Source organism: Streptomyces sp. NPDC006925 (assembly GCF_042869575.1).
Lineage (GTDB): Bacteria > Actinomycetota > Actinomycetes > Streptomycetales > Streptomycetaceae > Streptomyces.
In genome coordinates, this window is sequence record NZ_JBIAGB010000010.1 from 57672 (window position 1) to 112917 (window position 55246).

General features: G+C 72.0%; 51 protein-coding genes and 1 riboswitch (2 of these 52 only partly in view). Of the genes, 25 read left to right on the forward strand and 26 right to left on the reverse strand.

What is annotated here, in order from left to right; genetic code table 11:
- The 3 genes from ACFYNS_RS15945 to ACFYNS_RS15955 all read left to right on the forward strand — a co-directional run.
- Positions 1-452, forward strand: partial view of a hypothetical protein gene (locus ACFYNS_RS15945; protein ID WP_360291264.1) — the 3' portion only. 340 nt of this gene lie to the left of the window's left edge; 452 of the gene's 792 nt are visible here — the last part of the coding sequence; the start codon falls outside the window, past its left edge; its stop codon occupies positions 450-452.
- Positions 453-609: 157 nt separating this feature from the next.
- Entirely contained in the window at positions 610-1377 is a 768-nt protein-coding gene (locus ACFYNS_RS15950) for a FadR/GntR family transcriptional regulator (protein ID WP_388603335.1), read from the forward strand.
- A gap of 51 nt (positions 1378-1428) precedes the next feature.
- Positions 1429-2793, forward strand: a complete 1365-nt coding sequence (locus tag ACFYNS_RS15955; RefSeq protein ID WP_388603338.1) for a CynX/NimT family MFS transporter — start codon at positions 1429-1431, stop codon at positions 2791-2793.
- 129 nt (positions 2794-2922) lie between these two features.
- Here ACFYNS_RS15955 and ACFYNS_RS15960 read toward each other — a convergent pair whose 3' ends face one another.
- Genes ACFYNS_RS15960 through ACFYNS_RS15975 form a run of 4 tightly spaced genes read right to left on the reverse strand, consistent with a single transcriptional unit; the run spans position 2923 to position 6517 of the window.
- On the reverse strand, positions 2923-3645 hold the full coding sequence (locus ACFYNS_RS15960; RefSeq protein ID WP_360291256.1) for an ABC transporter permease subunit: 723 nt from the start codon (positions 3643-3645) through the stop codon (positions 2923-2925).
- 22 nt (positions 3646-3667) lie between these two features.
- Positions 3668-4618: an ABC transporter ATP-binding protein gene (locus tag ACFYNS_RS15965; protein ID WP_388603341.1), complete on the reverse strand. Its 951-nt coding sequence runs from the start codon at positions 4616-4618 to the stop codon at positions 3668-3670.
- Positions 4615-5553: an ABC transporter permease subunit gene (locus tag ACFYNS_RS15970; protein WP_360291252.1), complete on the reverse strand. Its 939-nt coding sequence runs from the start codon at positions 5551-5553 to the stop codon at positions 4615-4617. Before ACFYNS_RS15970 ends, ACFYNS_RS15965 begins: the two co-directional genes overlap by 4 nt.
- On the reverse strand, positions 5543-6517 hold the full coding sequence (locus ACFYNS_RS15975) for an ABC transporter ATP-binding protein (protein WP_360291311.1): 975 nt from the start codon (positions 6515-6517) through the stop codon (positions 5543-5545). Before ACFYNS_RS15975 ends, ACFYNS_RS15970 begins: the two co-directional genes overlap by 11 nt.
- A gap of 406 nt (positions 6518-6923) precedes the next feature.
- Here ACFYNS_RS15975 and ACFYNS_RS15980 point away from each other — a divergent pair, with 406 nt between their 5' ends.
- The 3 genes from ACFYNS_RS15980 to ACFYNS_RS15990 all read left to right on the forward strand — a co-directional run bounded on the left by ACFYNS_RS15980 (position 6924) and on the right by ACFYNS_RS15990 (position 10599).
- Positions 6924-7775 (forward strand): M24 family metallopeptidase, encoded by an 852-nt coding sequence (locus ACFYNS_RS15980; RefSeq protein WP_388603343.1) that lies wholly within the window; start codon positions 6924-6926, stop codon positions 7773-7775.
- Positions 7772-9568: an SDR family oxidoreductase gene (locus ACFYNS_RS15985; protein ID WP_360291246.1), complete on the forward strand. Its 1797-nt coding sequence runs from the start codon at positions 7772-7774 to the stop codon at positions 9566-9568. Before ACFYNS_RS15980 ends, ACFYNS_RS15985 begins: the two co-directional genes overlap by 4 nt.
- Positions 9569-9636: 68 nt before the next feature.
- Entirely contained in the window at positions 9637-10599 is a 963-nt protein-coding gene (locus ACFYNS_RS15990) for a MerR family transcriptional regulator (protein ID WP_360291244.1), read from the forward strand.
- 36 nt (positions 10600-10635) lie between these two features.
- Here the strand turns inward: ACFYNS_RS15990 and ACFYNS_RS15995 are convergent, their stop codons facing one another.
- Entirely contained in the window at positions 10636-11538 is a 903-nt protein-coding gene (locus ACFYNS_RS15995; protein WP_388603345.1) for an LLM class flavin-dependent oxidoreductase, read from the reverse strand.
- 73 nt (positions 11539-11611) lie between these two features.
- Here ACFYNS_RS15995 and ACFYNS_RS16000 point away from each other — a divergent pair, with 73 nt between their 5' ends.
- Positions 11612-12127, forward strand: coding sequence for a hypothetical protein (locus tag ACFYNS_RS16000; protein WP_360291239.1), 516 nt, complete (start codon positions 11612-11614; stop codon positions 12125-12127).
- Positions 12128-12290: 163 nt separating this feature from the next.
- Here ACFYNS_RS16000 and ACFYNS_RS16005 read toward each other — a convergent pair whose 3' ends face one another.
- The 4 genes from ACFYNS_RS16005 to ACFYNS_RS16020 all read right to left on the reverse strand — a co-directional run bounded on the left by ACFYNS_RS16005 (position 12291) and on the right by ACFYNS_RS16020 (position 15557).
- Positions 12291-13184, reverse strand: coding sequence for an amidohydrolase family protein (locus ACFYNS_RS16005; RefSeq protein ID WP_360291308.1), 894 nt, complete (start codon positions 13182-13184; stop codon positions 12291-12293).
- A gap of 271 nt (positions 13185-13455) precedes the next feature.
- Entirely contained in the window at positions 13456-13809 is a 354-nt protein-coding gene (gene arsC, locus ACFYNS_RS16010; protein WP_360291237.1) for an arsenate reductase (glutaredoxin), read from the reverse strand.
- Between the two features lie 164 nt (positions 13810-13973).
- On the reverse strand, positions 13974-14975 hold the full coding sequence (locus tag ACFYNS_RS16015; RefSeq protein WP_360291234.1) for an oxidoreductase: 1002 nt from the start codon (positions 14973-14975) through the stop codon (positions 13974-13976).
- A gap of 234 nt (positions 14976-15209) precedes the next feature.
- Positions 15210-15557, reverse strand: a complete 348-nt coding sequence (locus tag ACFYNS_RS16020) for a hypothetical protein (RefSeq protein ID WP_388603346.1) — start codon at positions 15555-15557, stop codon at positions 15210-15212.
- Here ACFYNS_RS16020 and ACFYNS_RS16025 point away from each other — a divergent pair.
- Positions 15556-15849: a hypothetical protein gene (locus tag ACFYNS_RS16025; protein WP_360291229.1), complete on the forward strand. Its 294-nt coding sequence runs from the start codon at positions 15556-15558 to the stop codon at positions 15847-15849. The genes ACFYNS_RS16020 and ACFYNS_RS16025 overlap by 2 nt on opposite strands.
- Before the next feature lie 167 nt (positions 15850-16016).
- On the opposite strand, the gene ACFYNS_RS16030 is transcribed toward ACFYNS_RS16025, so the two are convergent.
- Positions 16017-16604, reverse strand: coding sequence for a hypothetical protein (locus tag ACFYNS_RS16030; RefSeq protein WP_360291227.1), 588 nt, complete (start codon positions 16602-16604; stop codon positions 16017-16019).
- Positions 16605-16757: 153 nt separating this feature from the next.
- On the reverse strand, positions 16758-17663 hold the full coding sequence (gene htpX, locus ACFYNS_RS16035; protein WP_019360016.1) for a zinc metalloprotease HtpX: 906 nt from the start codon (positions 17661-17663) through the stop codon (positions 16758-16760).
- A gap of 346 nt (positions 17664-18009) precedes the next feature.
- On the opposite strand from htpX, the gene ACFYNS_RS16040 reads away from it, so the two are divergent.
- Positions 18010-18894 carry an HAD family hydrolase gene (locus tag ACFYNS_RS16040; protein WP_388603349.1) on the forward strand — a complete coding sequence of 295 codons (885 nt, stop codon included), beginning with the start codon at positions 18010-18012 and terminating at the stop codon, positions 18892-18894.
- Positions 18895-18969: 75 nt separating this feature from the next.
- Here the strand turns inward: ACFYNS_RS16040 and ACFYNS_RS16045 are convergent, their stop codons facing one another.
- The gene (locus ACFYNS_RS16045) at positions 18970-19845 is read right to left on the reverse strand and encodes a LysR family transcriptional regulator (RefSeq protein ID WP_360291222.1); all 876 of its coding nucleotides are present in this window, start codon (positions 19843-19845) and stop codon (positions 18970-18972) included.
- Between the two features lie 239 nt (positions 19846-20084).
- Here ACFYNS_RS16045 and ACFYNS_RS16050 point away from each other — a divergent pair, with 239 nt between their 5' ends.
- The 6 genes from ACFYNS_RS16050 to ACFYNS_RS16075 all read left to right on the forward strand — a co-directional run bounded on the left by ACFYNS_RS16050 (position 20085) and on the right by ACFYNS_RS16075 (position 26210).
- Entirely contained in the window at positions 20085-20951 is an 867-nt protein-coding gene (locus ACFYNS_RS16050; RefSeq protein ID WP_388603489.1) for a DMT family transporter, read from the forward strand.
- A gap of 8 nt (positions 20952-20959) precedes the next feature.
- The gene (locus ACFYNS_RS16055) at positions 20960-21343 is read left to right on the forward strand and encodes a VOC family protein (protein WP_360291219.1); all 384 of its coding nucleotides are present in this window, start codon (positions 20960-20962) and stop codon (positions 21341-21343) included.
- 508 nt (positions 21344-21851) lie between these two features.
- Complete coding sequence (locus ACFYNS_RS16060; protein WP_388603352.1) at positions 21852-22283, forward strand: type VII secretion target; 432 nt, start codon at positions 21852-21854, stop codon at positions 22281-22283.
- Between the two features lie 25 nt (positions 22284-22308).
- Positions 22309-24684, forward strand: coding sequence for a hypothetical protein (locus ACFYNS_RS16065; RefSeq protein WP_388603354.1), 2376 nt, complete (start codon positions 22309-22311; stop codon positions 24682-24684).
- A gap of 142 nt (positions 24685-24826) precedes the next feature.
- Positions 24827-25285, forward strand: coding sequence for a hypothetical protein (locus tag ACFYNS_RS16070; RefSeq protein WP_360291211.1), 459 nt, complete (start codon positions 24827-24829; stop codon positions 25283-25285).
- Positions 25286-25412: 127 nt separating this feature from the next.
- Positions 25413-26210 (forward strand): hypothetical protein, encoded by a 798-nt coding sequence (locus ACFYNS_RS16075; protein WP_360291208.1) that lies wholly within the window; start codon positions 25413-25415, stop codon positions 26208-26210.
- Here the strand turns inward: ACFYNS_RS16075 and cydD are convergent.
- From cydD to hisC, 4 genes are all read right to left on the reverse strand, one after another.
- Complete coding sequence (gene cydD / locus ACFYNS_RS16080; protein ID WP_388603357.1) at positions 26117-29674, reverse strand: thiol reductant ABC exporter subunit CydD; 3558 nt, start codon at positions 29672-29674, stop codon at positions 26117-26119. The two genes, ACFYNS_RS16075 and cydD, sit on opposite strands and share 94 nt — an antisense overlap.
- A gap of 27 nt (positions 29675-29701) precedes the next feature.
- Positions 29702-30709, reverse strand: coding sequence for a cytochrome d ubiquinol oxidase subunit II (gene cydB, locus ACFYNS_RS16085; protein ID WP_360300982.1), 1008 nt, complete (start codon positions 30707-30709; stop codon positions 29702-29704).
- 19 nt (positions 30710-30728) lie between these two features.
- Complete coding sequence (locus tag ACFYNS_RS16090) at positions 30729-32264, reverse strand: cytochrome ubiquinol oxidase subunit I (RefSeq protein ID WP_360300979.1); 1536 nt, start codon at positions 32262-32264, stop codon at positions 30729-30731.
- Between the two features lie 222 nt (positions 32265-32486).
- Positions 32487-33584, reverse strand: a complete 1098-nt coding sequence (gene hisC, locus ACFYNS_RS16095) for a histidinol-phosphate transaminase (RefSeq protein WP_360300991.1) — start codon at positions 33582-33584, stop codon at positions 32487-32489.
- Between the two features lie 460 nt (positions 33585-34044).
- Here hisC and ACFYNS_RS16100 point away from each other — a divergent pair, with 460 nt between their 5' ends.
- From ACFYNS_RS16100 to ACFYNS_RS16110, 3 genes are all read left to right on the forward strand, one after another.
- On the forward strand, positions 34045-35220 hold the full coding sequence (locus tag ACFYNS_RS16100; protein WP_360300977.1) for a LacI family DNA-binding transcriptional regulator: 1176 nt from the start codon (positions 34045-34047) through the stop codon (positions 35218-35220).
- A gap of 409 nt (positions 35221-35629) precedes the next feature.
- Complete coding sequence (locus ACFYNS_RS16105; protein ID WP_388603493.1) at positions 35630-37006, forward strand: metallophosphoesterase family protein; 1377 nt, start codon at positions 35630-35632, stop codon at positions 37004-37006.
- Positions 37007-37291: 285 nt separating this feature from the next.
- Positions 37292-38242: a hypothetical protein gene (locus ACFYNS_RS16110; RefSeq protein ID WP_360300974.1), complete on the forward strand. Its 951-nt coding sequence runs from the start codon at positions 37292-37294 to the stop codon at positions 38240-38242.
- Between the two features lie 173 nt (positions 38243-38415).
- Here the strand turns inward: ACFYNS_RS16110 and ACFYNS_RS16115 are convergent, their stop codons facing one another.
- From ACFYNS_RS16115 to ACFYNS_RS16130, 4 genes are all read right to left on the reverse strand, one after another.
- Positions 38416-39594: a cystathionine gamma-lyase gene (locus ACFYNS_RS16115; RefSeq protein WP_360300971.1), complete on the reverse strand. Its 1179-nt coding sequence runs from the start codon at positions 39592-39594 to the stop codon at positions 38416-38418.
- Between the two features lie 91 nt (positions 39595-39685).
- Positions 39686-40768, reverse strand: coding sequence for a fructosamine kinase family protein (locus tag ACFYNS_RS16120; RefSeq protein ID WP_388603361.1), 1083 nt, complete (start codon positions 40766-40768; stop codon positions 39686-39688).
- A complete protein-coding gene (locus tag ACFYNS_RS16125) occupies positions 40765-41259 on the reverse strand; it encodes a low molecular weight protein-tyrosine-phosphatase (RefSeq protein WP_360303767.1) in 495 nt (164 codons plus the stop codon). Before ACFYNS_RS16125 ends, ACFYNS_RS16120 begins: the two co-directional genes overlap by 4 nt.
- 4 nt (positions 41260-41263) lie before the next feature.
- Positions 41264-41635 carry a phage holin family protein gene (locus tag ACFYNS_RS16130; RefSeq protein WP_019356699.1) on the reverse strand — a complete coding sequence of 124 codons (372 nt, stop codon included), beginning with the start codon at positions 41633-41635 and terminating at the stop codon, positions 41264-41266.
- A 48-nt stretch (positions 41636-41683) separates the two neighbouring features.
- Here ACFYNS_RS16130 and ACFYNS_RS16135 point away from each other — a divergent pair, with 48 nt between their 5' ends.
- Both ACFYNS_RS16135 and ACFYNS_RS16140 read left to right on the forward strand, forming a co-directional pair.
- Positions 41684-42001, forward strand: a complete 318-nt coding sequence (locus ACFYNS_RS16135) for a cupin domain-containing protein (protein WP_360303769.1) — start codon at positions 41684-41686, stop codon at positions 41999-42001.
- A gap of 241 nt (positions 42002-42242) precedes the next feature.
- Positions 42243-42461, forward strand: a complete 219-nt coding sequence (locus tag ACFYNS_RS16140; protein ID WP_019356701.1) for a DUF5326 family protein — start codon at positions 42243-42245, stop codon at positions 42459-42461.
- Between the two features lie 368 nt (positions 42462-42829).
- On the opposite strand, the gene ACFYNS_RS16145 is transcribed toward ACFYNS_RS16140, so the two are convergent.
- Positions 42830-44440, reverse strand: a complete 1611-nt coding sequence (locus ACFYNS_RS16145) for a YibE/F family protein (RefSeq protein WP_388603364.1) — start codon at positions 44438-44440, stop codon at positions 42830-42832.
- A 71-nt stretch (positions 44441-44511) separates the two neighbouring features.
- Positions 44512-44647, forward strand: a riboswitch (TPP riboswitch).
- Here ACFYNS_RS16145 and thiC point away from each other — a divergent pair.
- Positions 44640-46478, forward strand: coding sequence for a phosphomethylpyrimidine synthase ThiC (gene thiC / locus ACFYNS_RS16150; RefSeq protein ID WP_388603366.1), 1839 nt, complete (start codon positions 44640-44642; stop codon positions 46476-46478). Its footprint overlaps the riboswitch before it by 8 nt.
- A gap of 236 nt (positions 46479-46714) precedes the next feature.
- On the forward strand, positions 46715-47218 hold the full coding sequence (locus ACFYNS_RS16155) for an NUDIX hydrolase (RefSeq protein WP_360302903.1): 504 nt from the start codon (positions 46715-46717) through the stop codon (positions 47216-47218).
- A gap of 103 nt (positions 47219-47321) precedes the next feature.
- Here the strand turns inward: ACFYNS_RS16155 and ACFYNS_RS16160 are convergent, their stop codons facing one another.
- The 3 genes from ACFYNS_RS16160 to ACFYNS_RS16170 all read right to left on the reverse strand — a co-directional run bounded on the left by ACFYNS_RS16160 (position 47322) and on the right by ACFYNS_RS16170 (position 51157).
- Positions 47322-48683, reverse strand: coding sequence for a pyridoxamine 5'-phosphate oxidase family protein (locus ACFYNS_RS16160; RefSeq protein WP_388603369.1), 1362 nt, complete (start codon positions 48681-48683; stop codon positions 47322-47324).
- Positions 48684-48795: 112 nt separating this feature from the next.
- Positions 48796-50235, reverse strand: a complete 1440-nt coding sequence (locus ACFYNS_RS16165) for a globin domain-containing protein (protein ID WP_388603371.1) — start codon at positions 50233-50235, stop codon at positions 48796-48798.
- A 211-nt stretch (positions 50236-50446) separates the two neighbouring features.
- Complete coding sequence (locus tag ACFYNS_RS16170; RefSeq protein ID WP_360289916.1) at positions 50447-51157, reverse strand: HAD-IB family phosphatase; 711 nt, start codon at positions 51155-51157, stop codon at positions 50447-50449.
- A 489-nt stretch (positions 51158-51646) separates the two neighbouring features.
- Here ACFYNS_RS16170 and ACFYNS_RS16175 point away from each other — a divergent pair, with 489 nt between their 5' ends.
- Positions 51647-52348, forward strand: a complete 702-nt coding sequence (locus ACFYNS_RS16175) for a DUF2269 domain-containing protein (protein ID WP_388603373.1) — start codon at positions 51647-51649, stop codon at positions 52346-52348.
- Here ACFYNS_RS16175 and ACFYNS_RS16180 read toward each other — a convergent pair.
- On the reverse strand, positions 52310-53731 hold the full coding sequence (locus tag ACFYNS_RS16180; protein WP_388603375.1) for an MFS transporter: 1422 nt from the start codon (positions 53729-53731) through the stop codon (positions 52310-52312). The genes ACFYNS_RS16175 and ACFYNS_RS16180 overlap by 39 nt on opposite strands.
- 315 nt (positions 53732-54046) lie before the next feature.
- Between ACFYNS_RS16180 and ACFYNS_RS16185 the strand changes: the two genes are divergently transcribed.
- Together ACFYNS_RS16185 and ACFYNS_RS16190 are read left to right on the forward strand one after the other, a co-directional pair.
- The gene (locus ACFYNS_RS16185) at positions 54047-54508 is read left to right on the forward strand and encodes a MarR family winged helix-turn-helix transcriptional regulator (protein WP_019356710.1); all 462 of its coding nucleotides are present in this window, start codon (positions 54047-54049) and stop codon (positions 54506-54508) included.
- 43 nt (positions 54509-54551) lie between these two features.
- The gene (locus tag ACFYNS_RS16190) at positions 54552-55052 is read left to right on the forward strand and encodes a GNAT family N-acetyltransferase (RefSeq protein WP_360289912.1); all 501 of its coding nucleotides are present in this window, start codon (positions 54552-54554) and stop codon (positions 55050-55052) included.
- A gap of 64 nt (positions 55053-55116) precedes the next feature.
- Here the strand turns inward: ACFYNS_RS16190 and ACFYNS_RS16195 are convergent, their stop codons facing one another.
- Positions 55117-55246 carry the final stretch of a hypothetical protein gene (locus ACFYNS_RS16195; protein ID WP_360289910.1) on the reverse strand. It continues 449 nt past the right edge of the window, so the window shows 130 of its 579 coding nt (coding positions 450-579); the start codon falls outside the window, past its right edge; it ends in the stop codon at positions 55117-55119.

Consider the following 55246-nt stretch of genomic DNA (forward strand, 5'->3'; position numbering starts at 1 on the left):
ACGTGGCGATGCTGCTGCGGGACAGCGTGATCGCGCAGCGGGTGCGTACATACCTCCTCGATGTCGAGGAGAGCGCTCGTGCACGCCCCGGGATGGAGGAAATGATGCAGTCGACACAGGAGTTGCGGCAGACGGTCCGGACGCTGTCCGCCGGATACGGATCGCTCGACCGCAAGGTCGGCAACCTGGAGACGACCGGTGCCGAACTCGGCGCCGTACTACAGGAGCTGGCACCGGTCATCGGCCGTATCTCCACGCGCGCCGAGCACATGGACCACCGGTCGGCGGACACCGAACAGCGCGCGGAGCGCACCGAGCGGGTGGTGTGCGCGATGAGTCAGCGGCTCGCCGACATGGACGAGGAGATGCGGGCCGTGCGCCGGGAGTTGCAGGCTGTCGTACGCGCCGTGGGCGCCGCATCGACTCCCCCGGCGCCGCGCGCGGAGTCCTGAGCCGACACACCAGGAGAGAATTCCGAGAGGAGTGAAGTCGTGGGACAAGGGGTGACCCCGGCTCGTCGTACCGGGGCCGGGGTCACCACCTCAGCTCACTTGTAGGATGACTGGGCAACCGGGCGAATGACTCAAGGAAGCCGAAGGAGCGGAAGCCATGACACTGCGGGCCGCGGGGCGGCAGTCCCTGGTGGACACCGTCGTCGCAGAGCTGCGCGCGCAGCTCGCGGCGGGCGAGTGGCCGGTGGGCGAGCGCATCCCCACCGAGCACTCGCTGGCCGAGCAGCTCCAGGTGGGACGCAACACCGTCCGCGAAGCGGTGCGGGTACTGGTGCACGCCGGAATGCTGCGCTCCCGGCAGGGCGAGGGCACCTTCGTCGTGGCCACCGCCGACCCCGGCGAGATCGTCCGCGGGGTGCAGCGCGCGGACGTACGGGACGTGCTGGAGCTGCGGATCGCGCTGGAGGCCGAGGGCGCCCGCCTGGCGGCCCTGCGCCACACCGCGGCCGACCTGGAGCGGATGCGCGCCGCGCTCGCCGCGCAGGCCGCCTTCCGCGACCCCCGCGGACAGCCCGCGCACGGGCAGTACGAGCTGTACGCGGAGCACGACATCGAGTTCCACGTCGCCGTCGTCGACGCCGCGCACAACGCCGCGCTGAGCGCGACATACGGCTGGTTCAGCAGCTCCGTCCGGGACGCGCTGGTCGCCTCGCTGCACGACCGGCACATGCCCCGCATCCACGAGACCGACCACCACGACCTCGTGGACGCCATCGAGAGCGGCGACCCGGAGGCCGCCGAACGCGCCGCGAGGTCGCTGCTCGCCAAGCCGAAGCAGGCCGTGGACGCGCTGCTGGACACCGGCACCGAACCCGGCACCGGCACCGAGCCCGAACCCGGCACCGGCACCGGCACAGACGGCTGAGGCACCGGCACTCCGCGCACCACCTGCCCGTCGAGAAAGGCACCACCCCGCATGTCCCCGTCCCCGCACCCGCCGTCGCCCAAGGCAGGGCTCAGCACCGAGGAGCTGCTGGCAGCCGAGCTGATCGACGCGGAGGAGGATCCGGCACCGGCGCCCGCCGTGGCGGCAGCCCGCCGCAGGTTGCGGTCCCATCCGCTGCTGCTGTTCGCCGGCATCGTCCTCGCCTCGCTCAACATGCGCGCCGCACTGGCCGGGGTCTCCCCCGTGCTGGGGCAGATCAGCGGCGACTTCGGCATGACGGCCACGGTCAGCAGCCTGGTGACGACCATCCCGCTGATCTTCATGGGGCTCGTCTCACCGCTCGCACCCGGGCTGGCCCGGCGCTGGGGCACGGAGACGGTGCTGTGCGGCGCGCTGGTGCTGCTGACGGGCGGCATAGTGCTGCGGATCGCGCCGCCGATGGCCACGCTTTTCCTCGGGTGCGCGGTGGTCGGCTCCGGCATCGCGCTGTTGAACGTACTGATGCCCGGACTGATCAAACGGGATTTCCCGGAGCAGGCCGCGGGGATGACGGCCCTCTACTCGACGGCGATGATCCTCGGCGCGACCGCCTCCGCCGCCGCTGCCGTGCCGTTGGAGCGCGCCCTGGGCGGCTGGCGCGGTTCGCTCGTCTCCTGGGCGCTGCTGGCCGGGCTCGCGGCCTGCGTCTGGCTGCCCCAGGCCCTCCTCGTCCGGCGCGGGACGCCGCACGGCCGCCGTGCCGCCGCTGCCGCACCGCCCGCCGCGGCCGGGGCCGCGGCCGCGGCGACGCGGGAACAGCCCGGCCCCCGGCTGACCCGGTCCGTACTGGCCTGGCAGATCACGCTGTTCATGGGATCGCAGTCGCTCATCGCCTATGTGACCATCGCCTGGCTCCCGACCCTGTTCACCGACCACGGGATGAACGAGACGAGCGCGGGCCTGGTCTTCGCGTTCAGCACGCTGGTGCAGATGGCCGGATCGTTCGTGGTGCCCGTGCTGGCCGGGCGGATGCGCCGGCAGCGGCTGCTGTGCACAGCGGTTGCCCTGTCCATGGCAGCCGGAATCGCCGGGCTGCTGATCGCCCCGGTGGCCGGTGCCTGGATGTGGGCGGCGCTGCTGGGCCTGGGCCAAGGCGGTGCGCTCGGGCTGGCCCTCACGCTGATGGTGCTGCGCTCGGGGGACGCGCACACCGCGGCGCGGCTGTCCGGCATGGCGCAGACCTGGGGCTATCTGCTGGCCGCCGCGGGCCCGTTGCTGCTCGGCGCGGTGCACCAGGCGACCGACGGGTGGACGGTGCCGATCGTGCTGCTGCTGTGCGTGTGCGGGGGGCTGGTGCTGCTGGGCCTGGGCGCGGGCCGGGACCGCAGGATCGGCGACGGCGCAACCGCAGGCTGAAGGCCCCGGCCCGGCGGGAGTTGCCCACAGGGCGGCAAGGGCGGGAGTTGCCCACGGAGCGGCAGCGCGGTCGGCCGCGGCGGCCTGCCGGTGAGAACACCTGCCCTCCCACCGGCGGGGCGCCGCCCGCTACTCCTCCCCGGCCAGCGTCAGGGTCCGCAGCTTCTGCCCCGCGAAGAGGGTGCCGCCCACGGTGACGACCACGAGGAGCACCACCGCTGTCGGCACCGCCACCGACGAGCTGACGTCCGCACCGCTGCCCGCGATCTTCTCGGCGAGCGCGAGTGCCCACTGCTGCACGCTGAGCGTCTTGGCACCGGGCACCAGAGTGCCGATGAGCGCCTCCCAGATCAGCGCGTACACCAGGCCGATGACGACGGCGTGCCTGCTGACCGTGCCCAGCAGCAGGAACAGCGCGCTGTAGGCGAGGGAGGCGACCGCGGCGGCCACCGTGTAGGCGACGGCGAGCTGCTGGCTGTTGCCGTTCAGCACGAAGCCCGCGACGAGGACCGGCACCGCCGCGAAGACGGCGGTCGTCCCGGCGGCGACGAGCAGTTTGGTGACGATGATCGAGGTGCGGCCGACCGGCTTGGCGAGCAGGTAGACGACCGAGCCGTCGTCGATCTCCGGACCGATGGCGCCGGTTCCGGCGATCACGCCGATCAGTGGCACCAGGGTGGCGAGGGCGAAGCCGCCCAGCAGTTGGCTGGTGACCGCGTCGTCGGCGCCGTTCATGGCGCGTACGGCGGCGGCCACCACGAGCAGCAGCGTCGGCAGCGCGCACAGGATCAGCGCGCGGCGGCGGCCGAGGAGGGCGCGCCAGGTGAGCCGCGCGACCGTCGGGTTGTACATCGGGTCAGCTCCTTTCCGCCGCTCAGGCCGCGACGAGGTACGAGAAGACGCTCTCCAGGGACTCGTCGGAGGGCGAGACGGTGTAGAGCCGGATGCCGTGCTCCCGTGCGACACGGGGCAGCAGCGTGGTGAAGCGGGTGAAGTCGACGGCCTGGATGCGCAGCGCCTCCTCGGTCCGGTCCAGCTCGATGCCGGCCGTGGAGGCGTCCGCGATGAGCGCGGCGGCCAGCCGCCGGTCGTCGCTGGAGCGCACCAGGTAGCGGTGCGGCCGGTCGGTCATCAGGCGGCGGATCTTGCGGAAGTCGCCGCTGGCCGCGTGCCGTCCGGCGACGATGACCTCGATGTGCGAGGCGAGCTGTTCGACCTCCTCCAGGATGTGCGAGGAGAACAGCACGGTGCGGCCCTCGTCGCCCATTTTGCGCAGCAGTTCCATCAGATGCATGCGCTGTCGGGGGTCCATCCCGTTGAACGGCTCGTCCAACAGCAGCACCGTCGGATGGTGCACCAGCGCGGAGGCCATTTTCACGCGCTGCCGCATGCCCTTGGAGTAGGTGGAGATCCGGCGGTCCTGGGCGTGTTCCATCTCCACCGTCGCCAGCGCCTCGGCGGCGGCGGCACGCGGGTCGCGCAGGCCGTGCAGTTCGGCGTTGGCCAGGACGAACTCCTCGCCGGTGAGGAAGTCGTACATCCCCTCCCGTTCCGGCACCAGACCGAGGTGGCGGTAGGAGTCCTCGTTGCGCCAGATCGGCGCCGCCGCTGCCGGCCTGCCGTCCGCACCGGGCGAGGGCTCCAGCGTGACGGTCCCGTTCGACGGCGAGAGGAAGCCGCCCATCATGTGGATGAGGGTGGACTTGCCGGCGCCGTTGGGCCCGAGGAGACCGGTGACACCGGGGGCGATGTCCATGGTGATGTCGTTGACCGCGACGACGTTCCCGAACCAGCGGGAGACGCGGTCGATGTGGATCGTGCTCACAGTCCGGCCTTTCGGTAGCGGCGCAGCAGCAAGGTGCAGAAGCAGACGATCAGTGCCGCGAGGACGACGAGGTAGACGGCGCCCTGGGCACCGGTGAGGGTCTGCTCGTCCGGGAACCCGGAGCGGCCGCCCAGGAACCGGCTCTGCACACCGTCCAGCAGCGTCCCCGGCGACCCCAGACCGAGCCAGCCGATGGCACCGTTGTTGTCCGAGGTCCAGGCGATGCCCTGGAGCGCGGTGACGAGGAAGTAGGGAACCGTGATCGCGACGATGATCGCGGCGACGCCGAAGCCGCGGCGCGGGGTGAGGGCGGCGATCCAGGCGGCTATGGCGGCGTGCAGCAGTGCGAACAGCGCACAGAACACCAGCCCCTGCGCGGCCGCCTCGGTCTGGTCGCCGAAGTCGAGCTTCACCAGCAGGGCGCCGATGTACATGATCAGCACCGGGATGGCCGTGAACAGGAAGAGCGCGGCCGACAGCGCCGCGTACTTGGCGGCCACGTAGTCGCTGCGCTCCATGGGGCGCGAGAAGTAGAGCGGCGTCGTCTTGAAGCGCAGGTCCATGGAGATGGCCTGCGGCGCGGCGGCCGCCAGGTAGATGCCCAGCAGCGGCTGCATCAGCAGTACGTACTCCGCGTAGCCGACTTCCAGGTCTTTGGCCTTGGTCAGGGCCGCGACCGCCACCAGGATGGCGGCCGGGATGCACACGGCGGCGAACAGCAGCAGCGGCAGCACCTTGGACTTGGCCGAGCGGCCCAGCCCGTACGTACCGCGCAGCGACTGGCTGAACAGCGCCCGCCTGGCGTAGGAGCGGCCCAGCCGGGGCCCCTCGTAGCCGCGGTAGCCGATGTTGTGGATGACGTTCTGGCCGCGTTCGGCGGTGGTCGCCCCACCGCTCGCGGAGGCCGGGGGCGCGGGGGTCTGGTCAGGCGACATCGCCGGTGCTCCTTTCCGTGAAGACCTCGGAGATCTGGTGCCTGCGCCGTTCCATGCGGACCAGGCCCAGGCCCAGGTCGGCGACGGTGTCCCGCACGGTGTCCAGGACCGACTCGTCGGCGTCTCCGCTCTCGCCGCCGATGTCGAGGGTGACCAGGTGTCCGGCGCCGGGCGCCGGTGCGCTGCCGGGCGCGGGCTCGTGCGGGTCCAGGCCGCCCTTCCGGAGCGCGGCGCGGAGGACCGCCGTGCCGTCGGGGTGCTCGTCGGTGTCGGTGACCTCGACGGCCAGGACGGCGGTCCGCTGGGTGAAGTCGGCGGTCGAGGAGGAGCGCAGCAGCCTGCCGCCGTCGATGACGACTATGTGGTCGCTGGTGCGCTCCAGCTCGCCCAGCAGGTGCGAGGTGACCAGCACTGAGATGCCGAAGTCGGTGTGCACCCGGCGGATCAGGCCGAGCATCTCGTCGCGGCCGACCGGGTCGAGGCCGTTGGTCGGCTCGTCCAGCAGGACGAGCCGCGGGTCGTGCACGAGCGCCTGGGCGAGCTTCACCCGCTGCTTCATGCCGGTCGAGTAGCCGCCCATCGGCCGGTAGCGCTCCTCGTAGAGGCCGACGTGGCGCAGGGTGTCGGCGGTGCGCTCCCGCGCCGCGGTCGCGGGCAGTCCCGACATCCGCGCCATGTGGACGACGAACTCGGTGGCGGACACGTCCGGGGGCAGGCAGTCGTGCTCGGGCATGTACCCCACGCGTTCCCGGATCGCGCCGCCCTGGGTGGCCACGTCCATGCCGAGCACGGACGCGGTGCCCTCGGTGGCCGGTGAGAGCCCGAGCAGGATCTTGATGAGGGTCGACTTCCCGGCTCCGTTGGCGCCCACCAGACCGGTGACGCCCGGCTCTATGCCGACGGTCAGCCGGTCCAGGGCGGTCACCCGGGGGAACCGCTTGCTGAGGCTTTCGATCGCGATCACAGTCACGCTCCGACGCTATGAGCCGCTCGCCGCGTCCGCGTCAGACGCTGCGTCGGTTTCGGTGCGGAGCACGTACCTCTCAAGTGCTCCGGAGCCTCACTCTCAGGTCGGAGGGACCCGTAGGGGGGCGCCGCGACCGGCTCCGGAGCAGCTGTCGGCGACGGCTTCCCGGTGTTTTCCACAGGCTGGGAGGACCTCTTGACCCAGCCATGGACCGATGTCACATTCATCGGTGTCAAGTTGCTCACGTGCCGGGGATTCCCCCGCGTCTCCGTCGCGGACCTCCACGGCCCGGCTACGGGACCCGGGCCGGAACCTGGCGGGCGGCGCCCGCACGGGGGCCACTGGCGAACGCACCGACGAGGCACGGACAAGACGGGGAACGCCCACGGACGGAAGGCTGGCGATGCGCGCGGCGACGAGCGGTTATTCCTCCGCTGACCTGCGGGGATTCAGGGAAGTCCAGCAACTGGCCTACGCCTGCGCGGAGTCGGTGGCCGCCCGGCTGAAGCCGGGGGTGACCGAGCGGGAGGCGGCCCGTATGCAGCGCGAATGGCTGCGTGAGCGCGGGGTGGCGGACTGGTTCCATCTGCCCTTCGCCTGGTTCGGGGACCGCACGGCGTTCACCGGCTTCACGTTCCCGCTCCAGTTCTTCCCCACGAACCGGAAGCTGGCGCCGGGTATGCCCTTCATCCTGGACATGGCGCCGATCCGGGGCGGTTTCACCTCCGACATCGGATACTCCGGCTGCCTGGGCCCCGACCCGCTGCACGGACGCCTGCTGGCGGACCTGCTGGAGCACCGCGAGCTGATCCTCACCGCCGTGCGGGAGCGCCGCTCACTGCGAGCGGTGTACGAGGAGGTGGAGCGGCTGATGCTCACGCAGGGGTATGCGAACCGGCACCGCGCCTATCCGTTCGGCGTGATCGCGCACAAGGTCGACCGTGTCCCGGAGCGCCGCCGATCGCCCACGGTCCTCGGGTTCGGCACCAACGCGCTGCGCGGACTGGCGCGGGACGCGCTGCACGGGCACCGGGAGGGCTGGTCGCCGCTGTGGAGCCCGCACCGCTTCTCGGACCATCCGCCGCAGCCCGGGCTGTGGGCGGTGGAGCCGCATCTGGGGTTCCGCGGCACGGGCGCGAAGTTCGAGGAGATCCTGGTCGTCACCGACTCCCGGGACCCGGTGGAGAGCGCGTTCTGGCTGGATGACGATCTGCCGCATGTGCGGCGTCGGCAGGAGGAGGTACAGGCGGTATGAACGCGAAGACGGACGGCAGCACGGAGGCGGGCGGACTGCCGGCGGGCGCACGGGTCCGCCGGGTCGCCACCGGGGGGATCGACCTGTGCGTCGCGGAGCTCGGCGACCGCGCACGGCCGACGGTGGTGCTGCTGCACGGCTACCCGGACAGCAAGGAGGTCTGGTCCGGGGTGGCGCGCCGGCTCCAGGACCGCTTCCACGTGGTCCTCTACGACGTGCGCGGCTGCGGCAGGTCCACGGCGCCCAAGCCGCTGCGCGGCGGGTTCACCCTGGAGAAGCTCACCGACGACTTCCTCGCGGTGATCGACGCGGTCAGTCCGGGCGAGCCCGTGCACCTGGTGGGCCACGACTGGGGGTCGGTGCAGGGCTGGGAGTTCGTGACGGTGCGCCGTACCGAGGGGCGGATCGCCTCCTTCACCTCGATCTCCGGCCCGTCGCTCGACCACTTCGGCCACTGGATCAAGAAGCGGACGACCCGGCCGACACCGCGCCGCGCAGCCCAGCTCCTCGGCCAGGGCGCCAAGTCCTGGTACGTGTACGCGCTGCACACCCCGATGCTGCCGGAGCTGGCGTGGCGGGGGCCGCTCGGCAAGCGCTGGCCCCGACTCCTGGAGCTGTCCGAGAAGGTGCCGCGCGGCGGCTATCCGACCGACTCGCTGCCCGACGACGCGGCGCACGGCGCCTGGCTCTATCGGGACAACGTCCGGGCCCGGCTTCGCCGTCCGCGCACCGACTGCTACGCACACGCACCGGTGCAGCTCATCACACCGACCGGGGACGCCTTTCTGAGCGAGCACCTGTACGACGATCTGGAGCAGTGGGCGCCGCAGCTGACCCGGCGCACGCTTCCGGCCAAGCACTGGGTGCCGCGCACCCGGCCCGACCGGCTGGCGGACTGGATCGGCGAGTTCGTCGACGGCAGCGATCCGGAGCTGCCGGCCCCGGCGCCCGCGGCGACCGGCTCGTACGCGGACCGGTTCGCCGGCCAACTGGTGCTGGTGACGGGCGCCGGCAGCGGTATCGGCAGGGCAACGGCGTTCTCCTTCGCGGAGGCCGGAGCCCGGGTGATCGCCGTCGACCGGGACACGGAGAGCGCCGTCCGCACCGCCGACATGGCCCGGCTGGTGGGGGCGCCGCAGGCGTGGGCGGAGACGGTCGACGTGGCGGACGAGCAGGCGATGGAGAAGCTGGCCGAGAAGGTGGCCGCCGAGTACGGCACGGTCGACGTGCTGGTCAACAACGCGGGCATCGGAATGGCGGGCGCCTTCCTGGACACCTCGACCGAGGACTGGAAGCGCACGCTGGACGTCAACCTCTGGGGGGTCATCCACGGCTGCCGCCTCTTCGGACGGCAGATGGCCGAGCGGGGCCAGGGCGGACACATCGTCAACATCGCCTCGGCCGCCGCCTATCAGCCCTCCCGCGCGCTGCCCGCGTACTGCACCTCCAAGGCCGCCGTGCTGATGCTCAGCGAGTGTCTGCGCGCCGAACTGGCGGGCAAGGACATCGGGGTGACGGCGATCTGCCCCGGATTCGTGAACACCGGCATCACCGCGACCGCACGCTTCGCCGGGGTGGACGAGGCGGAGCAGCAGCGCCGCAGGCGCCGCACCTCCCGGCTCTACGGGATACGGAACTACCCGCCGGAGAAGGTGGCGGACGCCGTCCTGCGCGCGGTCGTCCGCAATCAGGCCGTCGTACCGGTGACACCCGAAGCCCGCGGCGCCCGGCTGCTGTCCCGCTTCACCCCGCGGGCACTGCGCGGGATAGCCCGCATTCAACCGCCCACCTAGACCGAGGTGACGGCCGGCGGACCCGAGGGCCCGTCGCGCCGTACCGGCCGTCAGAGGAGTTCACGACCATGCCTCCGTCCCCCCACCCCGCGGGGCCGACGTCGGCTTCGACGTCCGAGTCCGGGTACCGCATCGAGGACCTCGCGCAGCGCAGCGGCGCGACGGTGCGCACCATCCGCGCCTACCAGGACAAGGGCCTGCTGCCCAAGCCCGGACGGCGCGGCCGGGCCAACGTCTACGACGACTCGCATCTGGCCCGGCTCCAGCAGATCGCCGAGCTGTTGGAGCGCGGATACACGCTGGCCTCGATAAGGGAGCTGCTCCAGGCGTGGGACGAGGGCCGCGGACTCGCCGGGGTGCTGGGCCTGGTGACGGAGGTGGACGGGCCGTGGACGGACGAGGTGTCGGGCCGCATCTCACGCGTCGAGCTCGGTGAGCTGTTCGGCGGGGAGTACGACGAGGAAGCGGTCTCGGAGGCGCTGGCCCTGGGGGTGCTGGAACCGCTTCCGGACCGCGAGGACGAGTTCCGGGTGCCGAGCCCGCAGGAACTCTCGGTGGCGGCCGAGCTGCACAAGGCGGGTGTGCCGCTGTCGGCCATCACCGGGCAGCTGCGGGAACTGCGCGGCCAGGTGGAGCACATCGCCGCCCGCTTCCTGGACTTCACCAACGAGCATGTGTTCGTCCGCTATCTGGGCGTCCACCTCTCCGACGGGGACGCCTCCGAGGCGGCGGACCTGGTGCGCCGCCTCCGCCCGCTGGCGCAGCAGACCGTGGAGGCCGAACTGGCGCGAGCGATGCAGAAGTTCGCCGCCCGCAACCTGCGCGACCATCTCCGCTCGGCGGCTGCGGCCCCGACCGAACCCGCACCGGCGGACCCGGCCCGTACCGCGCAGATACGGCTGCCGACCGAAACCGTCGAGGCGGTCGGCGCCCTCGTCGGCGAGGAACGGGTGCCGGACTTCATCGCGGCGGCGGCGGAGCGGGAGGTGCGGGCCCGGCAGATGGACCGGATGAGTTCGGAAGGGAGATGAGCTGCGAACCCCCCAGCACGGGGGAGGCGCTCCGGCTCAGCCCGCGCTGCCGAGCTGGGCGGGGGCTTCGGTGGCGATCCGCTCGAAGATCCTCTCGTCGGCCTCGAAGCGGGTGCCCGGGAGGGGCCAGTGGAGGACGAGTTCGTCGAACCCGAGGGCGGCATGGCGGCCGGCGAAGTCCACGAAGGCATCGAGGGACTCCAGCGGGCGGTCGGGGGTGAAGCCGGTGAGCAGGGTACGGCCCAGGGTGTCCGGCGCCCGGCCGCTGTCGGCGCACGCCTTCTCCAGGGCATCGGTCTGGCGGCCGAGGGCGGCCCGGGAGTCGGCGGGCGTACCGGACTCGTTGGCGGCCGGATCACCCGTCGTCACCCATGCCTGACCGTGACGGGCGGCCAGCCGCAGCCCGCGCGGACCGGTCGCGGCGACGGTGAACGGCAGCCGGGGCCGCTGCACACAGCCGGGGAGTCCACGCGCTTCGTGGGCGGCGTAGTAGACGCCCTCGGCCGTCACCTCGTCCTCGGTGAGCAGCCGGTCGAGCAGCGGCACGAATTCGGCGAAGCGGTCCGCCCGTTCCCGGCGCGTCCAGGCCTCCCCGCCCAGGGCGGTCGCGTCGAAGCCGGAGCCCCCGGCGCCGATACCCAGGGTGATCCGGCCGTCGCTCAGATCGTCGAGGGTGATCAGTTCCTTGGCCAGCGGGACCGGGTGCCGGAAGTTCGGCGAGGTGACCATCGTGCCGAGGCGCAGCCGGGAGGTGGCGGCGGCAGCGGCGGTGAGGGTGGGGACGGCACCGAACCAGGGGCCGTCGCGGAACGGGACCCGCCACGAGAGGTGGTCATAGGTGTACGCGGCGTGGAAGCCCAGCTCCTCGGCTCGCTGCCACCTCTCCCGTCCACCCTCGGACCAGCGGCGGACAGGGAGGATCACGGTGCTCAGACGCATACCCCCGAGCTTAAACGCACAGCCCGCGCACCCCGCTTCGCGGCCCCGCCCGGGAGCAGGCATCCTCGGTGGTATGGACCACACCCACCCGCCGCACCGCACGCCGGAGCTCCACAGCACCGAGTCGGCCGTCTCCGTGCTGTGCGCGCTGGCGGAGCGCAGGGGGCTTCCGGTGTCGGTGGAGCATGCCATCGGTGCCGACGAGTCGTCCCGCCGCACGGCGGCCGGAGCGTTCGCGGTCACCGACGAGGACGGCTCCCTCCCGCACGAGGCCCTGCTGGAGATCCCCGCCACCGGCAGCACGGCGGACGGCGGCGGTGCACCGCTCACCCCGAAGATCTCGGTCCAGCTCTTCGAGGAGGGCGACGCGCACATCACGGTCGACGGGGTGACCTTCCACGACCTGCCGCGCGAGGCGACCCCGGCGTTCCTGGAAGCGGTCTTCGACCGGCGGGCTCATCTGAAACGGACCTGGTACCCGCCGTTCTGCCGGCTGGTGGTCTCCCTGGACGACGAACTCTCCTACAAGGAGGTCGTGCCGATGGCGTACGGCGGCCTGTCCCGCTGGCTGAACTCCTTGCCGGGATGACCGGACAGCCGGGACGCGGGGTACAGCGGGACGCCGGGTACAGCCAGGACGAACGGATACAGCCGGGACGCCGGGACAGGCGTGACGGTCAGCAAGCCCAGGAGGACGGTCAGGAAGCCCAGGAGGCAGGGCGGTCCGGGCAGGGCCTGCCGCCGTCGCCGGGTCAGTCCAGTCCGCAGACCCGTACCGCGTTGTCGTGGCACACGGCCCGCAGCCACGCGGGGCCCAGGCCGGTGCGCTCCTCCAGCGACTCCAGCGCGTCGGCGTACGGGTACGGAATGTTGGGGAAGTCGGTGCCCAGCAGTACGCGCTCACCGAGGTCGGCCAGGCGGGGCAGGGCGTCGCGGGGAAACGGGGCGGCCTCCTCGGCGAAGCCGGTGAAGGCCATCGTCGTATCCAGCATGACCTCCGGATGGCGTGCGGCCAGCGTGAGGAACTCGGTGTACTCGGGCATGCCCAGATGGGCGACGACCAGGCGCAGCTTCGGATGCCGCTCCAGTACGGCACCGATCGGTCCGGGGCCGGTGAACGCGCCGGGCACCGGTCCGGATCCGCAGTGCGTGACCACGGGGACGCCGGCGTCGGCCAGCAGGCCCCACACCTCCTCCAGCGCGGGGTCCCGCGGGTCGAACCCGCCGACCTGGAGGTGGCATTTGAAGACGCGGGCGCCCTGGTCGAGTGCGCGGCGCACGTCGTCGGGGGCGCAGGGCTCGGCGTAGAAGGTGGCGGTGTGCAGGCAGTCGGGCGTGCGGGCCGCGAAGTCGGCGGCCCAGTCGTTCAGGGAGCGGGCCATACCGGGCTTGTGCGGGTAGAGCATCGAGGTGAACGAGCGGACGCCGAAGCCGCGCAGCACAGCCAGTCGGCGCTGCTCGTCGGTGCGGTAGGTGATCGGCCAGGCGCGTCCGACCAGCGGCCCGGCCGCGTCGAAGTAGGCCCACACCTTGGCCAGCAGCCGCTCCGGCATGAAGTGCGTGTGGATGTCGATCAGCGCGGGCGCACCGATGCGGGCGCGGAACGCGGCCACGCGCTCCCGCTCCGCCGCGGCCCGCTCCTCCATGGCCCGGCCCTGCACGTCCATGGCCCGGTCCTGCACGGCATCGTCGGCGGCCCGGTCCTCCGCGGCTCGGGCTGCCGGTATCCCGGTCCCCGGCGCCCGGTTGTCCCGCGCCTGCTCGTGCCTGCTCATATGCGACTCCTGTGACTCTCGGGGTGGGCGACGGATGCGGCCGCCGCGCTCGTCCGTCCGCCCGCTTCGAGCCCGAGCCCTCCCGGACCCGCCCCAACAGCCCGTCGACGGGGACGCTCCCGCGCGAGCAGCCGACGCAGGGCTACAGCACCTCGTTCGCGACCTCGGCCGGCCGTGCCAGCCGGGTGCCCTTGTCCGTCACCACGAAGGGCCGCTGGATCAGTGCGGGGTGTGCGGTCATCGCCTTGATCAACTCGGCATCGGTCACGTCCGTCCGGTCGAGGCCGAGTTCCTGGTAGGCGGCCTCCTTCGTCCGGACGGCGTCCCCGGTCCGGATCCCCGCGTCGGAGATGAGTCCGCGCAGGGTGTCCGCGTCCGGCGGGGTCTTCAGATACTCCACGATCTCGATGTCGTAGCCCGCGTCCTCCAGCAGTGCCAGGACCTTCCGGGAGGTCCCGCAGCGGGTGTTGTGGTAGAGCGTCGCCGTCTTCGCCATGGCGTCATGCTATGCGGGACACCCCGGCCCGGCTCCGCTGCGCATCGCGTCAGCCCAGCGCCCCGTCAGCCCAGCATCGCGTCAGCCCAGCGCCCCGTCAGCCCAGCATCGCGTCAGCCCGGCGACGCCCCGTCAGTCCAGCATCGCGTGAGTCCGGCATCGCGTCAGCCCAGGGCCGCGTCAGCCAGCGCCGCGAGCAGTTCCCGTTCGCGCTCCGCGCCGAGCCCGGCCCGCCGCGGCCTGTCCAGGCCCTGCTCGCGCTCCCAGCGCAGGGTGTCGGCCAGCATCTCCTCGCGGGGCCGGTGATGGAGTCCGGCGGCGCGCGCGGCGGCACCGCTGCGGGCCGAGAACCCTTCCCAGCCGGGCTCCACCAGCCACATCGGCAGCGACTCGGGGCCCATGTACGGGGCCACGCCGTGGGCGAGCAGCCAATCCGACCCCGCGGAGCGCACCGGTCCGGTGTGGCCTCCCGTGTCCCGGGACAGCGCGAGCCAGTCCGCGAAGGGAACGACCGGTCCCACCGCGTCGTACGTACCCGTGGTCCCGTTCCCGGCGGCGCGGAGCAGCCAGGCGGCCAGGTCCCGGACGTCGACCGTCTGGGTCGGCAGGGCCGGGGTGTCGGGCACCAGCATCGTCCCGTGCGGGTCGCGGGCCGCGCGGGCCACCCAGTAGCCGGACCGGCCGCTTGCGTCGCCGGGCCCGCCTATGAGGCCGCAGCGGGCGGTCAGGAGCCGGTCGCCGACAGCGGCGGCCGACGCCTCCTCGCAGGCGACCTTGGCCTCGCCGTACAGCGAGCGGTCGACCTCGCCCCGGTCGGTGGGGGCGAGGGTGGGTGCGGACTCGTCGGCGCCGAGCTCGGCGTGGGAGGCGTAGGCGTTGCCGGAGGAGACGTAGGTCCAGTGCCCGGCCCGGTCCCCGAGCGCGTCGAGCGCACCGCGGACGAAGTCCGGCTGCCACGAGACCTCGAGGACCGCGTCCCATGTCCGCCCGGCCAGCGGCGCGTACGCAGCGGGGTCACGCCGGTCGGCGGCGACCAGCGTGGCGCCGTCGGCGACCTCTCCACTCTCTCCGCGCGCGAGGCACGTCACCGTGTGTCCGCACTCGATCGCCTGCCGCGCCAGTTCGCGCCCCACCCACGCCGTTCCGCCCAGAACGAGTATCTCCATCCCGCCACACAACCAGCGAACGTGCGGCCTGCCCAGCCCACTTCGCCGACAGCGCAGCCGCCCGACGGGCCCTCGTCCGCGGGTGCGTCCGCCCGACCGCCCGACCGCCCGACCGCCCGACCGCCCGACCGCCCGCGAACGCCACGTGCGCGCCCCCGGTGACGGGGACGCGCACGTGGGAGGCGTCGGGGCGCCGGGAGTGCCGCGAGCACCGGATGCTCGTCGGCCGCTCGGCTACCTGGTGACGGGCCACTCCAGCGGGGCCTTGGAGAAGCCCCGGTTCAGCTCGACGGCGGCGGCCTTCTGGCCCGCCGGGACGAGGAAGGCCGAGCAGATCTTCTCCGATTCGCCCGGCTTCATCTCCTTGTCGGAGTCGAAGCTGGGGCAGTTGGGCCACTTGGCCTGGCCGAGGAGGACGATGAGGGCGCGGGTGCGCTTGTTCTTGTCCGTCTTGACGACCAGGTCGTCGTCCATGTCGCCGAGTTCCATGGGCTTGCCGCCCTTGTTCTCCAGGGTCGACCAGACGTAGATGGGGATCTGCGGGCCGTCGTCCTCGTCCTTCTTGAGACCGGAGTTGTCCATGTCGGCCTTCGTGCCGGTCTGCACCTTGGTCGGGGTGACCGTGTACCTGGCGCCCCTGGAGCTCGACTCGTCGCTCTTCTGGACCGGGCTGGCCTGGCCCAGCCGGAAGGTCGTCTTCTCCTTCGAGGAGCGGGAGTGTGAGGAGTGCGACCCCGCGTGGCTCTTCTTCTTCGACTTCTTCGAGCTCGAGTGGCTGTTGCACCCGGTCACCGCGACGGTCAGTACCAGCGCTCCGGCCACCGCCGGAACAGCACGAGTCCACGTACGCATGTCGTCCTCACTTCCCCGTTGATCCCCGTATCCGGCCGGGGCGCTTCGCCCGCACGGCCGGACCATGTTCTGAGCGCATGATCCTGCCAGAGCTGAATCCGCCCCTCGCAGGGAGGGGTTGCCAAGGCGCCGGCGGCGGAACGCGGCGGGGCGGTTCCGTGCGGTTCTCCGTCCGGGCTGCGCGTGCGCTCAGAGCCCGGGGGCGCCCCAGACGGGGAACCAGCGGCCGAGGTCCTCCTCCACCGTGAGGTCGTTCGCCAACAGTCCGCGCACCTGGAGCTCCAGCGCGTTGTCCCGCTTCTCCGCGCCGCCGAGCAGCGGGGCGAACGGGTAGAAGGTGCCGCGCTTGTAGAGGTAGATCAGCGCGAGCGCGGCGCCCGAGCTCTCGTGCCGGAAGGACACCAGCGAGCAGAGCAGCTGCGGGCCGAACCCGCCCTCGGCGAGGAGTGTGTTGACGGCGTGCAGATCGTTGACGAGTGCCGCCATGTCGTCGGGCGGCTGGCGCGCGGTGAGCCAGGTGTAGCCGTAGGAGTCCTGGCCGAACTCGACGGGGATGCCGCCGCGCGCGGTGTCCGCGTCCAGCAGTTCGCGTACGTCGCTCTGCAGCCGGTTGAACGCGCCGCCCTCCACGCTGGCGAAGCAGACGGCTCCGATGCCGGTCGGCAGGAACGCGGTCCCGGCCTGCAAGGTCAGCGCGGCGGCGGGCAGCGCGAAGAGCTGGTCGAGGTCGGGGCGCTTGGGCTTGCTGCGGCCCAGAAGCACGTCGAGAAAGCCCACGCTCGGCCTCCGTTCAGAAGTGAGTCGTCGTCCTTCGGTGGTCGTCGTCCCTCGGTGGTGAGTCGTCCTTCGTCGATGGTGAGCCGTCGCCCGTCGGGTCGCCCTCGCCGGTCGGCCGCGCACCGGGAGTCGTCCCGGCGAGAGGAGCGGTGGTCACTGGCCGAGCTGCGTCGATATCCGGCTGAGCTGCTCCAGCCGCTTCTCCAGCTTCGGGTGCGAGGAGAACAGCGAGGCGAGGCTCTCGCCGGAGAACGCAGGGACGAAGAAGAAGGCGTTGTACGGCTCGGCCTTCCGCAGGTCCTTGGTCGGGATCCGGGCCATGTCGCCGCTGATCTTGGTGAGGGCGGAGGCCAGGGTGGAGGGGCGTCCGGTCAGCAGGGCTCCGGCCCGGTCGGCCGACAGCTCGCGGTAGCGGGACAGCAGCCGGGTGAGCAGAAAGCTGATCACGTAGACGACGGCGCTGACCAGCGGGACGAGCAGCAGGAGCAGTCCCACCCCGTTGTTGTCCCGGCCCGCGCTGCGGCCGAGGCTGCCCCACAGGGCCACCCGCGTCATGATCCCGGCGAGCACGCCGAGGAAGGAGGCGATGGTCATGACGGCGACGTCCCGGTGCGCCACGTGCGACAGCTCGTGCGAGAGCACCCCTTCGAGTTCGTCCCGCTCCAGCCGGCGCATCAGTCCGGTGGTGGCGCAGACCAGGGCGTTCTTCTGGTTCCGGCCGGTGGCGAACGCGTTGGGGACGTCGCTGTCGGCGATGGCCACCCGCGGCTTGGGCATGTCGGCGAGGGCGCACAGCCGGTCGACGGCGCCGTGCAGCTCGGGAGCCTGCTGCGGGGTGACCTCGCGGGCGCCCATGCTGAAGGCGGCGATCCGGTCGCTGAACCAGAACTGCGCCACGAACAACCCGCCCGCGATCACCAGCACGAAGGGCCAGGCGTTGCTCAGCACTGCCACCAGGACGCCGACCAGAACGACGTAGAGCAGGCCGATCAAGAACATGGTGGTGACCATCCGTGCGGTCAGACCACGGTCTGCGACGTAGCGCGAGTGACGAGCCATGGCGGCCGCTCCTTCCTGAGGCGCGAAGGCTGTAGCGCGGGAGCGCAGCACGCATGAGGCGCTCTCTTCGATTGTGCCTGTTCGGCCGCTTCAGGGACGACAAGAGTGTTTTGACCTGCCAAGAGCCAGGATGACCGGGATGCCCGTCTCACCGTCTCCGCGCCCGGCCGGGCGTGCGGCCCGTCCCGTCCTCTCCGCGCCCGTCCGGGTGGGCATAGGGGGTGCGCTCACTTCCGTCTCGTGCGCCCCTTGCGTGCGCTGGCGTGCCCCCTGTCCTCACTGTGTGCTCTTTTTCGTCACTCATCCGTGCGGAGGTCCGCACGCATGTTCAGGCATATGCGCGAAGATGGTTCACGTGACTTATCCGACTCGTTCGTCCGAACACCCCGCCCCCCGGACCCAGCCGTCGCCCGGCAGGCGCACCGCCCCCCGCCTGATCGCCACCGATCTGGACGGCACCCTGCTGCGGAACGACAAGACGGTCTCGGACCGCACCATCGCCGCCCTCGCCGCGGCGGAGGCAGCCGGGATCGAGGTGTTCTTCGTCACCGGCCGGCCGGCTCGCTGGATGGACATCGTCAGCGAGCACGTGCACGGCCACGGCCTCGCCATCTGCGCGAACGGCGCGGCCGTCGTCGACCTGCACGCGGGCGGCCGGGTGATCCGGGTGCGCGAACTCGCGCGGCGGGACGCGGTCAACGTGGTGCAGGCGCTGCGGGACGCAGCGCCCGGCGTGAGCTTCGCCGTCGAGCGCACCGCGGGCATCCACTACGAGCCCGCCTACCCGTCCTTCCCGCAGGACCCCGGAACCTCCTACGCGCCGGTGGACGAGCTGCTGGCCGACGGCGGGGACGGCCACCTCGCCGACCCGATCGTCAAGCTCCTCGCCCACCACCCGACCGGCGACCCCGACGCCTTCCTCACCCTCGGCTGCACGGCCGCCGGGGCGCACGCCGAGTTCACCCGCTCCAGCCCCAGCGCCCTGCTGGAGATATCCGGCCGCGGGGTCAGCAAGGCCAGCACGCTCGCGCTGGCCTGCCAGGAGCGCGGCATCGCCCCGCACGAGGTCGCCGCCTTCGGCGACATGCCCAACGACCTGGCGATGCTCACCTGGGCCGGCAGGTCCTACGCGATGGCCAACGCCCACCCCGACGTGCTGCTGAGCACGGACCACGTCACCGGCTCCAACGAGGACGACGGAGTGGCCGCCGTGATCGAGAGCTTCCTCTGAGACGACCCGTACCGGGCAGTCCGGACGTCGGGCCGAGGGCGCTCACGGCGGGCGGCGGCCCGCTCGCCGGGTGCGTCAGCGGTGCTCGCCGTAGAGGTCGGTCAGCAGGGCGGCCGCGGCGTGGGTCGCGGGGTGCGGGTCGTGGTGCTGCCAGATGAGATGGACGGGTACGGGGGCGGCGTCGCGCAGGGGGCGGTAGGTGATGCCGACGCGGCGGTACTGGGTGCTGGTGGCCTCGGGGGTGATGCCGACACAGCGCCCGGTGGCGATCGCCGCGAGCCAGTCGTCGATGTCGTGGGTGTACTCGATGGCAGGGCGCGACTCCGCGGGCCACAGTTCGAGGGTGGTGCTGCCGGTGCGCCGGTCCACGACGACGGTGCGCTGCCGCGCCTCGTCGAGGCGGATGCTGCGGCGCCTGGCCCAGGGGTCGTCGGAGGCCATGGCGAGGACGCGGCGCTCGTGGCCGAGGACCGCGTGCGCGTAGCGGTACCGGTCGACGGCGGTGCGCACGAGGGCGAGGTCGCACGCTCCTTCGGCCAGCCCGCCCGTCGGACTGTTGTGGCGGATCAGCTGCAACTCGATGCCGGGGTGGCGCTCGGCCCAGCGGCGCTGGAACTCCGCTGTGTGCCGGCCCGCGGAGGACCAGGCGTGCCCGAGGCGGAGCCGGGTGCGCCCGGCGGTGGCCGCGCGAACCAGGTTGTCGGCCTCGGCGAGCAGCTGGCGGGCGCGGACCAGGACCTCCACTCCGGCGGTCGTGGTGGAGACGGTGCGGCTCGTGCGGTGCAGCAGCCGGACGCCGAGGAGCTGCTCCAGGGAGCGCAGGGTGCGGCTGACCGAGGCCTGCGAGACGCCCAGTTCGAGGGCGGCGTCGGTGAAGCTCCCGGTGTCGACGATGGTGACCAGGCAGCGCAGCTGGCGCAGCTCCAGTTCCGGCCCTGATGCGTTCTGCATACGCACAGCGTATCGATGGCGACTGCGATGCATTTTGCGTATGCATGATGGCGGACGACAGTGCGGTCATGGCACGGTCCTCCGCACCCCGCGCGCACCAGACGCCCCACGCACCCGCACCTGTCATCGACGCCCTGGCCACGCCGGGCGCACCCGACACACCCGGCACGGCAGACGTGCCTGCCGTGTACGCAGGGCCCGGGCCCACCCGCCGCGGCCGGCTGTCCGGACTGGCGCTGATGCTGTGCAGCAGCGTCTCCAACCAGTCCGGTGCGGCCCTCGCCTCGCTCGCCTTCCCGACGCTCGGCCCGGTCGGCGTGGTGGCGGTTCGCCAGTGGGTGGCCGCCGTGCTGCTGCTGGCCGCCGGTCGGCCGCGGCTGCGGTCCTTCACCGCCGCGCAGTGGCGGCCGGTGCTCGGCCTGGCCGTGGTGTTCGCCGCGATGAACCTGTCGCTGTACGCGGCGATCGACCGGATCGGGCTCGGCCTGGCGGTGACGCTGGAGTTCCTCGGCCCGCTGACCGTGGCGCTGGCCGGCTCGCGGCGTCGGCTGCATCTGGGCTGCGCCGGGGCCGCCGCGGCGGCCGTGGTCGTGCTGGTGCGGCCCGCGCCGAGCACCGACTACCTCGGCATCGCGCTCGCGCTGCTGGCCGCGGTCTGCTGGGGCTGCTACATCCTGCTCAACCGCACGGTGGGGGAGCGGCTGCCCGGGGCGCAGGGCTCGGCCGCCGCGGCGCTGGTCTCCGGAGCGCTGTATCTGCCGCTCGGGATCGGCGCGCTGCTGCACCACCGGCCCACACTCGGGGCCACCGCCTGCGCCCTGGCAGCCGGGGTGCTGTCCTCCGCCGTCCCGTTCCTGTCCGACCTCATGGCCCTGCGCCGGGTCCCGGCGCACTTCTTCGGGGTCTTCATGAGCGTCAACCCGGTCTCGGCGGCGCTGATCGGGCTGGTGGCGCTGGGTCAGCACCTCCCGGCGCTCTCCTGGGCGGCGGTCCTGGTGATCGTGGCCGCCAACACGGTCGCGGTGAGCACCGAGGCGCATCCCCGCAGCGCGGGTCCGCCGGCGGTGGCGAAACGCGGTGGACCGGCGGGGCGGCCCGGCCGATAGTTCTCCGTATGTCTTCTCTCGTGCGCCACCTGACCTTCGACTGCCACGACGCCTACCGCCAGGGCCTGTTCTGGGCCGCGGTGCTGGAGGGCACCCTGTCCGACGAGGACCATCCGGGCGACCCCGAGGCGCTGGTGACGGCGCCCGGCGCGGCGCTGCTGTTCGTGACCGTGGAGGATGCCAAGACGGTCAAGAACCGGGTCCATCTCGATCTCCAGCCGCAGGACCGCACCCGGGAGGAGGAGGTCGAACGGATCCTGGCGCTGGGCGCCACGCTGGTGGCCGACCACCGCACCGCGGACGGCAGGGGCTGGGCGACGCTCGCCGACCCGGAGGGCAACGAGTTCTGCGTGGAGCGCAGCGCGGCGGAGAGGGGCCCGGCCGCCGGCTAGCCCACTGTCCGACGCCCGACGATCAGCCGGTGGCTGGTGCCTCAACCGGTGGGCGGTACCTCGCCAGGCGGGCCGCGCCGCAGCCTGCGAGTGCCGGCGCGGAGCCCACACCAACGCACGGTGCTGAGCGCTCCGCGCCCGCCCTCGTCCGCTTCGCCGGCACGGCGGAGCGGGAACGCAGGACCAGACGTGTCCACGGCACGCCGGACGGACCGGGCCATGGTCAGCCCCTCCCCTTCACAGCTCCGTCTCGCGTCGGCAACGAGTACGAGCTGCCACCGGCCCACACCATCCCGTGATCACCCCGTTTCGGCGCTCCCACGGCTCGACATGTCCAGCCCGGGGTGCCGTGTGCGCTGCTGCCGGAGAGTGCGGTGCCCATTCCTCCCACTTGTGACCGATAGGCGCAGATCTCATGAAGACACACCCCTTGCACACAGCATCACCTTGCTACCTTAGCGTCACATGACATTCAGTTGACATGCTCGACACAACAGGGGGGTTGTCCATGAACTTCGCCGAGGAATGGTCCCGACTCAAGACAGACGCGCAAGAGCGCAAAACTCGGGACAACGCCGACATGCAGCTGGCCGGATACAACACAGAGGCCCACGGACGCGGCACCAGGCTCCACATCACCTCGAAGCTCCTGCGTGAGCGAGCCGGTGACGCACAAGAAGTCGCCAAGAGCTTCGGCAAGGCCGACAACAAGGCGATAAAGGAAACAGGTGAAGTGAAGTCCGGCTTGTCCGGCTTCAAGAGCGCCGGTGCTTTCGCAACGTTCGAGCAACGCTGGGAGGGCCAGGTGCGGCACGTGAAGTGGATGCTGCGGGACGGACTCGCCGATGCGCTCCGGAAAGCGGCCAGCACCTTCGACACGACGGACCACAAACGGAAGCAGGACATGGACAAGCTGGGCGCCAAAGCCCACCAGAACTGACGCTGCTACTTCCGGAGGGGGGAACGTGGTTTCATACCACTCACTGCTGCAAGCCGATCTCAAACCGCTGAAAGAAGCAGTGCAGAAATGGCACAAGGTCCCGGGGAACTACCGGGAGGTGCGGACCCAGTTCCATCGGCAGGTGGCGAAGGGGCTGCAGAACTCCGACATGGAGGGTGAAACAGCCGACGCGGCACTGAAATCGCTGGGAAAAGTCACGCGCCAGATCGACGAAGCCATCGGAGAGGCCGAGGACACCTGGGAGTTCCTGGACAGCGCTTACAAGTCGCTGAACAAGTGGCGCAAGAAACTCAAGAGGCGCGTCGAAGAGGTGGGGGAGGACAAGAACCTCGACATCGACTCCAAGGGCACCGTCCACTACAAGCCCAAGAACCTCGATGACCTGGAACCGGAAGACATCGGGCCACAGGCCAAGCGGTACAAGGAAATCGTCAAGGCCCACAACGACTACATCACGAGGGTACTGGAGCACGCGACTGCGGCCGACGAGACACTGCACTGGGCGCTGTCCAACGACCACAACGGCCGGGCCAAGGGCTTCGACAGCGACGGCGTCACCAGCATGTCCGACGCCAATCAGCAGCGGGAGCAGGCTCGCAAGGACGCTGACGCGCTGACCCACCTGGCCTCCGCATACGAGAACGGCGGAAACCGCCCGAGCGCCGAGGCCGTGCAGAAGATGGCCGACAAACTCGCCCAGCACGAAGGCGACCCCTACTTCGCCGAGCGCTTCGCGACCCGGCTCAAGGCGAAGGGCACACTGCGACTCTGGGAGAGTGTGGCCGGGATCGACAAACCCGGAAAAGAACGTTTCGCAGCAACACGGGACTTCCAGAAGTCCCTCAGTACCACCTTGGCCACGGCATCGCATGTGGACAGCCCCGCGATGCACCAGTGGAAGAAAGACGTCATCAGGCTCGGTCCCGAGCGTTTCGCCAACACCCACCACGTGATCGCCCCCGGCGAATACTACGCGGAGGCCGGAAATGCCCCCCGCAGCGTCCGCGGCTTCCAGCTCATGAGCAGCCTCATGCGTTCCGGAGAGTGGGACAAGGACTTCCTGCACGACTACGGAAAGGGCTTCGACGAGGGGAGCGGGGGCAGCAAGAAGCACGTACCGGGTCTGATCGACTTCGAACGCAGCCAGGGCGGCAGCCCGCAGGAACTGTGGCAGGGCAAACCACCGCACGAATACGACTCCTTCCTCAACTACGGCAGGGGCAGCGACGAAGGCATGGACCCCATGGCGGGTTACATGGAGGCACTGGGCCACAACCCGGAAGCGGCACAGGACCTCTTCCACAGTGGCAAGCGCAATTTCGACGGCACGCCCGAGCCGAACGCGGACCTCGACTATCTGCTCCGCAAGCGCGACTGGCCCGCCGGCGGCCCCGGTCTGGGAGACAACGACCGAAGCTACGGCTACGACGAACTCGGCCACGCCCTCGAAGCCGCCGCCCTGAACCGGCCCTGGGACTCCCCGGAAGACGGCCTGCACCGTACCGCCGACAGCGCCAACGTGATGAGCCAAGTGATCAAGGAGGTCGCCGACCATCCCGATCTGGTCTCCGACAAACCCGGCCTCACCAACAGCACCGCGAAGATGGGCGCCGGCTACATCGACGACCTGAACAGAGGCGTGGCCAACTTCGGAGACCGGGAAGACGGTCAGGACCTGCGCGACGCCGCCTTCGGCAACCGCGGCCCCGGGCACATGTCAACGGTGCCCAACATGGACGCCATGGCGTTCCTGCGGGAGGTGGGCAAGCAGCCGGGCGGCTACGAGATCCTCTCCGCCGCCCAGGACCAGTATGTGATCAGTGCGATGAAGGCACACCCGGACCCCGACAGAGAGCTGAACATCCTCCTGGAGACAGGCGCGAAAAGCCAGGGTGCCCTCGACCACGCACGCGCCGACACCATCCAGAGTGAGGCCGACGGAAAGAGTACGGACAAACGCGCCGATCTCATTGCGGCAGCCGCCTGGAAGAAATACGCCGTGAGCCAGGGAGTCGGAGCCGTCAAGGGCACCGTCGAACTGCCCCTCGGGGGAGATAACGTGCCCTCCTACGCCTCCTTCGGCGTCCCACTCCTCAGCGGCGCCGCGAGCGGTGCACTTGAAACACATTTCAACAACCAAATAGACAAACAAGTCCTTGAACACTGGAAGGAGGAAACCAAGCGCTACAAGGAAGAAGCCATACAGGACAAGAAAGATTTCCTCACCGTCAGCCATCAGAGAGTGATGGACTGGCTGAGAATCTACCGAAAGGCTCATGATATTGACGAGAACGGCCGCTGGAACGACGAGAGAGCTTCCCGGATGGAAACGCGATATGGCGACGGCGACACCCAAGGCGATCAAGGCGATGGCGACTAAACCGACTCGTGCGGCTGCACTCGGGTGCACTCTGCTTCTCACCCTCGGGACCGCAGCCTGCTCAGCGGATTCCGACACAGCCGACAACACACTTCCCGCAACACCACTGCGACGAGCCTGTGGCGGAATCTTCGACAAACAGATGCGCAAGGAAGCGAAGAAAACGCGAGTCCACGCCGGTAAAACTGACAGCTACCGAGAAGCCGCCACATATCTCCGGCAACCGGACGCACACAATACGTCCGCGTTCAAGGTGTTGTGCCGCCTCACCCCTCTGGAGAAGGACAAACAAATCTCAAGCCTGTTGAACCTCTACGCCGTGTGGCATGACATAAGGCCACGGAATGGAAAGTCCACGGAATGGCGCCCGCCACCGAACAACGGGGAGTATTCCGGCGCCCTCCTCGTTCTCTGCCTCAAACCGGGCGGTAAAGAATACGAGGACGATCACACACTCAGATTCCCTCTCTACGATGATCTCCACCTCAGCAACAACTCACGCGTCAAGCTGCTGATCGCAGCAGCGAAGAAATTCGTCCCCCACATGCAGTGCACGAACAAGATCACCTACCCCGACCCGGACGAGGTAGCCCCCCGATAGACACAAGCTCGGCTTCGCGTTCGCGGGCCAGCATCGCCGCGAACGGGTCGTCGGGAGGGCCCGGACCGGCGCGAGGCGCTGCCGCTGATCGCCAATCGAAACGTGATTTCCTCACCCCCAGCGACGGGTGAGGAACTGGCTGGAAATCTATCAACATACCCACGACATTGACGAGGGCGACCGCTGGAACGAGGAGAGAGCTTCCCGGATGGAACGCGATATGGCGACGGCGATACCCAAGGCGATCAAGGCGATGGCGACTAAACCGACTCGTGTGGCTGCACTCGGGTGCACTCTGCTTCTCACCCTCGGGACCGCAGCCTGCTCAGCGGATTCCGACACAGCCGACAACACACTTCCCGCAACACAACTGGGACAAGCCTGTGGCGGAATCTTCGACAAACAGATGCGCAAGGAAGCAAAGAAAACGCGAGTCCACGCCGGTAAAACTGACAGCTACCGAGAAGCCGCCACATATCTCCGGCAACCGGACGCACACAATACGGTCGCGTTCAAGGTGTTGTGCCGCCTCAGCCCTCTGGAGAAGGACAATCAATTCTCCGGCCTGTTGAGCCTCTACGCCGAGTGGTATTTCGTAAGTCCACGGAATGGAAAGTCCACGGAATGGCGCCCATCAACAAACAACGGGGAGTATTCCGGCGCCCTCGTCGTTCTCTGCCTCAACCCGGGAGGTAAAGAATACGAGGACGATCACACACTCAAGTTCCCTCTCTACGATGATCTCCACCTCAGCAACAACTCACGCCTCAAGCTGCTGATCGCAGCAGCGAAGAAATTCGTCCCCCACATGCAGTGCACCAACAAGATCACCTACCCCGACCCGGACGAGGTAGCCCCCCCGATAGACACGAGCTCGGCTTCGCGTTCGCGGGCCAGCATCGCCGCGAACGGGCCGTCCGCGTAGGCCAGTTGCTCATGGGTGCCGCGTTCGACGACCCGGCCGCGGTCCAGCACGACGACTTCGTCCACCGCGGCCAGCCCTTGGAGGCGGTGGGTGATCAGTACCGTCGTGCGACCCTCCGTGGCAGCCAGCAGGTCGGCGGTCAGCGCGTCGGCCGTGGGCAGGTCCAGGTGCTCGGCGGGCTCGTCCAGCACGAGGACGGGGAAGTCGGCGAGGAGGGCCCGGGCCAGCGCGAGGCGTTGCCGCTGACCGCCGGAGAGCTGGGCGCCGTACTCGCCGACCAGGGTGTCCAGGCCGCGTGGGAGGGTCGCCACCCAGTCGTCCAGACGGGCGGCGGCGAGCGCCGCGTGCAGTTGGGGCTCGGTCGCGGACGGCCTGGCCAGCCGCAGGTTCTCCCGCAGCGAGCTGTCGAACAGGTGGGCGTCCTGGGCGCAGAGACCGACTTGCCGTCGGACGGTGTCGGTTGCCGCGTCGAGCGCGGAGACGGCCGGGTCCGGGCCGAAGGTGTAGGTGCCCGCCTGTGGGTCCACGAAGCGGAGCAGCGCGTTGGCGAGGGTCGTCTTGCCGGAGCCCGAAGCGCCGACGACGGCCACCCGGCGGCCCGGTGTCAGATCCAGATCGAAGCCGGCGAGGGCCGGCGGCGCCCCGCTCGGGGTGTCCGGATAGCGGACGGTCAGTCCGCGGACGCGGAGGGGGAACGGGTCGGCGGGCAGCGGTTCGGGGTGTTGGGGTTCCTGGATCGGCGCGGGTGCGTCCAGTACCTCGTACACCCGCTCCGCCGAGCGCCGCACCCGCTGCCGGAACTGCACAGCCTGGGGAAGCGGCGTCACCACCTCGAACACGGCGAGCGGGGTGAGGACGACCGTGGCCAGGAGGAGCCCGTCCAGCCCACCCGCCGTGGTGGCGCGTGCGCCCGCCCACGCCGCTGCCGTCACGGTCAGACCGGCGGCCAGGGTGCTCAGCCCGGACGCCAGCGCGGTGCCGGACGCCGAGCGTGCCGCGATCCCGGTCAGCTCCGTGTCCGCCTCGGTCACCTCGGCGCGGCGGGCCGCGAGCGCGCCGGTGACCGGCAGTTCACCGGACGCGGTACCGGTGAGCAGGTCCACCGTGCGGACCGCCAACCGGGCCCGCGCGGGGGCCAGTCGGCGCTCCGTGCGCTGGGAGAGCGCCGCTGTGAGCGCGGGTACCGCGATGCCCGCCACCGCCAGGCCCACCGCGAGGGCCGCCCCGGCGGCGGGCAGCAGCCAGGCGGTGAAGACGACCGCCGCCACGCTGACCGTTCCGGCGACGGTGGCCGGCAGCAGCCAGCGCAGGAAGTAGTCCTGGAGCGCGTCCACGTCCGAGACCAGGCGGGTGAGCAGGTCGCCGCGCGCCCGGTTCCGCAGGCCCGCCGGGGCGAGGCGCTCCAGTCGGCGGTAGACGGTGACGCGGAGCTCCGCGAGGACGCGCAGGGCGGCGTCGTGCGAGACGAGGCGTTCCGCGTAGCGGAAGACGGCTCGGCCGATGCCGAAGGCCCGGGTCGCGGTGACGGCCACCATGAGATAGAGGATCGGCGGCTGCTGGGCGGCGCGTGAGATCAGCCAGCCCGAGGTCGCCATCAGCCCTGTCGCCGCGGCCGCGGCGAGGGCGCCCAGGGCGAGGGCGAGGGCGAACTTGCGGTGCAGGCTGTGGGCCGATTCGCGGACGCGGGTGAGGGGGTTTCGGGTGGGGGCGGCGCCCACTGCTGGTGAGAGGCGGGCGTCGGTGGGTGTCTGCGGGCTGCCTCGGCCCTCCCCTGCTCTCAGGCCGGGGGCGTCCCCGCTGCCGCCCCTGACCGCGGGCTGCTCCGATGCGGTCGCGGCAGCCCGCGTCGTCACCGCGTCGCCGGGCAGCTCGAACACCCGGTTCGCCGCTGCCAGCAGCGCCGGCCGGTGGGTCACCAGGACCACCGTCTTGCCCTTGGTCAGCCGCCGTACGGCGGCCAGTACGGCGGCCTCGGTCGCCCCGTCCAGCGCCGCCGTCGGCTCGTCGAGCAGCACCAGCGGGCGGTCGGCGAGAAAGGCGCGGGCGAGGGCGACGCGGCGGCGCTGTCCTGCGGAGAGCCCCGCCCCCGACTCCCCCAGCTCCAGTGCCGGGTCGAGTTCCGGCGCCCCGGCGTCGGCGAGCGCCCGGACGACGGCTGCCGCATCGGCGTCGGGCCGTGCCAGACGGACGTTGTCCGCAACCGACCCCGCGAAGAGGTACGGGTGCTGGGGCACCCAGGCGGTCTGCTGGTGCCAGGCGGCGAGGTCCAGCTCGGCGAGCGGCACTCCGCCCACCAGCACCCGGCCCTCGGTGGGAGCGGTGAAGCCCAGCAGCACCGACAGCAGGGTGGACTTGCCCCCTCCCGAGGGGCCGGTGAGGGCGACCGTCTCACCGGGGCGCAGCATCAGGTCCGTCGGTGGCAGCGACCGTCCCGCACGCCCCTCGTGCCGTACGGCGACTCCCTCCAGCGCCACGGCGGCACCGGAGACGTCCACGCGGGCCGTGCCGCAGGGGGGCATGGGCCGCTCCAGGACGTCGAAGACGGACTCCGCCGCCGCCAGCCCTTCGGCCGCTGCGTGGTAGTGGGTGCCGACCTGCCGCAGCGGCAGATAGGCCTCGGGGGCGAGGATCAGCACCAGCAGCCCGGTGTGCAGGTCGAGGTCGCCGTGCACGAGCCGGGTGCCGATGCTGACGGCGACGAGCGCGACGGAGATCGTCGCCAGCAGTTCCAGCGCGAAGGAGGAGAGGAACGCCAGCCGCAGGGTGCGCAGGGTGGCGCGGCGGTAGTCGGCGGTGATGGTGCGGATGTTGTCGGCCTGGGCCTTGGCGCGGCCGAAGACCTTCAGGGTCGGCAGCCCGGCGACGACGTCGAGGAAGTGGCCGGACAGCCGGGCGAGCAGCTTCCACTGCCGGTCCATCCGCGACTGCGTGGCCCAGCCGATGAGGGCCATGAACAGCGGGATGAGCGGCAGGGTGCCGACGATGAGGGCTGCCGAGATCCAGTCGGCGGTGACGATGCGGGCCAGTACGGCGGCGGGCACCACGACGGCGAGGCCCAGTTGCGGCAGGTAGCGGGCGAAGTAGTCGTCGAGCGCGTCGACGCCGCGGGTGGCGAGCGTGGTCAGTTCGCCGGTGCGCTGCGTGGTGAGGTAGCCGGGCCCGAGCGCGGTGGCCCGCTCCAGCAGCCGCACCCGCAGCTCGGACTTGACGGCGGCCCCGGACCGGTGTGCGGCCAGCTCGGTCAGCCAGGAGACCAGGCCCCGGGCCAGGGAGACGGCGGCGAGCAGGAGCAGTGCGCCCTGTTCGAGGGTTCCGTTCCGGTAGGCGCCGACGACCACGTCGGCGAGCAGCACGGCCTGGGCGACGACGAGCCCGGCGCCGGCCAGCCCGAGGGCGACCGAGGCAGCGAGGAACAGCCGGGTGGCGCGGGCGTACCGCAGCAGCCGCGGATCGACGGGCTTCATCGTCGCTTCTCCTTTCCGTGGCGCGGTTCAGTGTCCGCCGGAGGGGGCGAGGTGCTGGGTTCCGATGCGCTTGCGGAACACCCAGTAGGTCCAGCCCTGGTAGAGCAGGACGACGGGGGTGGCCAGGGCCGCGCACCAGGTCATGATCTTCAGGGTGTACGGGGTGGAGGAGGCGTTGCTGACGGTCAGGCTCCACTGCTCGTTCAGGGTCGAGGGCATGACGTTCGGGAACAGGGACAGGAAGAGCATCGCCACCGCGGCGACGATCGCCAGCCCGGAGAAGGTGAAGGCCCAGCCCTCGCGGCCGGCGAGGTTGGTGGCGAGCGCGGCGACCAGGGCGGCGGCGGCCACCAGCAGGGCGGCCAGCGAGGCGGTGTCGCCCCGGTGGGCCTGGGTCCACAGCAGGAAGCCGAGTGCGAGCACGGCGGCGGTGGCGCCCGCGCCGGTCGCGGTGCGGCGGGCGCGGGTGCGGATGTCGCCGGCGGTCTTGAGCGCGGTGAAGACGGCCCCGTGGAAGGTGAAGAGGGTGAGGGTGACCAGGCCGCCGAGCAGCGCGTAGGGGTTGAGCAGGTCGGCCAGGTTGCCGACGTACTCCATGTCCGCGTCGATCCGCACCCCGCGCACGATGTTGGCGAAGGCCACTCCCCACAGGAACGCGGTGATCAGGGAGGTCCAGAAGATGGCGTGCTCCCAGTTGCGCTGCCAGCGCTCGTCCTCCCGCTTGGCGCGGTACTCGAAGGCGACGCCGCGCACGATGAGGCAGAGCAGGATGATCAGCAGCGGCAGGTAGAAGCCGGAGAAGAGGGTGGCGTACCACTCGGGGAACGCGGCGAAGGTGGCGCCGCCCGCGGTGAGCAGCCACACCTCGTTGCCGTCCCAGACCGGCCCGATGGTGTTGATCAGTACCCGCCGCTCGGCCCGGTCCCGGGCGAGCAGCTTGGTGAGGATGCCGACTCCGAAGTCGAAGCCCTCCAGGAAGAAGTAGCCGATCCACAGGACGGCGATGAGGACGAACCAGACGTCGTGGAGTTCCATTGCGCAGCGCCCCTGTCTGTCAGTACGAGAAGGCCATGGGCCGGTCGTCGGAGTCGGCGTCGGCGCCGCCGCTGCCGCCGCCGATCCGGGTGGGCGGGTTGAGGTCGGCCTCGGTCAGCTCGGGCGGCCCGGCCTTGACGTACTTGACCAGCAGCCGGACCTCGATGACGGCCAGCAGCGCGTACAGCGCGGTGAAGGAGATCAGCGAGATGAGGACCTCGCCCTGGGAGACGCTGGGGGAGACGGCGGCGGAGGTGGGCAGCACGCCGTAGACGACCCAGGGCTGGCGGCCGGTCTCGGTGAAGATCCAGCCCCAGGCGTTGGCGATCAGCGGGAAGCCGAGGGTGAGGACGGACAGCCGCCAGTACCAGGTGCCGAGCCGGGTGCCCAGTTCGCGCTCCTTGGTCAGGGCGAGTCGCGGCACCTCGTCCTCGCCGGTGCGCAGCCGCTCGGCCAGCCAGAACCGGCGCCGGGTGAGGTAGAGGCCGGCGGCGCCGAGGGCGAGCGAGGACATCCCGAAGCCGATCATCCAGCGGAAGGACCAGTAGGCGACGGGGATGTTGGGCCGGTAGTCGTCCAGCCCGGTGCTGTCCTTGAACTTCTCCCTGAGCTGCGCGTTGGTGTCGTTGATCCCGGGGACGGCCTCGTAGAAGTTGTCGTGCGCGAGGAAGGAGAGGACGCCGGGGATCTCGATGGCGACCTTGTTGTGCCCCTTGTCGACGTCGCCGTAGGAGAAGACGGAGAAGGGCGCCGGTGCCTGGGTTTCCCACAGTGCCTCGGCGGAGGCCATCTTCATCGGCTGCTGGTCGTACATGATCTTGCCGAGCCGGTCGCCGCTGACGGCGGTCAGCAGTCCGGCGGCCACCAGGGTGACCAGTCCGAGCCGCAGGGAGCTGCGCATGACGGCGATGTGCCGCTTGCGCAGCAGGTGGTAGGCGGCGATACCGACCATGAAGGCCGCGCCGGTGAGGAAGGCCGCGGTCATGGTGTGGAAGAACTGCGCGAGCGCGGTGTTCTGGAACAGGATGCCGAAGAAGTCGGTCATCTCCGCGCGGCCGTTCTGCTCGTTGATCCGGTAGCCGACCGGGTGCTGCATCCAGGAGTTCGCGGCCAGGATGAAGTACGCGGAGGCGACGGTGCCGAGGGCGACCAGCCAGATCGTCGCCAGGTGCAGCTTCTTCGGGAGCTTGTCCCGGCCGAAGATCCACAGTCCGATGAAGGTGGACTCCATGAAGAACGCGATCAGTGCCTCGAAGGCCAGCGGTGCGCCGAAGATGTCGCCGACGAAGCGGGAGTAGGCGGACCAGTTCATCCCGAACTGGAACTCCTGCACGATGCCGGTGACCACGCCCATGGCGATGTTGATCAGGAAGAGCTTGCCCCAGAAGCGGGTCGCCTTGAGGTACTTCTCCTTGTTCGTGCGCACCCACGCGGTCTGGAGCACCGCCGTGAAGGTGGCCAGCGAGATGGTGAGGGGCACGAAGAGGAAGTGGTAGACGGTCGTGATGCCGAACTGCCAGCGCGCCAGTGTCTCCGGCGCCAACGCAAGGTCCACGTTGCTCTCTCCTTCAGGCACGCGCCTGAGCGCATTCGTGAATGCGTTCACATTCACAAGACCCAGCGTACGACGGCCCCATTCCGGACATGTCACCGGCCCCCCTACTCGCCGTGAAGGCATACCCAAAACGAGGCCGGGCGGGCCCCGCTCCTCGGGAACCCACCCGGCCGGCCGCCGCCGGCCACCGCTCCGCGCGGCGGAGCGACTGCCGACGACCGGCTACACCTCTTTTCGGAAAGCCGCCGCGACCTGCAGGAAGAGGGCGTTGGCCGCGGGCTCCCCGAGGGAGACCCGCACCCCCTCGCCGGGGAACGGGCGCACGGTGACCCCGGCCTCCTCGGCGCGTTCCGCGAACTCGGCGGTCCGCTCCCCCAGCCGCAGCCAGACGAAGTTCGCCTGCGACTCCGGCACCGTCCAGCCCTGCGCACGCAGCTCGGCCAGCACATGTGTGCGTTCTTTCACAAGCGCCTCGACCCGCTCCAGCAGCGCGTCCTCACTGCGCAGCGAGGCGATCGCCGCCTCCTGTGCGAGCTGGCTCACCCCGAACGGCACGGCGGTCTTGCGCAGCGCGGCGGCCACCGGCTCGTGGGCCACCGCGAAGCCCACCCGCAGTCCGGCCAGGCCGTACGCCTTGGAGAAGGTGCGCAGCACGCACACGTTCGGCCGGTCGCGGTAGAGCTCCAGACCGTCGACCACCCGCTCGTCCCGGACGAACTCGCGGTACGCCTCGTCCAGCACCACGAGCACGTCGCCGGGCACCCGGTCCAGGAAGCGCTCCAGGTCGGCGCGGGGGATGGCGGCGCCCGTGGGATTGTTCGGGTTGCAGACGAAGATCAGCCGGGTGCGTTCCGTGATCGCGTCCGCCATCGCGTCCAGGTCGTGCGCCTCCCGCTCCGCACCCCCGGTCAACGGCACCCGGACCGAGGTCGCGCCGGAGATCTGGGTGATGATCGGGTATGCCTCGAAGGAGCGCCAGGCGTAGATCACCTCGTCGCCGGGTCCGGCCGTCGTCTGGAGGAGCTGCTGTGCCACACCGACCGAACCGGTTCCGGTGGCCAGGTGCGCGGCGGGCACCCCGAACCGCTCGGCCAGCTCCGCGTACAGCTCCGTGCAGGCCATGTCGGGGTAGCGGTTGAGGGAGGCGGCCGCCCCGGAGACCGACTCCAGCACCCCGGGCAGCGGCGGGTAGGGGTTCTCGTTCGACGACAGCTTGTAGGAGACCGGGCCGCCGGCGGCGGCCGGACGCCCCGGCTTGTAGCTGGGGATGCCCTCCAGCGCCTCCCGCAGCCGGGGGCCGCCCGGGCTCCGCTCGCTCATGTCACTCACCGCTGCTCCTCCTCCATCGTCTCCGTCGTCACCCTCGGCTCCGCCGGCGCGCTGCGCCAATACTCCTCACCTTAAGAGGATTCACCCGCACGGCGTAGCTCCCCGGGTGATCCCGTACCTGTTCGGTTCGCTCGCGGAAAGCTCCGGGCGGCGGGGGGCGCTCGAAGTTGTCGCGCTCTCCCATTCACGCCTGCGTGCGCCGGAAAACACGCGCGCTGGTGGCGAGCGCGGTAGCGCGCGTCACTCGTGAAGGTGAGTTGAGAGTGGCTCTCATCCCCGCCGACGCCCTGGAACAGCCCACTTCCGGCGGCCGGACGCGCCCCGGAGCCGCCCGTTCCGAGCTGGGGTTTCCCCGCTCGCCGGAGCGGGGGCGGGCAACGGCGCCCCGCTCTCGGCACCGCTCGCCGGCCGCCCTTTCGCCCGCCCTCTCCGGGCCTAACATCGGCTCGCCATGACAGCAGCAGAGAAGCATCAGGCGGGTCGGACATCGGCCTCAGCGCCCCTGCCCGGGGCCGGGAGGTGCCCTCCCCCACGCGGCGGGGCCCGGTCGAGGGGACGGGCGGGCATCAGAGATGTCGCCGCCGCAGCCGGTGTCTCCATCACGACTGTCTCCGACGCCCTCAACGGCAAGGGCCGCCTCCCGGACGCGACGCGCAGCCACGTCCGCGAGGTCGCAGAGCGGCTGGGCTACCGCCCGTCGGCCGCCGCACGCACGCTGCGCACGGGCAAGTCGGGGCTGATCGGCCTGACGGTGACGACGTACGGCGAAGAACCGTTCACCTTCACGGAGTTCGCCTACTTCGCCGAGATGGCCCGAGCCGCCACCTCGGCCGCGCTGGTCCGCGGCTACGCGCTCGTGATCCTCCCCGCACCGGCACGGCGCGGGCCCGCGGAGGCGGGCGCCCCGGACGTCTGGTCCAACGTCGCGCTGGACGGGACCGTCGTCGTGGACCCCTCGGCGCAGGACCCGATCGTCAGCGAGCTGCTCCGCTCCGGACTGCCCGTCGTCTCCGACGGCCGGCCCAGCGACTCGCTCCCGGTGACCACCTGGGTGGACAACGACCACGAAGCGGCCGTCCGGGGCATCCTCGATCACCTCGCCGAATCCGGCGCCCGCCGCATCGGGCTGCTGACCGGCACCAGCACCGACACGTACACCCGGCTGTCGACCGCCGCGTATCTGGACTGGTGCGAGCGGGTCGGCCAGGAACCGGTCTACGAGCGCTACCCCGCACACGACCCGTGCGCCGGAGCCGTCGCCGCCGACCGGCTGCTCGCCAGGCCGGACCGCCCCGACGCGGTGTACGGGCTCTTCGACCCCAACGGCACCGACCTGCTGGCCGCGGCCCGCCGCTACGGGCTGCGGGTACCGGAGGACCTGCTGCTGGTGTGCTGCAGCGAGTCCCCCGTCTACGCCACCACGGCACCCTCCGTCACCACCCTGTCCCTGAAGCCCCGGCGGATGGGCAACACCGTCGTCCAGCTCCTGATCGACGCCATCGAGGGCCTCGCTCCGGCCCGCCCCGTCCAGCGGGTGATGCCGACCGAGCTGATCGTCCGCGCGTCCTCCCGGCGCGGCAGCACCCGCCCGACGGTCAGCGCCCCCCGTACGCCCGCGGCCGACTGAGCACGCTCCGGCCGTTCGGACTGCGACGCGGGACCCGAACGGCCGGGGCGCTGAGCCCGCAAGGCCGGGCGCGAGGCGTGGGGCGGCCGGGCGGGAAGCGTCGGGGCGGCCGGGCCGAGCCGCGCGGCGCGGCCGGGCGGGTCTCGGAGGGTCTCCGGTGACGGATTCCGTAGGGTACGACAGCGGAGAATTCGGGAGGAATTCCCCCTCGGCCCGGTCACCTCGTCAAATGCGCGCCCCCAGGTGCGTCACAAGCCGCGACCAGCGTTCCTATGATTGGGTGCACCCGGCCGAAGCCGGGGGAGGACGACACCGGGACCGGCCCCCGGCCTGGGGCGAAACTCCAGCCGACAGACCAGCGGATGGGGCCCACGGAAGGGGAGGTCCTGCGGTGCACGGCGGCGGCGCGATGGTGGAGGGGTCGATGACTCAGGGGGCCGGTCAGGGACCCGACGTATGGCACGGCGGGGAGACAACACACGGCGAGGGGACCGCCCGGGCGCTGTCCGCTGTTCCCCGGCCCGACGGGCCCGGAGGGCCGCGCGATCCGCGGTCGGCCGGGGCGGCGCTCCCAGCGCGCACGGATCCCCGCGCACCGACGGCCCCGGCAGCGCCACGCGCAGCTGCAGGCGGCCAGGCGGCGGATGCCAGGGCGGCGGGCGTTCCCGCGGCGGACGGAGCGGCCCCCGCGGGCCCCGTGCCGGACGGCGCCGCTCCCGGCGGACAGGTACCGGAGGGACCCGTACCGTCGGCTCCGGCGGCGCCCGCGACCGCCGGAACCGGTGCCGCGGCCGCCGGAACCGGTGCCGCAACCGCTGGGACCACGACCGACGGCAGGGACGGGATGCCCGAGGAGTACACACCGACCGAACGGGATCTGCCCGTCCTGGGGACCGCCGTCGCGGCGGCCGGAGGCCCGGAGCCGACGATGGTGGACATGCCCGTTCCGGCCGGCGCGATCAACGACGGGGACGGCCCGCTCTACGTCGTCGGGGACGTGCACGGCTACCTCGACGAACTGCGCACCGCACTCCGCCAGTTCGGCATCATCGACGCGGACGGCCACTGGATCGCGGGCAACGCCCGGCTGTGGTTCCTGGGCGACTTCACCGACCGCGGCCCGGACGGCATCGGCGTCATCGAGCTGGTCATGCAGCTCTCCGCGGAGGCCGCGGCCGTCGGCGGCTACTGCAAGGCCCTGATGGGCAACCATGAGCTGCTGCTGCTCGGCGCGAAGCGGTTCGGGGACACGCCGGTCAACTCCGGCGCCGGCACGGCCTCGTTCCAGGCGGCGTGGCTGCTCAACGGCGGCCAGCGCAGCGACATGGAGCGGCTCGCCGACCACCATCTGCAGTGGATGTCCCGGCTGGACGCCATCGCGCTGGCCGACAGCCATCTGCTGGTGCACTCCGACGCGAGCTGCTACCTCGACTACGGCGACACCATCGAGGCCGTCAACGACGCGATCACCGAGGCCCTCCAGCGCAACGACGCCGAGGAGACCTGGGAACTGTTCCGCAAGTTCACCAAGCGCTTCGCCTTCCGCGAGGAGACCGCGGGACCGGCGGCCGTGCGGGAACTGCTGGACACCTTCGGCGGCACCCGGATCGTGCACGGACACAGCCCGATCCCCTATCTGCTGGGCGAGGTCGACAGCGAGGACGGCGAGAGCGCGCCGGACGTCACCGGACCGCACGTGTACGCCGACGGCCTGGCCGTCGCCATGGACGGCGGCGTCACCATGGCCGGCAAGCTGCTGATCGCCCAGCTCCCGCTCGTGCAGTGAACCGGTCCCCGTCCGTCCGGTCTCCCCGCCGGGGGCGCGGGGGCCGGATGGACGGGGCGCGCGGAGCGCGGTTCCACACCCCTGCTGATTCACGCGCGGATATCCGGGCAGGTTTTTTCCAGAAGTGATCGGCTGGGGGGCGTCGCTGTAGCGGGTCAATTCTGGAAAGTGTCTGTCACGCGACGCGGGAACAGCTCTACCATCAGGGCTTGCCGTCCCGAGTTGTCCGCCTGCTGACCTGCCCCGCCCTCGACCGGCCGCCTGGGCCCTACGGAGCATCGGGGGATGCACATGAACAGCGCTCCGCACCTGCTGCGCGAGGACCGGCCCGAGTTCGAGCGGGTCCTCGACGAGGCACTGCGAACCGCTCACCGACGCCCCGACCTGGCGGCGATCGGCCAACGGCTGAACGCCGAGCAGCTGCGCACGATGGCGCTCAGCGCCGCCACCGCGATAGCCGCCTGCGCCGAGGCGGAGTACCAGCAGTTCGTCCGGCTCCGCGAGGAGCTGCGCCGCCCGGAGAACGCCCCTTCCGTCTCGGGCGCCCCCCTCGCGGGCGGCCCCGCGCAGGGCGGGTCCGGCGGCGCCGCTGCCGAGGTGCGCGACCCCGGCCAGGGCGGCAGCAGCGTCGGGGAGCGGCTGGTGGGCGCGATGGGCGGCGAGAGCCTCGCCGAGGCGTCCGGCGCCGGGCTGATGGCGGTCGTCTCGGTCCTCGCCCCCGTGCTGGCGGCCACCGCCGCCGTCATCTTCCTGCTGCTCGGCTACGCGCTGCGACTGCTCTCCCCGGAGCCCGCCGCAGCCGGTCCGATCCGCAGCGCCGGTTGGGTGTTCGCGGCCTTCGCCGCGGCCGGGATCCTGGTGGCCATGGCCGGTCTGCTGCTCGCCGCGCTGCGCAACGGCGCCAGCTCGATCCGGGCGGGCGGCGGCGGGACCGGGGCCGATCCGGGCGGCAGCCAGCTGACCGAGGAGGTGGCGCTGGCCCGTTCCGCCTGGCGGGAGGCGCTGCTGGAGCGGGGCATCGTGCCGTTCCTGCGGGAGGCGCTGGCCGACCCGGACGGTCCGCGGCAGGCTCCGGCCGTCTACGTGCCGCAGCCGCCCGGCAGTCGGCTCGGCTACTCGCACCCCGCGTTCTCCAGCCGCCCCTCCTCGGAGTCGGACGAGAAGTACTCCCGGCCGCGCTTCAGCAGCCCGGACTACTCCAGCCCCGAGTACGGCGGCCCGGAGAGCTCGGGCTGAGCCCGGCCCGCTCACGACCGGCCACGGACCTACGAGGCGCGACCGACCGGCCCCGGAGCGGGGCCGTGTCGGCCCCGACCGGCCGGGCCCGCCGCCGCTCCCGCGACGCGTCGACGCGTTGCCCGGCCCAGGGGCGGTCCGGGGCCGCTGCGGGAGGGGCGGCAGACGGCCGCTCAGCCCGCTTGGTCCAGGGCCCGCCGGATGTCCGTCACCAGGTCGACGCTGTCCTCCACACCGACCGACAGCCGGACGAAGCCGTCCGGCACCGCGTCTCCGCCCCAGCGGCCCCGGCGCTCGGCCGTGGAGCGGACCCCGCCGAAGCTGGTGGCGTCGTTCACCAGGCGCAGCCGGCCCAGGAAGCGGTTGGCGAACGCCTGGTCGGACAGGGTGAAGGAGACGACGCACCCGTAGCGGCTCATCTGCCGGGCGGCCAGCGGGTGCGACGGGTCCTGCGGCAGCCCTGGATGGCGCACGTCCCGCACCTCGGGCCGGACGGCCAGCGCCTCGGCGACGGCCAGCGCGTTGCCGGCCTGGCGCTGGGTGCGGACGTCGAGGGTCGCCAGCGACCGGTGCGCGAGCCACGCCTCCATCGGCCCCGGGATCGCGCCGACCGTCTTGCGCCAGCCGCGTACCGCCGCCGCGATGTCCGGGTTGCGGGTGGCCACATAGCCCAGGAGCACGTCGCCGTGCCCGGTGAGCGCCTTGGTGCCGCTGGCCACCGAGATGTCGGCCCCCAGCAGGAGAGGGCGCTGGCCGAGGGGGGTGGCGAGGGTGTTGTCCACGGCCACCAGCGCACCGCCCTCGTGCGCGGCCGCGGCCAGCTTGCGGATGTCGCACACGTCCAGCCCCGGGTTGGAGGGCGTCTCCAGCCACAGCAGATCGGCCCCCTCCAGTTCGGCGAGCTGCCCGTCGCCGCCGGTGGGAGCGGTGCGCACCTGGACACCGAAGGTCTCCAGCCGCTCGTGGAGCGCGGACAGCAGGTTGTAGCCGTCCGAGGGCAGCACCACCGTCCGGCCCGGACGGAGCTGCGAGAGCAGCACGGCGGAGATCGCGCCCATGCCGGACGAGAAGACGACCACCTCGGCGTCCGGGTCGCCGGGTGCCTCCAGCTCGGCGAGCGCCTGTTCCAGGTGGGTCCAGGTGGGGTTGGCGTCCCGGCCGTAGGCGTACGGTGCGCCCTCCACCTCGCCGGGCAGGTGGTAGTGGGCGGCGAAGACCGGCCCCGGCAGGGGCGGCTCGTAGGGCTCCTCGGCGGGCAGTCCGGCGCGGACCACCCGGGTGCCGTCGGCGTCGTTCGCCGGGCCGTAGTCCAGATGCGGGCCGGTGAAGGGCGGATCGTCCGGAGCGGTCATGGCTGCCTCTCTGTCGCGCGACGCGGCGGGCCGCGGTCGGTTCCCGCCCGGTGCGGTCGGCGGCCGGCGGGCACCGCCCGCACCGGGCGGGTCAGCCGAGCGCCGCGCGGGCCGCCGCGCCGCTCTCAGCACCGTATCCGCCGCCGAAGAGCACGGCGTGGACCAGGAGGTACTGGAGTTGGTGCAGCGGGACCCGGGCCCGGCGGCCGGGCAGTGGACGGACCTCCTCGTACGCGGCGAGCAGCACCGGCAGTTCGGGGCAGCCGAACAGTTCGAGCATCGCCAGATCCGTCTCCGGATGGCCGCCCTGGGCCGCCGGGTCGATCAGCACGGCCCGGCCGTCCGCCGTCCAGTGCACGTTGCCGGACCACAGGTCGCCGTGGATGACGGCGGGCGGCTGCGGGGGGCCCGCCACCGCCTCGTCGTCGAGCCGGTCGCACACCCGCTCGATGTCCCGCGCGTCCCGCGGGCCGATGCGGGCGCTGTCCACGGCAGCGCGCAGCAGCGGCAGCAGCCGGTGCTCGGCGTGGAAGCCGGGCCAGGCGGCGGGGTCGGCGGTGGGCCGGTGCGGCGAGGTCAGCGGCAGCGGCCCGAGGTAGCAGGGCTCCCCGGGAGTGCCCCAGGACGGCGCCGCCGTCCCGTGCAGCGCCGCGAGCCCCCGGCCCAGCCGCTCGGCCGCCGCCCGGTCGGGCGCCCCCGGCTCGATCCACTGGAGGACGAGCACGTCCCGCTCGGCGGCGTACACCTCCGGCACCGGGACGGTCCCGGTGGCGCGCAGCCGGGCCAGCCCGGCTGCCTCGGCGGCGAAGAAGTCGGCGGGGGCGGCGTCCAGCGCCTTGGCGAAAACGGTGGTGGCGGAGTCGGCGGGGGCGGTGACATGGGGGGCGGTGACATGGGGGGCGGTGGCGGTGGCGTCGGCGGCTCGGGAAGGGGCGCCCGCGTGGCCCGCTTCGGCGCCCGCGGGTTCCCGGGGCGCGCTCCCGTGCTCCCCGTCGCCCGGGGCCGGGTACTCCCCGCGCGGGGCCAGCACCACCTGGTAGGCATCGCAGATCGAGCCGCCGCCGACCGGGACGGCCCGGTCGGCCCGGCGGCCCAGCAGCTCGGCCGTACGGGCCACCGGGCGCGGGGGCGGCGGGGCGGCGCCCCCACCGCCCGCGCCCGCCGCGGCCGTCAACCCGCCTCCCGGGCCCCGACGGCGGCGGCGACCTCGGACAGCAGCCCCGGGACGGCGGCCTCCACCATCGCCAGGCACCGGGCGAAGCCGTGCGCGCCTCCGTAGTAGGGGTCGGGCACGCTCAGTTCGTCCGGACCGCTGTCCGGGTCGTAGGAGCGCAGCAGCCGCACCGTGGCGGCCTCGGCCGGGTTGCGGGCCATCGCCCGCAGCTGGGCGGCGTGCCCCTCGTCGAGGGCGACGACGAGGTCGTGCCGGTCGAACCAGTCCGGTTCGAACAGCCGCGCCGTGTGGCTGAGGGGGTACCCGGCGGCCTCCAGCACGTCGCTCGTACGGGGATCGGCGGCGTCACCGAGGTGCCAGCTCCCGGTGCCCGCGCTGCCGGTCTCGACCAGACCGTCCAGTCCCGCCTCCCGCACCTGGGCGCGGAAGACGGCCTCGGCCATGGGGGAGCGGCAGATGTTGCCGGTGCACACGAAGCAGACGCGGTACATCCCGTCAGTCCCGGTCCAGCGCCATGTTCAGGGCCCAGGAGACGACCGAGATGATCAGGCCGCCGAGGAACGCGGTGCCGAACCCGTCCACGTGGAAGCTCACGTCGAGCTTGTCCGCCACCCAGGAGGTCAGCATGAGCATCAGCGCGTTGATCACCAGCGTGAACAGTCCGAGCGTGAGCACCAGCAGCGGCAGGGAGAGCAGCTTCACGAGCGGCTTGACCACGACGTTGACGACACCGAAGATCAGGGCGACGACGAGCAGCGTCAGCGCCTTCTCACCTGAGGAACCACCGGTCAGCTCGATATCGCTGAGCAGCCAGGTCGCCACGGCCAGAGCCGCCGCGTTGGCCAGCGTCTTGATGAGGAAGTTCATACTCAGATCGTCGCAGAACAGCCGCCAGGCCAGGGAGAGGGGACAGCGGTGAAGGCATTCCGGCTGGAGGAGCTGGAGGCGGAACGCGCCGTGAACGACGGTGCGTACCTCCGGTTCCTGCACGAGCGCAACATGTCGGCCGGCCTGTACGCGCTGGACGCGGGTGCCGCCGACCGGCAGCAGCCGCACGCCCAGGACGAGGTGTACTTCGTCGTCAGCGGTCGCGGCTCGATCACCGTCGGGGCCGAGACGACGCAGGTGGCGCGCGGCAGCGTGGTCTACGTACCGGCCGGGGTGACGCACAAGTTCCATCACATCTCGGAGGACCTGCGCGTCCTGGTGGTCTTCTCGCCCCCCGAGAGCTGAGCGGTCCCCGCGAGCGGGCCGAGCCGGTTCTGCGGGGGCCGAGCCGGTTCTGCGGGGGCCGAGCCGGTTGCGGGGCCGAGCCGGCTCCTGAGGACCGAGCCGGTTCTTCAGGGTCGCCTCAGGGTCGGATTCAGGGGAGGACAGGGGCCCGCAGCGGCCCATCGGCCCACCGTCCGCTCTAGCATCGAGGGCAGAGGGTGCGAAAAGCCCTCGCCAACTCTCAGAGACGGAGCAGACAGTCATGGACGCGAAAGGCACCCTTGCCGGCCTGCCGTGGTGGGTCACGTGGATCGTCATACCGGTGATCGCGCTGGTCGTCTTCGGCGGCCTGATCGCCAGCCTGGTGGGCTTCCTGATCGGCCTGCTGTTCAAGGTTCTGATCTTCGTCGCCCTGGTCGGCGGTGTCGTCTACCTCGTCCGCCACTTCAAGGGCGGCGGCTCCTCGGGCAGCGGCTGGTGAACCCCGCCCGCACCGGGCGCACACCGCGGTGGGCGGCGATGGCCCGCGGCGTCCCGCGGTGGGCCCACGGGAACGGCACCGCGGGAGCGGCGGAGCCGCCGCAGGGTCCGGACCCTGACCCGAGTCCGGGTCCGGGTCCGCGGTCGGAGCGGGGCGCGGACGCGGTACCGAGTCGGCACCCCGAACGCGGCCGCTTCGGCGCCGACACTCCGGCGGGCAACACCGCCCCGGCCGCCCCCCTTCGACCGGCCCTGCGGCTCCGGCCGGCTCCACGGCGGTCGGCAGCACCGCTCCGGTGAATGCCGGGGGGCGGCCCGAACGGCGGTACGACCCGCACCGGCAGTCCGGGCGCCGTCCCGCACCCCGGCTCACTTCGGCTTCCGCCGCCTCCCCCGGCCGCCGGTGACCCCGGCGCCGCGGGCCTGTGCGAGGCGGCCACCGGACGCGGGGGCGCCGGACGCGGGGGCGCCGGACACCGGATCGCCGGATGCCGGAGCGGGTACGCCCCGGGGCGTGTCCCCTACGGCACGATCGGCCGCTTCCGGCGCCTCGGGCCGCCTGCGGTCCGCCGAGACGACGAGCGCGGCCAGCAGCGTCGTGACCGGCACCGACGCGACGAGGCCGATGGAGCCGACCAGCGTACGGATGATCTCCTCGGCGACCACCTCGCTCGTGGCGACCATCGTCACGTCGCTGCGCGCGATCGAGAAGAGCAACAGCAGCGGCAGCGCCGCTCCCGCGTAGGCCAGCACCAGTGTGTTGACGACGGACGCGATGTGGTCGCGGCCGATCCGCATGGCGGCCCGGTAGATCCGGCGTCGACTGGCCCCGGGGTCGGCGTCCTTGAGTTCCCAGACGGCCGAGGTCTGGGTGACCGTCACGTCGTCGAGCACGCCGAGCGAGCCGATCAGCACCCCCGCCAGCAGCAGCCCCCGGATCTCGATACCGGGGTAGAGCCCGTGCACCAGACCGGTCTGGTCGTCGGTGTTGCCGGTCAGTCCGGCCCAGCCGATGAACAACGAGCCCAGCAGCCCGATCAGCAGCAGCGACACCAGGGTGCCCAGCACCGCGACCGAGGTGCGGGCGGACAGGCCGTGGCACAGATACAGCGTGGCCAGCATGATGGCGCTCCCGCCGACCACCGCGACCACCAGCGGATTGGAACCCTGCAGTATCGCGGGCAGGATGAACAGCGTCAGCACGGCGAAGCTGATGACCAGCCCCACCAGCGCCAGCACTCCGCGCAGCCGCCCCACGAGCACCACCACGAGCGCGAAGAGGCCGGCCAGCAGCACCATCGGCAGATCGCGGTCGGTGTCGACGACGCTGTACTGGAGATCGCGCGGCGCCTTCGCGGCGTAGGCGACGACGACGCCCTGCCCCACGGAGTAGCTGCGGGTGGCGTCGGGCGGGACGACCTCGGTGAAGGTGTGCCCTTTGTCCTTGCCCTCGGTGATCTCGACGGTGGCCTTCCGGCAAGGCCCGTGCGCCCCGCCCTCGTCGCCCTGCCCGGAGGAACCGCCGCCCGAGGAGCCGGGCGGCTGCCGGACGTTGGCCTTGCCGCAGTCCACCTCGGCCAGTTCCACGACCTTGGCGGTGAAGGTGGGCCGGTCGAAGCCGACTCCGGAGTGGTCGTGCTGGTGCCCCGGCACGCCGCCTGGCCACAGCACCACCAGCCCGGCCAGCACGGCCGCCGCGAAGGGCACCAGCACCGCCGCGATGACCTTCCGCAGATGGCGGGAGACCGGCTCGGCGGGCCCGTGACTGTGACTGTGACTGTGCCCGTGGCCGTGGCCCTGGCTTTGCCCGTGGCCCTGGCCGTGCCCGTGCCCGTGGCCCTGGCCGTGGCCTTGCCCGTGCCCGTGGCCGTGGCTTTGCCCGTGCCCACGGTGATGGGCGGGCGCATGGCCGGGTCCGGGGCCGTGCCCGTGGGCACGACCGGGTTCGGGTGCGGGGACGGCGGGGTCGGTGTGGGTCACCGCCCGATCATCGCAAGAACGGCCGGGCGGGGTGTTCAGTCCGGGCCGTGTGCCGTTAGCGTAGAGGCGCCTTTGCACATCGCGGGAGCTCCGAGCACGGGGCTGAGAGGGCGCTGACCTCCGTGGAAGGAACCACGGAACCGGCTGCGCCGACCGCCGAACCTGTTACCGGGTAATGCCGGCGTAGGGAGTGGGTCTCATGACCACGCAGGATGCACACGCGCGCGCCGAGAAGGCCGAGGAGGCCGGAACCGCCGAGAACGCCGAGAACGCAGCAGCGGCCCCGGCCGGCAAAGCGCTCGGCTCGCACAAGGGATATCTGCAGGGATCGCGCCCGGACATCCGGGTCCCCGTCCGACGGGTGCATCTCACCAACGGCAGGGACGTGACGCTCTACGACACGTCCGGGCCGTACACCGACCCCGAGATCGACACCGATGTGCGCCGCGGCCTGGCGCCGCTGCGCGAGAACTGGATCGTCCAGAGGGGGGACACCGAGGAGTACGCGGGCCGCGAACTGCGGCCCGAGGACGACGGCCTCAAGCACACCAGCCCGCGCGGCGGAGTCGTCCGCGGCGGCGCCGACGATCTGGCGGGGCTCGACGCGGTCTTCCCGGGCCGCCCGCGCCAGCCGCGCCGCGGCCGGAACGGCGCGGCCGTCACCCAGCTCGGCTACGCGAAGCGGGGCGAGATCACCGCGGAGATGGAGTACGTCGCCCTCCGCGAGAACCGCAGCCCCGAGTTCGTCCGGGACGAGATCGCCGCGGGGCGGGCCGTGCTGCCCGCCAACGTGAACCATCCGGAGACCGAGCCGATGATCATCGGGAAGAACTTCCTGGTGAAGGTGAACGCCAACATCGGCAACTCCGCCGTCACCTCCTCCATCGAGGAGGAGGTCGAGAAGATGACGTGGGCGACCCGGTGGGGCACCGACACCGTCATGGACCTCTCGACCGGCCGCAACATCCACACCACCCGCGAGTGGGTGCTGCGCAACTCCCCCGTTCCCATCGGCACGGTGCCGCTGTACCAGGCGCTGGAGAAGGTGGACGGCAAGGCGGAGGAGCTGTCCTGGGAGGTCTACAAGGACACTGTCCTCGAACAGTGCGAGCAGGGCGTCGACTACATGACGGTGCACGCCGGGGTGCTGCTGCGCTACGTCCCGCTGACGGCGCGCCGCAAGACCGGCATCGTCTCCCGCGGCGGCTCGATCATGGCCGCGTGGTGCCTGGCGCACCACCGGGAGAGCTTCCTGTACGAGCACTTCAGCGAGCTGTGCGAGATCCTGCGCTCCTACGACGTGACGTTCTCGCTGGGCGACGGGCTGCGGCCCGGGTCGATCGCGGACGCCAACGACGCGGCGCAGATGGCCGAGTTGGACACCCTGGGCGAGCTCAACCGGATCGCCAAGGCGCACGACGTGCAGACCATGATCGAGGGTCCGGGCCATGTGCCGATGCACAAGATCAAGGAGAACGTGGACCGCCAGCAGGAGGTCTGCGAGGAGGCCCCGTTCTACACGCTGGGTCCGCTGACGACGGACATCGCGCCCGCCTACGACCACATCACCAGCGGCATCGGCGCGGCGATGATCGGCTGGTGGGGCACCGCGATGCTCTGCTACGTCACTCCGAAGGAGCACCTGGGGCTGCCGGACAAGGACGACGTCAAGACGGGTGTGATCACCTACAAGATCGCCGCCCATGCCGCGGACGTGGCCAAGGGCCACCCGGGGGCGCAGGACTGGGACGACGCGCTCTCGGACGCCCGGTTCGAGTTCCGCTGGGAGGACCAGTTCAATCTGGCGCTCGACCCGGACACGGCCCGCTCGTTCCACGACGAGACGCTGCCGGCGGAACCGGCCAAGACCGCGCACTTCTGCTCCATGTGCGGCCCGAAGTTCTGCAGCATGAAGATCTCCCAGGAGATCCGCGAGCGGCACGGCGCGACGATGGAGGAGGTCGAGGCCGGGATGGCGGAGAAGTCCCGCGAGTTCGCCGAGGCGGGCAACCGGGTGTATCTGCCGATGGCCCCGTGAGACCCGTACTCCGGTAGAGCGGGGGCGGGAGCCGCGAGGGCGGTTCGTGGCTCCCCCCTCCTGCCACGAACCGCCCGGCTCGATGCGCGCGGCGGCGCGGACGACAAGAATAGTTGACTCAACGTCAGTGTCCAATCACTTATGGATACGGACCTATTGAGCGATGTTCTGACCTGACACGCACAGTGAGGGAAGCGGAGGGTTTGACGCGCGGCGATGCGGGCCAAATCTCCTGCATGTTCGTCGAACGCCCCGTGGTCAAGCGGACTGCCCGCGCCATCCTCCTCACCGCCGGGGAGGGTCCGGCGCCCACCGTGGAACTGATCCTCATCAAACGCACCAAGCCCGGCCAGGAGCCGTACTGGATCACACCGGGAGGCGGTGTCGAGCCCGGCGTGGACCGCACCGTGGAGGACGCCCTGCACCGTGAGGTGGCCGAGGAACTGGGCGCGGCGATCACCGATGCGGTGCCCGCCTTCGTGGACACGGTGAGTGACCCTGCGGAGACACCGGGTGGAGTGAAGGTACAGCACTTCTTCGTGTGCAGGCTCGTCTCGCTCGACCCGCGCCTACGGCACGGACCCGAAGTGGAGGAGCCGCAAGGAGAGTACGAGATCGTACGGCTCCCCTTCACCCCGGAGGCCCTGAACTCCGTGGAGGTCGTCCCGCCGAGACTGCGGGCCTATCTCGCCGCGAACATCGAGGGGATCCAGGCGCTGCTCGCGCCCGACCTCCGCTGACCTCCGCCGGAGGCCGCCCGGGCCCGCCGGGGCCGCGCGGACCCGCCAGGGCCCGGACCCGCCGGGCCGCCCGGACCCGCCGGGCGCCGCCCGCTTCCGCGCGCTAGCCGAACCAGCCCTGGAAGGGCGCGGGCTCCCGTGGCTCGCTCGGCTCCGCTTCCTGGCGGCCGCGCCGCTGCGCCTCCGCCAGTGCCCGCTCGGCCTCCAGCCGCCAGGCGGAGACGTCGCGGGCGTGCTCGGCGGACCCGGCGCTCCCCGAGCGCGCCGAGATGGCGGCCGAGACCGCTGAGGAGGCGGCCGGAACCGTCGCGGCGGCGGGCTGTCGCCGCCGGGGCAGCGGCGGGAGGGCGGCCGCCCGCGCGGCCTCGTCCTCCGGTGCGGCGGCGGGTTCGGTACCGGGCGGGCGGTCGTCCTCGGCTTCCCCGTCGCGCCCCGTGCGGGCCTCCGGCTGAGCTGCCGGTTCCCGGGTTGCGGTACGCGCCTGCACGGGGGCCGGTGCGGACGCCGGGGCCGGTGGTGCCTGCGGGGGCAGCGGGGCCGAACCGCCGGACGCCGGCACCGGTGGGGCGGCGGGTACGGCCGGGGCGGGGGCCGGAAGTTCCGACGCGGGCGGGGAGGCCGATACGGGTGAGGCCGTGGGAGTCGGCGGCGCGGGCGGGGAGGCCGATACGGATGAGGCGGTGGGAGTCGGCGGCGCCTCGGGCACCGCCGGGGACACCGGCCCAGGCGACGGGGGTCCCGCGGGGGCGGTCACCTCGCGATGACCCTCCCGGGCGTCCCGGGCGGCTCCGAAGAAGTCGCCGCCCTTGCGCTTGTAGTCGTCGGTGCCCCACTCGCGCGCCGGGCGACGCGTGGCCTTCTGGAGGTGGGGGATGTGCTTGGCGCAGTGTATGTACGCCTCCTCCACCTCGACCCGCACCCACAGCAGGGCCCGCCGACCGGGTATCGGGTCCTGTGGCAGATCCGGTACCGAGGGGCGCAGTTCCGCGTCGTCCAGCACCTGGGCGCGGCCGTTGATGTGCAGACCGATCCGGGCGCGGAGGAAGTCGACGAGGAGCAGGCCCACATGCGGGTTCTCCTCGATGTTGCCGAGGCTGGCGTGGACCCCGTTGCCGCGGTACTCCGGAAAGACCAGCGTCCGCTCGTCCAGCACGCGCAGGAACCCGGGCGGCCCGGCGCGGAAGCTGTTGTCGCACTCGCCGCGACTGTCGGACGTGGCGAGGAAGAACATCTCCTGCTGCTGGGTGAACTCCCGCATCCGCTCGTTGAGATGGTCGAGCACCTGGTCCTGGTAGAACCGCTCGGCGCGCTCCTGCGAACCGGTCCGCTGCTGCAGCGCGTGCTCCCCGTCGCTGCCGGGCAACCGCCGCGGCGGGCCGGGATGCTGGTCGGCCCCGGGGCCCCCACCCGCCGCGTGCCCCGCGGAACCGTCGCCGTATCCGTTCGCGTCACTCAACGCCGCCACTCGTCCCTTTCCTCGACCGGTCACCCGGATCGGCTGCCCCGCGGCCGGCCCCGGACCACCCGCCCCGGGTGACCGGCTCCCGGCAGCAGCCGCGATCCGAACACCCCACCACCTACGCCCCCTGTACGACCAGTTCGTCGAGGGAATCGTGCCGTATTCGGTGCGTCGGGATCCCGAGCCCGCGCAACGTCTCGACCCCGGTCCTGATCATTCCGGGCGGCCCGGAGAGGTAGCCGTCGTACGCGGGCCAGGGGCCGTATCTGCGTACCGCGTCCGGGAGCTCGCCCGCGAGCGCCTCGGCGGCCGAGGCCGCGCCCGCCGCGACGACGGGGCGCACCGACAGCCACCGGTGGCGGTCCTGGAGGCGCAGCATCGTCTCCAGGTCGTAGAGGTCGTGGTCGGTGCGGGCTCCGTAGAAGACCTCGACCGGGCGCGCCCTTCCCCGGCTGATCACGTCCTCGACCAGCGCCTTGATGGGCGCGATACCGGTCCCGCCGCCCAGGCAGAGCAGCCCGCTGTCGGCCTCGTGGTCGACGAGCATCGAGCCCGCGGGCGGGCCGAGCCGCAGCACGTCGCCGGGGCGGGCGCGCTGCACCAGCGCCGTGGAGACCCACCCGGCGGGCACGGACTTCACGTGGAAGGTCAGCAGGCCGTCGGGGCGGGGCGCGGACGCGAACGAGTAGTGCCGCCACACCCGGGGCCACCAGGGCGTCTCCAAGCTGGTGTACTGCCCGGCGCGGAACGGGTACGGCTGGTCGGGACGCACCGTGATCACGGCGATCTCCGAGGTGCGCAGCTCGTGCGAGACGATCTCCGCGTCCCACCAGGCGGGCGCCCGGCGCTCGTCCTCGGCCGCCGCGTCGATCATCGTCTGGGAGATCGCGGTGTAGGCGCGCACCCAGGCCGCCTCGGTGCGCGGGCCCCAGGTGTCGGGTGCGTAGCGCGCGATCGCGGCCATCAGGCACTCGCCGACTGCCGGGTAGTGGGCGGGCAGGGTGCCGTACTTGCGGTGGCCCCGGCCCAGCCCGGCGAGGTAGTCGCCGAGCAGCTTGCCGTCGTCGAAGAGGCGTACGGCGGTCAGCAGCGCGCGGAAGAGCCGGTCGCGCTGGCCGTCCATGGCGGCCGGGAACATCTCGCGCAGGTGCGGGTACTGGACGAACAGCAGCGCGTAGAAGTAGGCGGTCGCCGAGTCGGCGGAACGTTCCAGCTCCGCCATGGAGGCCCCGATCAGTTCGGAGTCGCCTAGCTGGTCGCCCGCGGGCTCCGCGGACGCTGCGGGAGCCGTCCGCCCGCCGGCGGCCGCCGGGGCCGCCGAGGCCGCCGAGGCCGCCGCCAGCGGTTCGGGAGCCGCCTCCGGCTCGTGCGCGTGTTCGGGTTCCGGTTCGTGTTCCGGTTCCGGTGCGGCCGTCCCCGCGGTCTGCTGGGACGGTACCGCGTCAGGTGCGCCTGGCGCGGGGCGCTCCGCGGGTGCGGCATCGGACGCCGGGGTGAACCATCCCCGTCCGCCGCTGCCACCGGCGGACGCACCGTCGCTGCCCGACATGGTGGTCATGCTCGCCTCGCCTCGTACCTCTTCCGGACGTTCTGTGCACATCCGTGTTCCGAAAGTTCCGGTGAACCGCCCCCTGCGAACACCGTGCTCAGAACGCTTTGCACTCCTTACCGCACGATGCGGGAGGGACCCGACCATACCGTGAAGCCTTCACGCCACAACCCCCGTTCGCGGTTCCCGCGAATTCCGCCATTCGGAACCCGTGCGGGAATTACCGTGCCGCGGAGACGAGCCCGTGGGCCTCCCGGAGATCACTTCCGGTGTAGTGGTGGGAGGCGAGCGAGCGGACGTGGTGATCGGCGTTCACCGCCACGGAGACCGGCACTGCGGCGAACAGCTCCGCGTCGGAGAGGGAGTCCCCGTACGCCACGCAGTCCGCCAGCCGGAGCCCGAATTGGGCGCAGAGCTCCTCCGCGATCTTCACCTTCGACGAGGGCGAAAGAATCCCGGCCGGATCGAGGGGACGCGCCGGATACTTCGTACTTCCGTTCGGAATTGCGCGCGGAACCTCCGGCCACCGCGAACCGTGGGTAACCTCGGCCCCCCAATCCTGTAGTCTCCGCACAAAGAAATCCGGCGAGAGGGAAATCACGGCGCACCGCTCGCCCTCCGCCCTGAGTCCGGCCCACACCTCCGGGATGCCCGTCAGCCACGGCGCGGCCGAGAAGGCGGCGGACACGATCTCGTCGTTGAGTGCCGACCACAGCGCACACGCCCGGAGGGCGAACTCCGGCGGTGTCAGTTTCCGTTCCGCAAAAGCCCGTTCGAGCTCCCGGATCTCGACGTCGACCCCGAGCTGCCGGGATATCTCCACCGAGGCCGCCGAACCGTACAGCAGGGTGCCGTCCAGGTCGAAGAGATGGAGCCGGGAGCGGCGTTCTCCCGGCGTCGGTCGCGGATTCGGATGCTGAGCCGGATGCATACCGGCGATCGTACGGGCGGCGGGCGACCGGGGTCCCGGGCCGGGGCACGGACGCCGGAGGCCGGTGGAGACCGCTGCCGGGCGCGGGTGCGGGCGGACGCCGGACGCCGGTAAGGTCCGCTGCCGGGCGCGGGTGCGGGCGGACGCCGGACGCCGGTAAGGTCCGCTGCCGGGCGCGGGTGCGGGTGCGGGACGCCGGGGCGCGGGCGCCGGGGCGCGGGCGCCGGGGCGCGGGCGCCGGACACGGGACCGTACACGGGACCGCGGGCGCGGGACGCCGGACACGGGACGCCGGGCGCAGGTCTGCTGCCGACCCCGCAGCCGGCCCGGGCGCCGCGCTGTCGCGGGCATCGGGACGCCGCCGGCACGGACGCCGACCACCCCCGGGCAACGCGTACGCCGCGCGGCGCCGCGTACTCGGAGCCGAGTAGCCTGCGATACTCCCGCTGTCGGACGCCCCGGACGCCGGACGGCGGCACAGTCGACGGTATGCGGCAACTGTCCCGACGTGCCCGCAGAGGCACTCTCGCGCTCCACGTCTGCTCCTCGGCCGGCTGGCTCGGCATGACGCTGTGCCTGCTCGCGCTCGGCCTCACCGCGGCCCTCACCGGGTCCGGCCCCGCGGCTGAGGCATCCTACCGCTCGATGAAGGTCTTCGCCGACTGGCTGCTGGCCCCGCTCGCGCTGGTCACCCTGGCCAGCGGCGTACTGCTGTCGGTGGGCACCCGCTGGGGGCTGGCGCGGTACTGGTGGGTGTGGATCAAGTTCTGGCTCACGCTGGCCGCCACCCTGGCCAGCGTGCTCCTCTTCCGGACGCGGATCGACAGCACGGTCGCCGACGTGGCCGCGGGGCGCCCGATCCTGCCGTACGAGCTGGTGATCCCGCCGCTCGTCTCGCTGAGCGCCTACACGTTCATGACCGTCATCTCGGTGCTGAAGCCCTGGGGGCCCACCAAGCGGGGCCGCCGCAGCACCCCGGTCCGCCGTCGGCCACCGGCCCGTGGCCCGCAGGCCGGGGCACCGGACTCCGGACGCCAGGACGGGTCACCCGCCGCGGATCGGCGGAGCCGGTCAGCGGCGTCCGGAGCACAGGACCGGTCACCCGCGGCGGGTTCCCGGAACCGGCCACCGGCGTCCGGACGGCGGAGCCGGTCAGCGGCCTCGGCGTCCGGACGGCGGGCCGTCGGCTGACGGCCCGCCATGGGCTGCCTGGCCGGTGCCCGCGGACGGCCCGGCCCCGGCGTACGCGGGCGCCGGCTGCGCGGCGCCGTCCGGTGCGGCCTTCCCGGCAGCCCGCCCGCGGAGCCCGGCCCGGGGCACCGGGGTGAAGGGGCGGGGGCCGCGCCGTTCCAGGAGTGCGGAGGTCACCGCCAGCGCCAGGGCGCCCAGGGCCAGTCCGGCGCCCGCGATGTTCGGCGACGTCGGGCCGAAGCCGGCCCCGAGGACCAGCCCGCCGAGCCAGGCGGCGAGCGCGTTGCCGAGGTTGAAGGCGCCGATGTTCATGGCCGAGGCGAGGGTGGGCGCGTTCGCCGTCTGGTCGAGCACCCGCTTCTGCAACGGCGGGACGGTGGCGAAGCCGAACGCCCCGATCAGGGTCAGCGTGACGGCGGCCGCCGCCTTGTCGTGCGCCGTGACGGTGAACGCGGCCAGCGTCCCGGCCAGCGCGACCAGGGCGATGCACAGCATGGGCAGCAGGGCCCGGTCCGCGAACCGGCCACCGACCAGGTTCCCGGCGACCATGCCGACCCCGAAGAGGACCAGCAGCCAGGTCACGGAGGCGTCGGCGTACCCGGCGGCCTCCGTCATCATCGGCGCGATGTAGGTGATCGCGGCGAAGACTCCGCCGAAGCCGAGCACGGTCATCCCCATCGCCAGCAGCACCTGGACGTTGCGGAAGGCGGCCAGCTCGTCGCGGATCCGGCCGGTACGGGGACGCGGGCGACGCGCGGGGACGGGGCCGTCCGGGGCCCCGGCCACCGGACGGTCGGCCGCGCGAGCGGCTGGGCCGTCGGCCGGGGTCGGGGCCGGGATGTCCCGGGGTACCAGCGCGGCGACGCCCGCCAGCCCCAGCACTCCCAGTCCGGCGACGGCGACGAACGTGAGCCGCCAGCCTGCCTGCTGCCCCAGCAGGGTGCCCAGTGGTACGCCGACCACGTTCGCGAGGGTCAGCCCGGTGAACATCAGGGAGATGGCCGCGGCCTTGCGGTGCGGGGCCACCAGTCCGGCCGCGACGATCGAGCCGATGCCGAAGAAGGCACCGTGTGCGAGCGAGGCGATGACCCGGCCCGCGAGCATCACGCCGAAGGTGGGCGCGAGCGCGGAGACCAGGTTGCCCAGCACGAACAGCCCCATCAGCAGCATCAGCATCCGCTTGCGGGAGATCCGGGTGCCCAGGACGGCGAGGACCGGGGCGCCCAGCAGCACCCCGACCGCGTAGCCGGAGGCCAGATACCCGGCGGTGGGGATGGAGACCCCGAACTCGGCGGCGACCTCGGGCAGCAGACCCATGATCACGAACTCGGTGGTCCCGATGCCGAAGGCGCCGATGGCGAGCGCCAGCAGGGCGAGAGGCATGAGCGGGGAACCTTCCAATGCGCGAGACGATTACAAGCGTCGACATTAATTGCAGACGCTGGATATACGCAAACGCCGACTATTGCGGTGATGCTCTAGCCTGGGAGGCGCGCAGCTCCGTCTCCGGCGGCGCGGCGCAGGTCCGTCCCCGTGCTGCGGGGGTCCGGGCGGCCGACCGGAACCCGGACGGTCGGAACCCGGAAGCCGGACGGCCGGAACCCGGACGGTCGGCCGGGAGAACGGACGGAACCGGACAGCCGGACAGCCGGACAGCCGGACAGCCGGACGACGGTCGGCCGGGAGAGGAGTTCCTTCATGTCACGCCACGCCGATCTGGGCCTCGCACAGGGCTGGTGCGCGCTCTCCGCGCTGCACGGCCGGATCGAGACCCACATCGAACGGGCGCTGCACGCCGCACACGGGCTCAGCGTGCGCGAGTTCTCCCTGCTGGACGTCCTGAGCGAACAGCACGACGGGGACGGCGGCCACTTCCGGATGAACCAGCTCGCCGACACCGTCGTCCTCAGCCAGAGCGCGACGACCCGCCTGGTCAGCCGGCTGGAAGAACGCGGGCTGCTCCGCCGCTACCTGTGCCCCGACGATCGACGCGGCATCTACACCGACGTCACCGAAGAGGGCCACGCCCTGCTGGACGCGGCACGTCCCACGCACGACACCGCGCTCAAGGAGGCGCTGGCCGCAGCCGAGGCCCGGCCCGAACTCGCCCCCCTGGCCGCCGCCGTCCGCGCACTCGCCCCCGCCCGGCCCGCGGAGTGACCGCCTGGGCCGCACCGTCGGACCCGGGCGTACAGTGCGGAAGATGACCACGACTTCCGGCGGTGCGGGAACCCCCGCCGAGACGCCCGCAGCGGAGCTCACCATCCGGCGGGCACGGGCCGAGGACATCCCCGCGATCGTCGCCATGCTCGCCGACGACGCCCTCGGGGCCACCCGTGAGACCCCCTCCGACCTCGCCCCCTACCGCGCCGCGTTCGAGCGGGTCGACGCCGACTCGCACCAGCACCTCGTCGTCGCCGAGATGGACGGCAGAACCGTCGGCACCCTGCACCTGACGATCATCCCGGGACTGTCCCGCCGCGGCTCCACCCGCTCCCTCATCGAGGCCGTACGGGTGCACACCGATCTGCGCGGCAGCGGTCTGGGCACCCGGCTCATCGAGTGGGCCGTCGCCGAGTCCCGGCGTCAGGAGTGCGTGCTGGTACAGCTCACCTCCGACGCCACCCGCGTCGAGGCGCACCGCTTCTACGAGCGCCTGGGCTTCCAGGCGTCGCACCTCGGCTTCAAGATGCCGCTGATCTGAACGGGGCCGCCGCAGACCCCCACCGCGGCCGGGGCGGCCGCAGCGGCTCGGGCCGCAACCGGCCTCAGGCGGCGCCGCGCCGCTCTCGGCAGGAGGCCATCGAGCCCCTGGCTGCGGGCCCGGACCCGGCCCAGGGGCCCGCGCCGCAGGAGCCCGCCCCCGGAACCGCACCTCCGCCCGCACCGACCGTGGGG

Bases quoted from the DNA above. Each gene is read 5' to 3' on its own strand.
- ACFYNS_RS16115 (WP_360300971.1), bottom strand. From the start codon at position 39,594: ATGACCGCTCCGGACGATCCGCCCTTCACCGGCCCGCATCTGGACTAC.
- ACFYNS_RS16170 (WP_360289916.1), bottom strand. From the start codon at position 51,157: ATGCATCCGGCTCAGCATCCGAATCCGCGACCGACGCCGGGAGAACGC.
- ACFYNS_RS16185 (WP_019356710.1), top strand. From the start codon at position 54,047: ATGTCACGCCACGCCGATCTGGGCCTCGCACAGGGCTGGTGCGCGCTC.
- ACFYNS_RS15970 (WP_360291252.1), bottom strand. From the start codon at position 5,553: ATGTCGCCTGACCAGACCCCCGCGCCCCCGGCCTCCGCGAGCGGTGGG.
- arsC (WP_360291237.1), bottom strand. From the start codon at position 13,809: ATGGCGAAGACGGCGACGCTCTACCACAACACCCGCTGCGGGACCTCC.
- ACFYNS_RS16190 (WP_360289912.1), top strand. From the start codon at position 54,552: ATGACCACGACTTCCGGCGGTGCGGGAACCCCCGCCGAGACGCCCGCA.
- ACFYNS_RS16175 (WP_388603373.1), top strand. From the start codon at position 51,647: ATGCGGCAACTGTCCCGACGTGCCCGCAGAGGCACTCTCGCGCTCCAC.
- thiC (WP_388603366.1), top strand. From the start codon at position 44,640: ATGACCACGCAGGATGCACACGCGCGCGCCGAGAAGGCCGAGGAGGCC.
- ACFYNS_RS16130 (WP_019356699.1), bottom strand. From the start codon at position 41,635: ATGAACTTCCTCATCAAGACGCTGGCCAACGCGGCGGCTCTGGCCGTG.
- ACFYNS_RS16000 (WP_360291239.1), top strand. From the start codon at position 11,612: ATGGACCACACCCACCCGCCGCACCGCACGCCGGAGCTCCACAGCACC.
- ACFYNS_RS15985 (WP_360291246.1), top strand. From the start codon at position 7,772: ATGAACGCGAAGACGGACGGCAGCACGGAGGCGGGCGGACTGCCGGCG.
- ACFYNS_RS16155 (WP_360302903.1), top strand. From the start codon at position 46,715: ATGTTCGTCGAACGCCCCGTGGTCAAGCGGACTGCCCGCGCCATCCTC.
- ACFYNS_RS16040 (WP_388603349.1), top strand. From the start codon at position 18,010: ATGGTTCACGTGACTTATCCGACTCGTTCGTCCGAACACCCCGCCCCC.
- ACFYNS_RS16045 (WP_360291222.1), bottom strand. From the start codon at position 19,845: ATGCAGAACGCATCAGGGCCGGAACTGGAGCTGCGCCAGCTGCGCTGC.
- ACFYNS_RS16110 (WP_360300974.1), top strand. From the start codon at position 37,292: ATGCACATGAACAGCGCTCCGCACCTGCTGCGCGAGGACCGGCCCGAG.
- ACFYNS_RS16060 (WP_388603352.1), top strand. From the start codon at position 21,852: ATGAACTTCGCCGAGGAATGGTCCCGACTCAAGACAGACGCGCAAGAG.
- cydD (WP_388603357.1), bottom strand. From the start codon at position 29,674: ATGAAGCCCGTCGATCCGCGGCTGCTGCGGTACGCCCGCGCCACCCGG.
- ACFYNS_RS16180 (WP_388603375.1), bottom strand. From the start codon at position 53,731: ATGCCTCTCGCCCTGCTGGCGCTCGCCATCGGCGCCTTCGGCATCGGG.
- ACFYNS_RS16105 (WP_388603493.1), top strand. From the start codon at position 35,630: ATGGTGGAGGGGTCGATGACTCAGGGGGCCGGTCAGGGACCCGACGTA.
- htpX (WP_019360016.1), bottom strand. From the start codon at position 17,663: ATGGCTCGTCACTCGCGCTACGTCGCAGACCGTGGTCTGACCGCACGG.
- ACFYNS_RS16055 (WP_360291219.1), top strand. From the start codon at position 20,960: ATGTCTTCTCTCGTGCGCCACCTGACCTTCGACTGCCACGACGCCTAC.
- ACFYNS_RS16050 (WP_388603489.1), top strand. From the start codon at position 20,085: ATGCTGTGCAGCAGCGTCTCCAACCAGTCCGGTGCGGCCCTCGCCTCG.
- ACFYNS_RS16005 (WP_360291308.1), bottom strand. From the start codon at position 13,184: ATGGAGGAGCGGGCCGCGGCGGAGCGGGAGCGCGTGGCCGCGTTCCGC.
- ACFYNS_RS16020 (WP_388603346.1), bottom strand. From the start codon at position 15,557: ATGGACAACTCCGGTCTCAAGAAGGACGAGGACGACGGCCCGCAGATC.
- ACFYNS_RS15995 (WP_388603345.1), bottom strand. From the start codon at position 11,538: ATGCGTCTGAGCACCGTGATCCTCCCTGTCCGCCGCTGGTCCGAGGGT.
- ACFYNS_RS16140 (WP_019356701.1), top strand. From the start codon at position 42,243: ATGGACGCGAAAGGCACCCTTGCCGGCCTGCCGTGGTGGGTCACGTGG.
- ACFYNS_RS15990 (WP_360291244.1), top strand. From the start codon at position 9,637: ATGCCTCCGTCCCCCCACCCCGCGGGGCCGACGTCGGCTTCGACGTCC.
- ACFYNS_RS15980 (WP_388603343.1), top strand. From the start codon at position 6,924: ATGCGCGCGGCGACGAGCGGTTATTCCTCCGCTGACCTGCGGGGATTC.
- ACFYNS_RS15960 (WP_360291256.1), bottom strand. From the start codon at position 3,645: ATGTACAACCCGACGGTCGCGCGGCTCACCTGGCGCGCCCTCCTCGGC.
- ACFYNS_RS16100 (WP_360300977.1), top strand. From the start codon at position 34,045: ATGACAGCAGCAGAGAAGCATCAGGCGGGTCGGACATCGGCCTCAGCG.
- ACFYNS_RS15950 (WP_388603335.1), top strand. From the start codon at position 610: ATGACACTGCGGGCCGCGGGGCGGCAGTCCCTGGTGGACACCGTCGTC.
- ACFYNS_RS16125 (WP_360303767.1), bottom strand. From the start codon at position 41,259: ATGTACCGCGTCTGCTTCGTGTGCACCGGCAACATCTGCCGCTCCCCC.
- ACFYNS_RS15955 (WP_388603338.1), top strand. From the start codon at position 1,429: ATGTCCCCGTCCCCGCACCCGCCGTCGCCCAAGGCAGGGCTCAGCACC.
- cydB (WP_360300982.1), bottom strand. From the start codon at position 30,709: ATGGAACTCCACGACGTCTGGTTCGTCCTCATCGCCGTCCTGTGGATC.
- hisC (WP_360300991.1), bottom strand. From the start codon at position 33,584: ATGAGCGAGCGGAGCCCGGGCGGCCCCCGGCTGCGGGAGGCGCTGGAG.
- ACFYNS_RS16070 (WP_360291211.1), top strand. From the start codon at position 24,827: ATGCGCAAGGAAGCGAAGAAAACGCGAGTCCACGCCGGTAAAACTGAC.
- ACFYNS_RS16165 (WP_388603371.1), bottom strand. From the start codon at position 50,235: ATGACCACCATGTCGGGCAGCGACGGTGCGTCCGCCGGTGGCAGCGGC.
- ACFYNS_RS16015 (WP_360291234.1), bottom strand. From the start codon at position 14,975: ATGGAGATACTCGTTCTGGGCGGAACGGCGTGGGTGGGGCGCGAACTG.
- ACFYNS_RS16025 (WP_360291229.1), top strand. From the start codon at position 15,556: ATGTCGGCCTTCGTGCCGGTCTGCACCTTGGTCGGGGTGACCGTGTAC.